This is a genomic window from Micromonospora sp. BL4, from assembly GCF_003667505.1.
Taxonomy (GTDB): domain Bacteria; phylum Actinomycetota; class Actinomycetes; order Mycobacteriales; family Micromonosporaceae; genus Micromonospora.
On sequence record NZ_RCVJ01000163.1, the window covers coordinates 1 to 54,250 of the forward strand.

Genomic DNA, 54,250 nt, shown 5'->3' on the forward strand with positions numbered 1-54,250 from the left:
GGTCTCGACGGGCGCGGGGACCACGTCGTCCAGGTGGCGGGCCGGGGCGGTCGGCGCGGCGACGGCCGGGGCGCCGGGCAGGACGATCGGCAGTCCGAGGGCGGCTATGACCAGCAGCCGCGTCATGGTGTGTCGGCGACGCACGGGTACCTCCAGGCCTTCGTTACGATCGGTGGTCATCGATCAGACCCGCACGCTACCCGCGCCGCCCCTGGACTGTAAACCTTCCTTATCGTCCAGGCCGGTCGCGCCGTATCCGGCGCGGCCCTGTCGCTGTCCTCACCCGGCAGGTCGGCGGGGAATGCCGGGATGGCCCGGAGGGTTCACCGATGGGAAGATCAGGTTCACTCGATCGGATGGAAGTGCCATGCACGTGCGCTCAGACGCGGTAGTGCTGTTCGGCGTCACGGGAGACCTCGTCTCGAAGAAGCTCTTCCCGGCGCTGTACGAGCTGACCCGGCGCGACCGCCTCGACGTCCCGGTGATCGGCGTGGCCCGATCCCCCTGGGATGACCAGCAACTCGTCACCACCGCCCGCAAGTCGGTCGCCGAGGCGAACGACCAGATCGACGACGAGATTTTCGACGCGCTGGCGCGCAACCTCTCGATGATCTCCGGCGACTACGCGGACCCCGTGACGTACCAGCGGCTGGCGGAGCGCCTGCGGGGCACCGAGCGACCGATCTTCTACCTGGCGATCCCCCCGGCGGTGTTCGGCTCCGTGGTCGAGGGCCTGGCGGCGGCCGGTCTGGCCGAGCGGGGCCGGGTGATCGTGGAGAAGCCGTTCGGGCGTGACGTGGAGTCCTCCCACGAGTTGGACCGCACGCTGCGCGCGGCGTTCGACCCGGAGCGCGTGTTCCGCATCGACCACTACCTCGGCAAGGAGGCCGTCGAGGGCCTCTACGCCTTCCGGTTCGCCAACCGGCTGTTCGAGCCGCTGTGGAACAGCGAGCACATCGACAACATCCAGGTGACGCTCGCCGAGGGCTTCGGCACCCAGGGCCGCGCCGGCTTCTATGACACCGTGGGCGCGACCCGCGACGTGCTCCAGAACCACATCCTTCAGGTCGTCGCGCTGATCGGCATGGAGCCGCCGGCCGCCGACACCACCGACGCGTTCCGCGCGGCGGAGGTCGCCGTGCTGCGGCAGATCGAGCCGCTGTCGCCGGAATCCACCGTGCGGGGGCAGTACGTCGGCTACCGCGACGAGCCGGGCGTGCGGCCGGACTCGAACACGGAGACGTTCGTGGCGACCCGGTTGACAATCAACTCCCCCCGCTGGGCAGGTGTGCCCTTTTACCTGCGGACCGGCAAGTCCCTGCCGGGGACGGCGACTGAGGTCGTGGTCGAGTTCAAGCAGCCGCAGCGCTCCCTCGTACGGGCCGAGGGCGGGGCCGCCGTCACCGCGAACCTGTTGCGGTTCCGGCTCGGTCGCGGCGACGGCATCACGATGTCGATCCAGGCGAAGAGCCCCGGCGCCGAGGTGGCGAGCCGTCCGGTGGACCTGTCCGTCGACTTCGGCGCGGCCCTCGGTCACCGTCAGGAGGCGTACGAGCGTCTGCTCGACGACGCGATGGACGGGCAGCACCTGCGGTTCGCCCGCGAGGAGACGATCGAGCAGGAGTGGCGCATCGTCGAACCGATCCTGGACCTGGCGGCGCCGGTGCGGCCGTACGACAAGGGCACCTGGGGTCCGGCGGACGCCGACGCCCTCGCCGGCGGCTGGCACACCCCGCACCTGCGCTAGCGGGCGCGGCCGGCTCGCCGGTCCGACGCGGACCAGGATCGTCGTCGCGGCGCACGCGGGCCCCCGGTCACCATCGGGAGGGCCCGCGTGGCCGCTACCTCTGCCGCTTGTTCACGCCCGACGCAGTGCCGCCCGGCCGGCGAAGCGCGCCGAGTCGCCCAGCTCCTCCTCGATCCGGATCAGCTGGTTGTACTTCGCCGTGCGGTCGGAGCGGGACAGCGAGCCGGTCTTGATCTGACCGCAGCCGGTCGCCACCGCCAGATCCGCGATGGTGGTGTCCTCCGTCTCGCCCGATCGGTGCGACATGACCGCCGTCCAGCCCGCCTGGTGGGCCGTGGCCACCGCGGACAGCGCCTCGGTCAGGGTCCCGATCTGATTGACCTTGACCAGGACCGAGTTGCCGACACCGGTGCGGATGCCCTCGCGCAGCAGCGTCTCGTTGGTGCAGAACACGTCGTCGCCGGTGAGCTGACAGCGGTCCCCGACGCGGGCGGTCAGCTCGCGCCAGCCGTCCAGGTCGTTCTCCGCCATCGGGTCCTCGATGGAGACGACCGGGTAGGCGTCGATGAGCTTGGCGAGGTAGTCGGCCTGTTCCAAGGGGGTGCGGCGGACCCCTCGCCCGCGTAGTCGTACACGCCGTCGCGGAAGAACTCCGACGACGCCGGGTCCATGACCAGGGCGATGTCCGTGCCGGGGCGGTAGCCGGTGCGCTCGACGGCGGCCAGCACGAAGTCCAGCGCCTCCTCGGCGGTCCGCAGCGCCGGCGCGAAGCCACCCTCGTCGCCGACGCCCGTGGAGTGCCCGGCGGCCAGCAGGTCGCGGCGCAGGGTGTGGAAGACCTCGCTGCCCATGCGGACGGCTTCGGCGAAGGTGTCCGCGCCCACGGGCGCGATCATGAACTCCTGGAAGTCCAGCGGATTGTCGGCGTGGGCGCCGCCGTTGACGATGTTCATCATCGGCAGCGGCAGGAGGTGGGCGTCGGCGCCGCCGAGGTAGCGGTAGAGGGGCTGACGGTGGGCCGCCGCGGCGGCCTTCGCGGCGGCGAGGGAGACGCCGAGGATCGCGTTGGCGCCGAGCCGGGACTTCGTGGCGGTGCCGTCGAGGGCGACCAGCGCGGCGTCGAGACCGGCCTGGTCCGCCGCGTCCCGGCCGCGTACGCACGCCGCGATCTCCCCGTTGACGTTGGCTACCGCGCGGTCGACGCCCTTGCCGTGCCAGCGCGCGGCGTCTCCGTCGCGCAGTTCCACGGCCTCGCGGGCACCGGTGGAGGCGCCGGAGGGGACAGCCGCGCGACCCAGGGACCCGTCGGCCAGGACGACGTCGACCTCGACCGTGGGGTTGCCCCGGCTGTCGATGATCCGGCGGGCGGTGACGGTCTCGATGGCGGCGGTGACGGTTCCACCGTGCTGTGCGGACATGGGAGTTCCTCCCCGTTGTCGTGTGCCGGGCCCGGCTGCGACAACGCTGGCGCTGAGCCCGACACCGAAAACCTACAGCAATGCTGTTCAGTGTTGCTGTACAGGCCAGGTGTACAGCTCTGCTGACCATCGGGTACGGTGTCCCATGCCCACCTCGGAAGCCGCCGCCATCGCCGCTGAACTGCGCACCGCGATGGGCAAACTCACCCGACGCGTCAGACACGAGGACCGCATCCCGCTGGGCCAGGTCGCCGTGCTCGGCGCACTCGACCGCGACGGCGCCATGACCACCAGCGACCTCGCCGCCGACCAGCGCGTACGCCCCCAGTCGATGGCCCGGGCGGTGGGGCTGCTCATCGAACAGGACCTGGTCACGCGCCGGGCGCACCCCACCGACCGCCGCAAGTCACTGGTCGAGCTGTCGGACGCGGGCCGGGCCGCGCTCGACGCCGAGCGTGGCCGCCGGGCCGGTTGGCTCGCGCAGGCCATCGAGGCCGAGCTCACCGATGAGGAGCGGGCGTTGCTGGCACGCAGCGCCGCCCTGCTGGAGCGGCTCGCCACCCGCTAGGGCGACGCTCGCCCGTCGGGAGCACGCCCCCCGGCGGCGCTCCATCCGGACGTCCACGGTGCTGACTGACCGCTCAGCTCACCGGAGCGACCGTCCGGCGACGGTGAGGTTTGCTCCAGCCCTGCGGTGTGGGGAAGTGATGGGCAGGTTTCTCGTCCGCTTCGGAGAGGAAGCAGCTCATGCTTTCCGCGCTCGATCGTCGGCACACCGTCGCGCCACCCGGGTACAGCCGCTGGCTCATACCCCCCGCGGCGCTGGCCATCCACCTCTGCATCGGCCAGGTCTACGCGACCAGCGTGTACAAGAACTCGCTGATCGCCCACTTCGACACCAGCCAGACCGCCATCGGGGTGATCTTCAGCATCGCGATCGTGATGCTGGGTCTGTCCGCCGCGGTCGCCGGGACCTGGGTGGAGGCGAACGGGCCGCGTAAGGCGATGTTCGTCTCGGCCTGTTTCTGGGCGGCGGGATTCCTGGTGGGTTCACTGGGCATCGCCACCAAGCAGCTGTGGCTGCTCTACCTGGGGTACGGGTTGCTCGGCGGCATCGGTCTGGGGATCGGGTACATCTCCCCGGTCTCCACGTTGATCAAATGGTTCCCGGACCGCCCCGGCCTGGCCACCGGCCTGGCGATCATGGGGTTCGGTGGTGGGGCGATGGTGGCCTCTCCCCTGTCGCGGCAGTTGCTGTCGTTCTACGACCCGGGCTACGACCCGGCCAACGCCGGATCGACGGCGTCGGGCAACGCGCTGGTCTGGCTGTTCGTGACGCTCGGCCTGGGCTACTTCGTGATCATGATGTTCGGGGTCGCGAACGTGCGGGTGCCGGCGGCGGACTGGCGCCCGGCCGGCTTCGACCCGGCGACGGTGGCCGCCAAGCCGCTGGTCACCACGGAGAACGTGTCGGCGGCCAACGCGGTCAAGACCCGGTCGTTCTGGCTGCTGTGGGTGGCGCTGTTCTGCAACGTGACGGCCGGCATCGGGATCCTGGAACAGGCCAGCCCGATGATCCAGGACTTCTTCCGGGACAACGGCACGTCGGCGGTGTCGGTGGCGGCAGCCGGCGGGTTCGTGGGCCTGCTGTCACTGTTCAACATGGCCGGCCGGTTCGCCTGGTCGTCCACCTCGGACGTGATCGGCCGCAAGCCGATCTACATGGTCTACCTGGGCGTCGGAATGGTGCTGTACGCGCTGCTGGCCCTGATCGGGCAGACGGCCACGGGGCTGTTCGTGCTGCTGGCCTGCGTGATCCTGTCGTTCTACGGCGGCGGGTTCGCCACGGTGCCGGCGTACCTGCGGGACCTGTTCGGCACGTTCCAGGTGGGCGCGATCCACGGTCGGCTGCTGACCGCCTGGTCGGCGGCGGGGATCGCGGGCCCGTTGATCGTCAACGGGTTCCTCGACGCGCAGGGCGAACCGGGCACGCTGACCGCGGCGGCGTACCGGCCGGCGCTGTTCACGATGGTGGGCGTGCTGGCGGTGGGCTTCGTGGCGAATCTGCTGATCCGGCCGGTGCCGGCGCGGTTCCACGAGCCGCCGACCGCCGACGAGGACACGACGCCGGTGACGGCGGAGAGGAGTGGCACCCGATGAGCGAGAACGGACGGCAGGGGCAGCAGGCCCGGCTGTGGATCTCCTGGTTGGTGGTGGCGGCGCTGCTGGGCTACGGGGTGGCGCAGACGGCGATCACGGCGGCGAAGCTGTTCACCCACTGACATCCGGGGTGGGTGCCGCGCGCATCGCGGCACCCACCAGCCGGGTCGGTCACAGGCCACCGGAAACGCGCAGCACCGTGCCGGTGGTGTACGAGGCGTCCGGGCCGAGCAGCCAGGCGATGGCCGCCGCGATCTCGTCGGGTTCGCCGGCACGACCCAGCGGGATGCGGCCGACGGCGGTGTCGGGGCGGTCCGGCACACCGGAGTCGGCGTGGATGTCGGTGCGCACGATGCCGGGAGCGACCGCGTTGACCCGGATGCCGCGCCCGGCGAGCTCCTTGGCCAGGCCGATGGTCAGGGTGTCGGTGGCGGCCTTGACGGCGGCGTAGTGCACGTACTCCCCCGGGCTGCCCAGGGTGGCGGCTGCGGACGACACGTTGACGATCGCGCCGCCGTCGGTCAACCGGCGGGCGGCCTGCTGGGCGCAGAGCACGTAGCCGACGAGGTTGACGTCGACGACCCGGCGCAGGTCGTCGACGCGCAGCTCGGTGAAGGGCCCGATGGGGCTGGTGACCCCGGCGTTGTTGACCAGGCCGGTGAGCGGGCCGAGCTGCGCGGCGGCGTCGAACAGGGCGTCGACCTGGTCCGGGTCGGTGGTGTCGGCGCGTACCGCGACGGCCCGCACACCGGTGGCCCGCAGATCCGCCAGGACCGCGTCGGCGGCGGCGTCGTCGCGGCGGTAGCACAGGGCGATGTGGTGACCGGCTGCGGCGAGCCGGCGGGCGGTGGCCGCGCCGATGCCACGGCCACCACCGGTGATGACGGTGACAGGTGTCATGGTGCCTCCCGCTGGGTTCCTGGGGCCGCGTACCGGTCGCGCCGACGCTACCGTGACCGGCGCGGGTCGGTCGTCGAGAGGAGAGTCACATGCAGGAGCGGGCGTTGGTGCTCGGCGGTGGCGGGGTCACGGGCGTGGCCTGGGAGCTGGGACTGCTGGCGGGGCTCGCCGAACGGGGTGTGCCGGTGGCCGACGCGGATCTGGTGGTGGGCACGTCGGCGGGCTCGGTCGTCGGGGCGCAGGTGTGTTCGGGTGTGCCGCTGGAGCAGCTGTACGAGGCGCAGCTGGCCCCGCCGTCGGGCGAGTTGGCCGCGCGGCTGGGCGTGGCGGTGCTGGCGCGGATGGTGTGGGCCGGCGCCCGGACCCGCGACCCGGTGCGGGCACGGGCGCGGATCGGCGCGATGGCGCTGGCGGCGCGTACCCCGTCGGAGGCGTCCCGACGCGCCGTCATCGAGGCCCGACTGCCGACGGCCCGGTGGCCGGAACGGCGGCTGCTGGTGACCGCGGTCGACGCGTCCTCGGGCGAGTTCGTGGTGTTCGACGGCGGCGACAGCGCGGTGTCCCTGGTGGACGCCGTGGGTGCCAGTTGCGCCGTGCCCGGGGTGTGGCCGCCGGTGACGATCGGCGCGCGCCGCTTCGTCGACGGCGGGATGCGCTCGGCGGTGAACGCCGACCTGGCCGCCGGCGCGCGACGGGTGCTGGTGATCGCGCCGACGTCGGGGGCGTTCGGGCCGATGCCACGGCTGGCGGCGCAGGTGGCCGGGTTGCGGGCGGCCGGGTCGCGGGTGGCGGTGGTGACGCCGGACGCGGCGGCGCGCAAGGCGATCGGCCGCAACGTGCTGGACCCGGCGCGCCGGGCGGGATCCGCGCGGGCCGGGCGGGCGCAGGCCGCGGTGGTGGCGGACGAGGTGGCGGCCCTCTGGGTGTGATCGCTTACGCTCACCGCCTGTCTGGTCCGACAACGGAGGTGCGCGGTGGCGGGTGTGGGTGTCGGCGACGTGGTGGAGGACTTCGAGCTGCCCGATGAGACGGGCACGCCACGGCGGCTGTCGGAGTTCCTGGCCTCGGGGCCGGTGGTGCTGTTCTTCTACCCGGCGGCGATGACCCGGGGCTGCACGGCGGAGAGCTGCCACTTTCGGGACCTGGCTGCGGAGTTCGCGGCGGTCGGCGCGTCGCGGGTGGGCATCAGCCGCGACAGCGTGGCCAGGCAGGCGGAGTTCGCCACGCTGCACGGCTTCGACTATCCCCTGCTGTCGGATGAGGACGGGACGGTGGCGCAGCGGTTCGGGGTGCGCCGGCGGCTGCCGTTGGGTCCGTTGAGCACCAGGCGGATGACGTTCGTGATCGGCGCGGACCGGCGGGTCATCGAGGTGATCCACAGCGAGGTCAGCATGAACGACCATGCCGACCGGGCGCTGCGGGCGTTGGGCGGCTGAGCGGCGTGAGCCCCCTGCGGCGGGTGTCGCAGCCGGCTGGTATCAAGACAGCAATCAAACAGGTGTACGGAAGAGGGTTGTGATGGATGCCGGCCAGGGTTTGTCCACTGACGAGGTGCAGAGCCTGCGGGATGCGTTGGCGGCGGGCCGCCGGCCCAGGGTGGTGTTCACCGCATCGGCGGGGCAGATCGCCGGTCAGGTCGGCCAGGTGGTCGAGCTGACCGATCCCGAGGTGTCCGACGAGTTCGTGGTGGTGCGCTTCGGTCGCGACGAGTTGCCGTTCTCTCCCGCTGATCTGGCGGTGGCGCCGAAGGGCGCCGGTCGTCGGGTCGCCGAGCCGAAGCCGGAGCCGCCGACGCAGGAGCAGCCGCCCGCGGTGGCGGAGCCGGAGTTCGTGTTGGACACGCCGCGGGTGCCGACGCCGCGGCGGGAGGAGCCGAAGGTGGAGCAGGTGGAGAAGGCGCCGGCACGGCGGGCGGCCAAGGCCGTGAAGCCGAAGGGGCCCGCGGGCCTGACGGTGACGCTGGCGTACGCCGAGGGTGAGTGGACGGTCGCCGCGCAGCAGGGCAGCAAGGCCCTGGCCAAGCCGTACGTGGTGAAGCCGGCCGAGGCGTTGAAGATGGTGGCGCTGGTCGACGTGCCGGGGGTGCAGGAGGCGGTGGAGCAGATCCTCGGCACCGAGCGGGCGGAGGCGGAGCAGCAGGCGGAGAAGCTGCGCGCGGAGCTGGCCGAGATCGAGGCGCGGCTGGCGGAGCTGCGCGAGGCCCGCTGACCGGTCGGGTCAGGTCCGGCTGTGGTGTTCCAGCAGCCGGGTCAGCAGCCGGGTGAGCTGGTCACGTTCGGCGGCGGTCAGCGGGGCGAGCAGGTCCTGCTGGACCCGCTCGACGGTTTCGGCCATCCGGCGTCCCTCGTCGGCGCCGGCCTCGGTGAGGCTGATGACGTTGCGGCGGCGATCGGCCCGGTCGGGGGCTCGCACGACGAGCCCTCGACCGGCCAGGTCGTTGATGGCCGCCACGACGTCGCTGCGATCGATGCCGCAGCGTCGGCCCAGGTCGGCCTGGCTGGCGGGGCCGCTCTCGGCGAGCGCGGCCAGCAGCCGGTAGTGGTAGCCGCGCAGCTCGTGGGCGGCGAAGCCCTCGCTGATCAGGCGGGCGGCGTGGCTGGCGGTCTGGTTGAGCAGCCAGCTCGGGGTGGTGCGCAGGCCGGCGGGTGACTGCGGGCCGGTGGACTCCATGGGCCGCAGCCTAGCAGTAATCGTTGGCCCGACCCACGATCCGTGTTACGTTGGCCTCACCAACGTTGGCAAGGCCAACGTTAAGAAGGAGGCGTCATGTCCACCGTTCCCACCCTCAACGGCCAGGTCATCGGCCAGGCCCACTACGCCACCCGGGCCCTGCTGGAGCGGGCCGTCACCCCGCTCGGGATCAGCTTCGGCCACGCGCTCACCCTCAACGCCCTCGCCGCCGGCACCATCGAACGGACCGGGCTCGTGCACCGGATCACCAGCACCCTCAAGATCGACGAGCCGGCGGCGCACACGCTGATCACCCAGCTCGTCGACGCCGGTCTCGCCCGGCCCGACGACCAGACCGACGCGCCGCGGGTGCGGCTCACCGACGCCGGCCACGCCGTGCAGGGCCGCGTCGCCGACGCCGTCGCGGGCCTCACCACCCGGCTGTACGGCGACCTGCCGGCCGACGAGACGAACGCCGCCGCCCGGGTCCTCACCCTGGTCACCCAGCGCGCGAACGCGGAGCTGGCGGCGATCCCCGCCGACGCGGCGGCCGGTCAGAAGTAGTCGAGCAGCTGCGCCGGGCCCCCGGCGCCCAGCAGGTCGAGGGCGCCCGGGTCCGCGCCGGCGGCGTGCAGCAGACCCGCCTCGGCGACCGACCGGGCGCGGGCGGCGCCGGCGTAGAGCAGCGCGAACCCGCGTACGTCCAGCCGCAGGTCGGCCTCGCCACCGGTCCGGGTCAGCTCCCCGGCGCCGTCGGCGACGCTCAACCGCCAGCAGCCGGTGTTCCAGTCCGCCAGCTCGTCGCTGAGAGTGAAGTCGACGCTGCCCCGGGCGTACGCGGGCCAGCCGCGCGTGGCGACGGCCCGCACGACGTCCACCGGCCGGTGCATCCACAGGTCCCGCTTGTGTTCGCGGGCCGCCTCCAGCGGCAGGTGGGTGCTGACGGCGTCGCCGTCGAGCGGGTACAGCCGCAGGGTCGGGGCGACGCTGGCCCAGCTGCCGAGCACGCCGACGAGTTCCCGGGCCGCGTCGGCGGTGGTCGCCAGGGCCTCGTCGACGGTCAGCACGGAGTCGGCGCCGTAGCCGCGGCCGCGTTCCCAGCTGGCGTAGCCCACCAGGTCGCCGCCGTCCTCGACGAGCGTCAGCGCGTCACCGGGCAGCGCACCGTCGGCGGCGAAGAAGTCGAACAGCTCACCCCGCCGGGTGAGCGGGCCGTTGCGGTGTCGGGTGACCCGCTCGTACAGGGCGGCGACGGCCGGCAGGTCGGCGGGCGTGCCGGCGCGGACGGTCAACCGGGGGTCCGGCCGGTGTCGGGGCAGGACGGCGGTGGTCAGGTCGACGGCGCGCAGCACGCCGGCCGCCTCCCAGCCGCAGGCACGGTAGGGCGCGGCGACGGTCGGGTACAGGGCGCTGACCGCCGCGCCGCGCTCGCGGGCGCCGCGCAGCAGGGCGGTGAGCATGCCGCGGGCCACGCCCCGGCCACGGGCCTCGGGGGCGACCGCCACCCCGGCGACGTCGGCCGCGGGCACCGCCCGGCCGGACCACCACTGGTCGTGGTGCAGGTCGACGGCCTTGCCGACGAGCCGGCCGGTGGCGTCGAACGCGCCGTAGCGGGTCAGGCCGGGCACCGCGGCGGTGGCCTGCGATGGGCGCTGCGGATCGGACCCGAAGGCGAATCGACCCAGCTCCCAGGCGTCGGCCAGGTCGTCGGCGGCGAGTTCGCGGACGTGCACGGTGGCGGGCATCGGCACACCCTAGCGGGACGGATCTTCAAGGGCCGCCGAATTACGGCCGGGTGCGGAGCCGACGTCGGCCCCGCACCCGGGCGGTCAGTGTTGCGGGATGTTGGCCACGCCGATCCGCTTGCGGAACACCCAGTAGGTCCAGCCCTGGTAGGCCAGTACGACCGGAGTGAAGATCACCGCCACCCAGGTCATGATCTTCAGGGTGTACGGGGTGGAGGCGGCGTTGGTGGCCGTCAACGTGCCGGCGGCGTCGAGGGTGGACGGCAGCACGTTCGGGAACAGCGCCGCGAACAGGGTCGCCACCGCCAGCCCGATCGCCACGGCGGTGCCGGTGAACGCCCAGCCCTCCCGGCGTACCCGGGCGGCGGCGAGGCCACCGAGCAGGGCGAGGGCCGCGCCGACGGCGAGCACGACGGCCGCCGCGCTGGAGCGGATGCTCAGCGTCCAGGTCAGGAACCCGACCGCGAGCACGGCGGCGCCGACGCCCAGGCGCACCGCGAGGGCGCCCGCCCGCTCACGGATGTCGCCGGTGGTCTTCAGGGCGATGAACACCGCGCCGTGGGTGACGAACAGCGCGAGGGTGGTCGCGCCACCGAGCAGGGCGTACGGGTGCAGCAGGTCGAACAGGCCACCGACGTACTCGTGCTCGGCGTCCAGCGGCACACCGCGCAGGATGTTGGCGAAGGCGACGCCCCACAGGAATGCCGGCAGCAGCGAACCGACCACGATCGCCGCGTCCCAGCGGCGCTTCCAGGACGCCTCGGGGCGCTTGTGCCGGTACTCGAAGGCCACCCCACGGCCGATCAGGGCCAGCAGGATCAGCAGCAGCGGCAGGTAGAAGCCGGAGAAGAGGGTGGCGTACCACTCGGGGAAGGCGGCGAACATGGCGCCGCCGGCGGTGATCAGCCACACCTCGTTGCCGTCCCAGACCGGGCCGATCGTGTTGATCAGGACCCGTCGTTCGCGGTCGTCGCGGCCGAGCACGGGCAGCAGCATGCCCACACCGAAGTCGAAGCCCTCCAGGATGAAGTACCCGGTGAAGAGCACGGCGATGAGGAGAAACCAGATGGTGGTGAGGTCCACGGCAGGCTCCGGTGATCAGTAGGCGAAGGCGAGCGGACGCTCGGCGTCGTCGGTGTCGTCGGACGGGGGCGTCTCGCTGACGTCGGGTACGCCGGCGCGGGCGTAGCGCAGCAGCAGCTTGACCTCGATCACCGCGAGGGTGGCGTAGATCAGCGTGAAGGCGGTGAACGAGGTGAGCACCTCGGCCAGCGAGACGCTGCGGGACACGCCGTTGCGGGTGAGCATCTCGCCGAAGACGATCCACGGCTGGCGACCCATCTCGGTGAAGATCCAGCCGAAGGAGTTGGCCAGCAGCGGCAGCACCGGCATGACCAGCCCCGCGCGCAGCAGCCATTTGCTGCTCGGCGTACGGCCCTTGCGCTGGCTCCAGAGCACCAGCAGGGCGATCGCCGCGGCGGCCATCCCGAACGCGATCATGAAGCGGAAGCTCCAGTAGGTGACCGGGATGATCGGGGTGTAGCTGCCAGCGCCGTACTGGGTGGCGTACTGGGCCTGGAGGTCGTTGATGCCGTGCACCGTGCCGTTGGGGTCGCCGGTGCCGAGGTACGACAGCAGGTACGGGATCTTGAGGGCGAACACCTCACGGCTGCCGTCGAGGCTGCCGACGGTGAGCACGGAGAACGAGGCGGGGCTCTCGGTGGTGTAGAGACCCTCGGCGGCGGCCATCTTCATCGGCTGCACCTCGGTCATGATCTTGCCCTGGATGTCGCCGGTGAACAGCACGGCGGCGGAGGCGACCAGGACCACCCAGGAGCCGAACTTCGCGGCGAAGCGGTAGGCGCCGGTGTCGGTGGAGTCGCGGTTACGGATCACGTGCCACAGGCCCACGGCGGCGACCAGCGACCCGGCGACCAGGAACGAGCCGGCCAGGGTGTGCGGGAAGGTGATCAGGGCGACCTTGTTGGTCAGCACCGCCGGAAAGTCGGTCAGTTCGGCGCGCCCGCTGTCCGGGTTGATCCGGTAGCCGACCGGGTTCTGCATGAACGAGTTGGCGGCGAGGATGAAGTACGCGCTGAGGTTCGTGCCGATCGCCGCGGCCCAGATGCTGGCCAGGTGCGCCCGCTTGGGCAGCCGGTCCCAGCCGAAGATCCACAGGCCGATGAAGGTGGATTCGAGGAAGAACGCGACCAGCGCCTCGATGGCCAGGGGCGCGCCGAAGATGTCGCCCACGAAGCGCGAGTAGTCGCTCCAGTTCATGCCGAACTGGAACTCCTGCACGATGCCGGTGACCACGCCCATCGCGAAGTTGATCAGGAACAGCTTGCCGTAGAACTTGGTGAGCTTGAGGTAGCGCTCGTTGCCGGTGCGGTGCCACATCGTCTGCAGGATGGCCACCAGCACGGACAGGCCGATGGTCAGCGGCACGAAGAGAAAGTGGTAGACGGTGGTGACACCGAACTGCCAGCGGGCGACGTCCAACGCGTCCACCTGGAACCCCCAGCCATTGCGTACTACGAGACGTAGTAAATACTACTGCTCGTCGTAGACGGATGGGCAGGGCCGAGCGGCCCGAACCGGCCCGGGACCAATGACCTTGATCACCCAGGCCGGTGGGTAACCCGTCGACCCGCCCTCGCGGCCCCGCCGCCCCGTGCGACGATGGCGCGCTGATGGACACCGCGCACTCCCCCTGGCAACCGCCGCTGATCTGGCGCGCCGCCCAACTGCTGGCCCGAGCCCTGGTCGGCCTGCTGGCCCGCCTCGAGGTCACCGGCGAGGTCCCCGCGCACCTGCGCCGCGGACCGCTGGTGCTGGCCGCCAACCACATCAGCCCGTTCGACCCCGTGGTGATGGCCGCCGCCTGCCAGGCCCGCGGCATCGCCCCCCGGATCATGGCGACGGCCGGGCTGTTCCGCGCCCCGGTACTCGGCTCCCTCATGCGCCACGCCGGGCACATCCGCGTCGACCGGGGCACCGACGCGGTGCACCGGGCTCTGGAGGCCGCCACCGCCGCCGTCGCGGGCGGATCGGTGATCCTCATCTACCCGGAGGGGCGCATCAGTCTGGACCCCGGTATATGGCCCGAACGTGGCAAGACCGGCGCCGCCCGGCTCGCCCTGGCCTGCGCCGCTCCGGTCATCCCGGTCGCCCAGTGGGGCGCCCACGAGGTGCTGCCCTACCGGGCGCCCCGGGGAATGCTGCGCGGCGTCGCCCGCGCGCTGTGGCGCCGTCCGGTGATTCGGGTGCACTTCGGCGCACCCATCGACCTGCGGGAGGCGGCCGCCAGCGGCCCCGGCGCCGCCCGCCGGGCCACCGACCAGATCATCGACGCCCTCACCGACAGCCTCGCCCCGCTGCGCCCCGACGAACCCGGCCGGCCCCGACACATCGACCCCAGCCGCCCCAGCGACCTCAGCAGGTCCCACCGCCGCCGGCTCGGATGACCTGACGGGTTAGACAACTTTCGGAAATCTGTCTAAGCTGTCTAACGTGAGCAGCATGGAGATGGAGCCCGAAGACCCGAAGCGCGCCGCCGTCCTCGCGGCGGCCGTCGGGGTGTTCGGGCGCTACGGGTTCCAGAAGACGTCGATGGAGGCGGTCGCCAAGGCGGCCGGCATCTCCCGGCCCGGCCTGTACCTGATGTTCCCCAACAAGGAGCAGCTGTACCGCGCCACGATGCAGGGCGTCATGGAACGCGCCCAGCAGGCCATGCAGGCGCGCTTCGGCGACCAGGCGCTGAGCTTCGACGAGCGGATCGTGGCGGGGCTGGATGCGCTGATGGGCCCGTACATCGACACCCAGGTGGCCCGCGACCTCAACGAGCTGCTCGAGAACAGCGGGCCCCAGTTGGGCTCGATGTTCCACGACTACCAGGAGCGGGCCCGGGCGGCACTGCGCGCCCACGTCGACGCTCTCGCCCCGCCGGGCCTGCTCGACGGTGACCGGACGGCGGACGACGTGATGGACCTTCTCTTCTCCGCCGCGTTGACCTGGAAATCGACCTCGGCCACCAGGGACGAGTTCCGCGACCGGATCCGCCGGGCCCTGCGGCTGATCTGCCGCGCCGCGGTCTGACCCCCACCGCCTACCCCACCGCAGCCGCACGCTGCATCTCTGCGTCCAAGGAGTTCCGAAATGTCACGAATCATCACCCCTTACTCCGCCCGGTCGACCGCCGCTGAAGTGATCTCCGGCGTCGACCTCAGCGGCCGGCGGGCCGTGGTCACCGGCGGCGCGTCCGGCATCGGCCTGGAGACCGTCCGGGCGCTGGCCACCGCCGGCGCCGAGGTGACGCTGGCCGTCCGCGACACCGCCGCCGGCGAGCGCGTCGCCGCCGACATCACGGCGGGCGGGGCGCGCGGCGCGGTCAGGGTCGCCCGGCTCGACCTGGCCGACCGCGCCTCCATCGACGCCTTCGTCAACACCTGGACGGGCCCCCTGCACATCCTGGTCAACAACGCCGGCGTCATGGCCCTGCCGGAGCTGACCAGGACCACCGAGGGCTGGGAGGCCCAGTTCGCCATCAACCACCTCGGTCACGCCGCGCTGACCCTGGGCCTGCACGACGCGCTCGCCGCCGCGCAGGGCGCCCGGATCGTCGTCGTCAGCTCCTCGGCCCACCAGCAGTCCCCGGTCGTGTTCGAGGACATCCACTTCACCGGCCGGCCCTACGAGGCCTGGTCGGCGTACGGCCAGTCGAAGACCGCGACCATCCTGTTCGCCGTCGCCCTGGCCAGGAAATGGGCCACCGACGGCATCACGGCCAACGCCCTGCACCCCGGCGGCATCATGACCAACCTGCAACGACACCTCGACGACGCGCAGCTGCGCTACGTCGGCGCGGTGGACGGGCAGGGCAACCGCCTGGAAGTGCCGCCGGGCTGGAAGACCCCGCAGCAGGGCGCGGCCACCTCGGTCCTGCTGGCCGCCTCCCCCGAGGTCGACGGCGTGACCGGCCGCTACTTCGAGGACGGCAACGAGGCCCTGGTCATCGCCGAGCCGGCCGACGGCATGAGCGGCGTGCTCCCGTACGCCCTCGACGACAAGAACGCCGAACTCCTCTGGGACGAGACGATCCGGCTCCTGCGGCGCTGACCGGGTCGGCGGTGCCGCCCGGGCACACAGACCCGTGCGGGCGACTGGCACAGTGATCACATGTCGCGTCGTCGTCTCGTCCTCGTGGCGTTGGTACTGCTCGTCGTCGGCGGGATCGGCTACGCCGGGCTACGGACCGCGTACCACCACGCCAGGGACCAGCGGGACCTCGCCGATCTGACCCGATCGTCGCCGTGGCCCCAGGAGCAGCTGCTGATCCCCGACGGCGTGCCCCGGGCCGGCACCGTCGGCTGGCTCGAACGCGGCGGCCTCGACATCGCCTATCCGCTGCGCACCGCCGACGGCCGGGCCGTGCCCGTGCTCTGGCGGCTTCGCGTGCCGCAACCGGCGACCGGGCTGCCCGACGGCGTCGACTGCGCTACGCCCCGGCTGCGCACCTGCACCGACCTCGGCGGCCGGGGCACGCTGGTCGTGACCCACCAGACCGACAACAGCGACCCGTCCACTGCCCTCTACCGCACCGACGGGGGAAGGGTACGGGCAATCGAGGTGCAGGGGCCGGACGCGGTCGAGGTCGACGAGCTGATCGCCGCGCTCACCCGCGTGCACCCGCCCAGCGACGCCGAACTGCTGGACCTGCTGCGCCACGACGGCTACCAGACCGACTGGAGCTGATCCGCCCCGCACGGGACGGCCACCGGGCCGAGCGCCGAGCTGAGCATCACCGGCGCGGTCGGCAGGAGGAGAGGTTGGGGGGCGTCCGCTGGTCGACGAATGTCGCCGGCAGGCCACCCACGCTCCACCGGCGGCAGGCATACTGCGTCGCGTGCTGACCCGATTCGGCTACCTGGACGCGCCCGGGCCGCTGGCGTTCGCCCACCGCGGCGGCGCCGCCGAGGGCGACGAGAACACCACCGAGGCGTTCGCCCGCGCCATCGGGCTGGGCTACCGGTACGTGGAGACCGACGTGCACGCCACCGCCGACGGGGTGGCGGTGATCTTCCACGACCCGACGCTGGCGCGGGTCACCGGCGAACCGGGGCGCATCGCCGACCTGCGCTGGGCCGACCTCGCCTCGGTACGCGTCGGCGGGGCCGCCGTCGTACCCCGGCTCGACGAGGTGCTGGGCGCGTGGCCGCAGGTGCGGTTCAACATCGACGTGAAGGCCGACGGCGGCGTCGAGCCGACGGTCGCCACCGTGGCCCGCGTCGGCGCCGCAGACCGGGTGCTGCTCGCCTCGTTCAGCGACGCCCGGCTGACCCGGCTGCGCGCGCTCACGGACGGGCGGGTCGCCACCAGCCTCGGCATGCGCGGGGTGGCCCGGCTGCGGCTGGCCTCGCTGCACGGCCGCCCGCTGCGGCTGCCCCCGTCGGTGGTCGCCGCGCAGGTGCCGCCGCGCTACGGGCGGGTGCCGGTGGTGGACCGCCGGTTCCTCGACTACTGCCACCGGCTCGGCCTGCAGGTGCACGTCTGGACGATCGACGAACCGGCCCAGATGCACGAGTTACTGGATCGTGGCGTGGATGGCATCATGACCGATCACGTCGGCGTGCTGCGCGACGTCTACCGCAGCCGCGGCCACTGGGCCGCCTGACCGGCGAAGGACCCCGATGGCCGAGACCGTGACCCCCACGGTGGATGACACCCCGCCCCCGGCGAGCACCCGCCGCGAGCGCAGCGGCTGGTACATCTACGACTGGGCCAACTCCGCCTTCCAGACCACCGTCATCACGGTGTTCCTGGGCCCGTTCCTCACCACCGTCGCCGAGCTGGCCGCCGGCTGCGAACTGGGCGCGGACAGCTGCGACGGCTACGTGCACCCGCTGGGCATCCGGGTCGCCGCCGGCTCGTACTACCCGTACCTGATCTCGCTGTCGGTGTTCCTCACCGTGTTCGTGCTGCCGGTCATCGGGGCGATCGCCGACCGGTCGGCGCACAAGAAGCGGCTGCTCGGCGGCGCGGCGTTCACCGGCGCGGGCGCGACCATGGCGATGGCCTTCGTCACCGGCGACCGTTACCTGCTCGGCGGAGCGCTGTTCCTGGTCGCCAACATCTCCTTCGGCGCGGCCATCGTCGTGTACAACTCGTTCCTGCCGCAGCTCGGCGGCCCGGACGAACGCGACGGCATCTCCAGCCGCGGCTGGGCGCTGGGCTACCTCGGCGGCGGCCTGCTGCTGGCGTTCAACCTGGTCGCGGTCACGCTGTTCAGTCAGGACGACAACCCGCAGCGCACCCTGGACCTGGCCCGCTGGTCGATCGTGTCCGCCGGGGTGTGGTGGGCGGCGTTCACCCTGGTGCCGCTGCGCTGGCTGCGCGAACGACCCACCGCGGCGGCGCTGGCCCGGGGCGGCAACGTGCTCACCGACGGGTTCCGGCAGCTCGGCCGCACCCTGCGTGAGGTCAAGGCGTACCCGCTGACGCTGTTCTTCCTGCTCGCGTTCCTGGTCTACAACGACGGCATCCAGACCGTCATCACCCTCGCCAGCCAGTACGGCACCGAGGAGCTGCGGCTGGAGCAGAGCACCCTGATCGTCACCATCCTGCTGGTGCAGTTCCTCGCCTTCGGTGGCGCGCTGAGCCTCGGCGCGCTGGCCCGGCGCATCGGCGCCTGGAAGACGGTGCTGCTCAGCCTGGTGCTCTGGACCGGTGTGATCATCGGCGCGTTCCGGCTGCCCGCCGAGGCGCCCGTGCCGTTCATGGTCCTCGGCGCGGCCATCGGCCTGGTCCTCGGCGGCAGCCAGGCGTTGAGCCGGTCGCTGTTCAGCCAGCTCATCCCGGCCGGCAAGGAGGGCGAGTACTACGGCTTCTACGAGATCAGCGACAAGGGCACCAGCTGGCTCGGCCCCCTCGCCTTCGGCCTGGTGTTCCAACTCACCGCCTCCTACCGGGTGGGCCTGGTCTCCCTGCTGATCTTCTTCGTGGTCGGGTTCCTGCTCCTTCTGGCCGTGCCGATCCGCCGGGCCATCGTCGCCGCCGGAAACACCCCGCCCCGGGTGCTCTGACCTCGACCGCGCCCGGCGGATCGGCCCTGGTCGATCAGATAGGCTGCCCGACCGTGACCGACGACGCCGCTGCCGCCCCGACCTGCCTGGCCCACCCGTTCCCCGGCCAGCCGCACGCTCCGGCCGGGTGCGCGGCGGCGCGCGGGCTCGACGGGCGTCCGGTGCACGCCGCGGCGTTGAAGTTCTTCTGGGGACCGATGGACTGCGGCAAGTCCACCATGGCCCTGCAGATGAACTACAACCACGCCCGCCAGGGCCGCCGGGGACTGGTCACCACCCGCATCGACCGGTCGTTGGGCCCACAGGTCACCACCCGCATCGGGCTGGCGCACGAGGCGATCGAGGTCACCGACGACCTGGACCTGCGGGCCCTGGTCCGGGGCCGGTGGGCCGAGGGGGAACGCGTCGACTACCTGATCTGCGACGAGGCGTGCTTCTACACCGTCGAGCACGTCGAGCAGATGGCCGAGCTGGTCGACAGCTACGACGTGGACGTGTTCGCCTTCGGCCTCGCCACCGACTTCCGGTCCTGCCTGTTCCCCGCCACCCAGCGGCTGTTCGAGCTGGCCGACGAGGTGGCCCGCATCCAGGTCGAGGTGCTCTGCTGGTGCGGCCGGGAAGGACTGCTCAACGCCCGGGTGGTCGACGGCCGGGTGGTCCGCGAGGGCGCGCAGGTCGTCATCGGCGACACCGTCGACACCGCCGAGGTGCGCTACCAGGTGCTGTGCCGGCGGCACTATCGCAGCGGCGACCTCGGCCCCCGCGACTGACCGGCGGCGGTCAGGCCGGGAGCGGCGCGGCGGCCGGGACCCGGAACTGGTCGGCCACGATGACCGCGACGGTCACCGCCGTTGCCAGCGCCGCGCACGCCACGACGGGCAGTGGCAGCAGGACACCGACCGGCACCAACGCCAGCAGCACCACGACCGCCGCGATCCGGCTGGTCGGCCAGACCCGCCACAGCACCGCCTTGTAGGCGCCGTGCCCGGCGAGGAACAGCGCCGGGCCGCCCAGGACGAACAGCGCGGTGACCGTGGTCGTGTCGGCGCCGGGCTCGCGCAGCAGCCGCTCGTCGCCCGCGGCGGTGACGATGATCCCGGCGACCATCACCGGGTGCAGGTAGTTGAACGCCAGCCGGCTCAACCCACCGGTGCGCGTACCGGCGCGAGCGATGACCTCCGTGGCGGCCGGCGCCGAGCGGGTGAAGTACACCCACCACAAGGCCACCGACCCGGCGAACGCCAGCACGAACGCCCCGGAGGTCACCATGCTCAGCTGCTGCGCCAGGGTGCTCCCGGTCACCAGGATCGACTCGCCCAGGGCGATCAGGATGAACGCCTGGCACCGTTCGGCCAGGTGCCCGCCCTCCACCGCCCACCGCTCGGGGCGCGTGCGCCCCAGACCGGGCACCGGATATCCGGTCGACAGGCCGACCACGTCGAGCACGATCGCCGTCGCCCACAGCGCCTCCCGGACACCCCCGCCGCCCAGTCCTCCGAGCACCAGGAGCGTTGACGTCCCGACGAACCACGGCAGCGTCTTCTGGAACCCGTCGACCAGCACCGGATGGCCCCGCACCGCCCACAGCGCGAACAGGCTGCGGCCCACCTGCACCGTCACGTAGACCAGGGCGAAGAGCAGGCCGGTACCGGCGAACGCGCCGGGGATCGCCGCCGACAGCAGCAGGCTGCCCAGCATCAGCCCGATCAGCAGCGCCCGCACCGGCGCCCGGTCCGGGTGCAGCCAGTTGGTCACCCAGGCGGTGTAGACCCACACGAACCAGACCAGCGCCAGCAGCAACGCGGTCCGTGCGGCGCCCCGCCAGTCCGCGTGTGCGATCAGGTATTCCGCCAGCTGGGTGATGGTGAAGATGAAGACCAGGTCGAAGAACAGTTCCGTCGAGGTGGTCGGCTCCACCCCCCGACGCTCGCGTAGCAGCCAGGGGCGCACCGGCCTCGCGACCGGCGGCTCAGAAGGGGTCACCGCAGACCCGCCAGTCGCCGCCCTCGCGGACCACCGGCAGGCGACGTTCCTCGCTGAGCCCGCCGTCGCGGGTCAACTTCACCGTCACCGTGCCGTGTGGCCGCCCACCGCGGGTCGCCACCGACACGTCGGTGATCTCGTAGTCGGTCACCATCGGGGGCGTACGCACCCAGCTGGTGAAGCCGATCGGGCTCCACCGGGTACGCGCGTCCGCACAGAGCCGCTCGTACGCCCCGTCGCTGTCGCCGAGGGTCACCTCGCTGAGGAAATCGTCGGCGGTCTCCCGGATCGGGCCGGCGGCCTGCCGTACGGTCTGCAGGTTCCAGGCGCCCAGCCCGGCCACCCCGACGCAGCACAGCGCCACGCCGATCCCGGCGAAGGCCAACCCGGTGCGCATCGGGCGGTGCCGCCGGGCCGGTCGGCTGTACGGCTGGCCGGCACCCACGACTACCGACCGTAGAGAACGCCGTCGCTGTGGGCCACGACAAGTCGGAAACTGGGTGCGACCGCTGGATGGTTGTGCCCTGTTCCGAGCGGCCACGGATCGTCTACCGTCGTCGCACACCCCTACCGCAGTGCCCGGGAGCCGATCGATGAGCCGCTTCGTACAGCCGGTACCACCACCCGCCGACCCGTACGCCGGTGACACCCTGCTGCGGTCCTGGCTGGAGCGTCACCTCGGCCCGGCCGGGCACGCCGCCGCGAAAGGGCGCCTCGCCGACCTGGCCGCCGACGTCACCGGGCCGCTGCGCGCGGCGCACGCCGACGCCGAGGCGCACCCGCCGACGCTGGTCCGCTACGACGCGTGGGGCGCCCGCGTCGACCGGATCGGCACCTCCGCCGGTTGGCAGGCGCAGCGCGCCGCCGCCGCGCGGCACGCCGTGGTCGCGCTGCCCTACCTGCCGGACGCCCGCGGCACCTGGGGCGCCGCCGCGCGGGTCGTGCAGCACGCCCTGCTGCACCTGTACGGTCCGGAGTCGGCGACGTTCTCCTGCCCGGTGGCGATGGCCGACGGGGCGGCGGCGCTGCTCAGCCTGCCCGATGTCGACGCCGGGGTCCGCGACGCGTGGCTGCCCCGACTGATCTCCACCGATCCGGGGACGGCGATCACCAGCGGGCAGTGGATGACCGAGTCGCAGGGCGGCTCGGACCTGGGGCGCTCCAGCACCGTGGGCCGGCCCGCCGCGGACGGTTCGTGGCGGTTGACCGGGGAGAAGTGGTTCTGTTCGGCGGCCGACGCGGCGATGGCGGTGGCGCTGGCCCGGCCGGAGGGCGCCGGCCGTGGCAGCCGTGTGCTCGCCCCGTTCCTGGTTCCCCGGTACGCGGCCGACTCGCCCCTGGCCGACGGCGCCGCGGCGGACGCGCCGGCGCCGGGCGTCACCGTGCACCGGCTCAAGGACAAGCTCGGCACCCGGGCGCTGCCCACCGCCGAGATCGGCCTGCACGACGCGTACGCCGTGCCGTTGGGCGACCCGACGGTGCCCGGCCTGGTCCGGGCGATGACCCTGGTGGTGGTGACCCGGGTGCACAACGCCGCCGCGGCGGCGGGCGGGATGCGGCGCGGGTTGGCGTACGCCCGGGCGTACGCCGACGCGCGGCACGTCGCCGGCGGCGCGTTGGCGTCCTCGCCGCTGCACCGGGCCACCCTGGGCACCCTCGCGGTCGACGCGGCGGGCGCGTTCGCCCTGGCCGGGCACGCGTTCGCGCTGCTTGGCCGGGTCGAGGTCGGCGGCGACCCGGAGGCTGCGGCGGAGCTGCGCATCGTGGCGCCGCTGGCGAAGCTGGCCACCGGCCGGCTCGCCGTCGGATCCGCCAGTGAGTACGTGGAGAGCTTCGGCGGGGCCGGCTACGTGGAGGACACCGGCGTGCCCCGGCTGCTGCGTGACGCGCAGGTCCTGCCGATCTGGGAGGGCACCACCAACGTGCTCGCCCTGGACGTGCTGCGCGCCTTGACCCGGGAGGACGCCGGTACGCCACTGCTCAGTCGCCTCGCCGTCGCGGTCGACCTGGCCCGGCCACTGTCGCCGGCGCTGGCGGACACCCTGGCCACGGCCGCCGCGCAGCTCCGCGACACCATCACCGCGGTGACCGCCGACCCGGGCGCCGAGGCGGTGCTCGCCGGTGCCCGCGGCCTGGCGCTGCGCCTGGCGTACGCGCTGACCACCGCGCTGCTCGTCGAGCACGCCGCGTGGGGCGACGAGCAGGCGGAGTTGGCGGCCCGGTTGTGGGCGCGGCGCTGGCTGCGACACGAGGAGATCGCCGAGGACGCCCACCACCACCTGGACCTGCTCTGCTGACCGGCCGGCGCGAGCGGGTGGGTGGGGACCGGTGCCGGCCCTGATCGAGCTGGACGACGCTCGGGGAGCGCCGCTGGACGACCGCGGACCGCCGGTGGCGCTGTCGCGGCGGTGGCGCTCGGTCCTGCTGGTGGTGGCGTGCGCGCTGCTCGGCGGGGCCGCGGCACCTGTACACCTGTCGGCTCGGGCGGGGCCGGTGCTGCCCGGCCGGGCGACCCTGCTCAGCGCGGGCCCCCTGATGCTGGTCGTCGACCCGGGTGGCGGCGCGCCGACGCTGAGCGCCTACGACGCCGCGACGCCGCACCGCCCGGCACGGTGGCGGGTCACCGTGCCGCCGGCCACCGGGTGGTCCGCCGAGGCCGCCGGTGACCTGCTGCTGGTCGTCGAACGCGACCAGCTTCGCCGGCCGACGGCCACCACCGCCCGGTCGGTGCGCACCGGCGAACCGCTGTGGCGGCGACCCGAGCGGGTGTACGCGGCCGGCGAAGCGACGGTGGCGGTGAGCGAGGTCCGTAGCGCCTCCGGACCGGGGCGGCGGGTCGAGGGCACGGTGCTCGGCATCGACCCGGCCACCGGCGTTTCCCGCTGGTCGGTGCCCGTGCCCTCCACCGCCGTGCTGGAGGTGCTGCCCGGCACGCCCGGGCGGGTGCTGCTGGTGCAGGACGACGGGCTGACCCGGCTGCTCGACGCCCGCGACGGCACGGTTCACGGGCAGGGGCGACTGCCGCCGGCCGACTACGGCCCCGACAACCCGCAGGTCATCGGCACGCACCTGGTGCTGCGCCACCCGACCGGCACCGGCGCGGCGCTGACCGGGTACGACCTGCCCGGGTTGGCGTGGCGTTGGCAGGTGCCGGTCCAGCCCGGCGAGGTGACCCTGCAGGCCTGCCAGGACCTGGTCTGCGGGCGGGACGGGCGTGGCCGGTGGGCGCGCGACGCCGCATCCGGTGCGGTCGGCTGGACGTGGCCGGACGGCAGGCGGTGGCGCACCGTCGCGGGCGCGCGGGCCGGCTCCGAGCCGCTGGTGCTGCTCGGTGTGGCGGCGGACGGCCGACGCGTCCTGGTCGCGACGGTGGGCCGGGACGGGCCTCGGGTGCGCGGAGTGCTCCCGGCCGGGGTGCGGGGCTGCCGGCGCGCCGGTGCCGGGCTGGTCTGCCGTGGCGATGCCGACCGGGTCACGGTCTGGGCGATCGACTCGCTCTGACCGGGCGGAAAACGCCGCCGTACCTGACAGCGGTTGGCAGGTACCCGGGGCAGACTGCCCGCATGACGACAACCGCCGACCTCGCCATGGTCAACCTGGACAGCTCCGACCCGGCCGGGCACGCCGCGTTCTACCACCGGGCCCTGGGCTGGGAGATCACCCACAGCCAAGCCGAGTACGCCATGATCAATGGCGGCGGCGTCTCGATCGGCTTCGGGCTGGTCGAGGGTTACCGGCCGCCGACCTGGCCCGACCCGGCCGGGGGCAAGCGCTACCACCTCGACCTCTACGTGGACGACCTGGCCGCGGCGGAGAAGGAGTTCGTCGAGGCTGGCGCGTCGAAGCCGAAGTTCCAGCCCGGCGGTGACCGGTGGGTGGTGCTCATCGATCCGATCGGGCAGCCCTTCTGCATCTGCCCCCGCCCGCAGGGCTGAGGCTCCACGGGCCGCGCGGCGGTCAGCGCAGCGGGCCACGGGCGACGGCGGCCCGCATCGTCGGCGGGTCGCCGACCGGCACGTACTCCAGCCACCAGGTGGCGCCGGCCTCGGCGAGCGCGCCCAGGTAGGCCCGCTCGGCGCGCTCGTCCGGTCGGCGCCGCCGGCCGCCGATCGCCACGTCGAACGGCTGGCCGTCGGCGCGGGTGGGTGGCAGGGCGCTCACCAGCTCGCGTACCTCCTCAGGGGTGAGGTCGGACCACCCGTCGGTGTCGGTGAGCTTGTAGGGCACGATGCCGTCGGCGCGGGCCGCCCGCCGCCGCACCGCCCCGGCCTGCATGCTGCCGCCGACCCAGACCGGCACCCGGGGCGACTGCACCGGCGGCGGTCGCAGCGCCACCCCGTCGGCGCGGTAGTGGGCGCCCCGGTGGCGGACCGGCTCGCCGGTGAGCAGCCCGGTCAGCAGGTCGAGACCCTCGTCGAGCATGCTGGCCCGGACGGCCACCTCGGTCGGCTCGCCGAACGCGGCCAGGCCCCGATCGCCCGGGTCGCCCACGCCGACCGCGACGGTGGCCCGCCCCGCGCTGAGGTGGTCGAGGGTGAGCACCTCACGGGCCAGCTTCGCCGGGCGGCGTCGGGGCAGCGCCGTGACCGTGGTGCCCAGCCGCACCCGACCGGTGCGGCCGGCGATCGCCGTGAGCACCAGCCACGGGTCGTAGGTGGACGGGTCGTTCCCGGAGTAGTGGATCAGATAATCCTCCAGGAACACCCCGTCCCACCCGGCGTGCTCGGCGAGCTCACCCAGCTCGACCAGCGTGGACACCGGGACGGACGCGCCGCCGCAGGGCAGCTCCAGACCGTGTCTCATCCACCGACCGTAGGGCGGAGGTACGACGCTCAGCCGCGGCGGCGGGACCGGGCCGCCCACACCACGTACGCCGGGTCGCGGTCGAGGTTGTGCCGGTCGCGGTCGTAGCGTCGGGTGGTACGCGGGTCGGCGTGCCCCATCGCGTCCTGCACGTCCTCCAGCGGGACGCCCTCCGAGCGGGCGGTGGTGGCGAAGGCGTGCCGCAGCGAGTGCGGCGAGAGCTTCGCCCAGGCCGGGATACCGGCGGCCCGGGCCAGCCGGCGGACCATCCGGAACACCGAGTGCCGGTCCAGTCGGGCGCCGCTGGCGGTGACCAGCAGCGGGCCGGTCAGCTGCGGCACCGGCACCCCGGTGGCGGCGGCCCGCTGGGCCAGGTAGGCGTCCACCGCGTACCCCGTGCCGGGGGTGAGGGCGCGGCGGCGTTGCTTGCCGCCCTTGCCGACGAACCGCACGCTGCGGTGCCCGCGTTCGCTGCCCAGGTCGGTGAGATCCAGTGAGATCAGCTCGCCGACGCGCAGGCCCAGGTCGGCCAGGAGCGCGATCGCGGCCCGGTTCCGGGCGGCCGTCGGGCCGCTGTCCGCGTCGGCGGCGCTGAGCAGCGCGTCCACCTCCTCCGGGGTGAGACCGACGGTGGCGGAGTGGTCCCGGTCGACGCGTGGCCGGTCGGCTCCGGCGACCGGGTTGGCCGGCACCGCGCCGAGTTTGACGAGGAAGTCGTACCAGCTGGACAGCGCGGAGAGCCGGCGCGCCACGGTCGCCGGGGTCAGCGGCCGGCCGCTGCGCGCGCCGAGGGTGGACTCCAGGGCGCGGGCGTACTCGTTGACGTGCAGGAAGTTGGCCCGCAGCGGGTCCAGGTCGCGGTCGGCGCACCAGGTGAGCCAGCCGGCGACGTCGCGCCGGTAGGCGTCGCGGGTGTGCTCGGACAACCGGCGGTTGCGCAGCCACGCCTCGGTGACGTCGACCGGCCCGCCGGGCAGGGCCGGTCGGGCCGTCGGGCGGGCGAGCACCGGAGCGTCGGAGGACACCATGTGAAAAACACTCTCAGCTCCGGGTGGGTTCGCCGCGCAGGCGCGCCGGGACCGCCGGACCCGGCCGGTGTCGGGCCACGGCGTGCCGGCTACCGTCGGGCGGTGCGTGCCAGTCGGCTGGTCTCCCTGCTGCTGCTCCTGCAGACGCGGGGGCGGATGACCGCCGTGGAGCTGTCCGAGGCCCTGGAGGTGTCGGTCCGGACGGTGTACCGGGACGTGGAGTCGTTGGGCGCCGCCGGGGTGCCGGTGTACGCCGAGCGCGGCCCGGCCGGCGGGTACCGGCTGCTCGACGGCTACCGCACACGGCTGACGGGGCTGACCGCCGGCGAGGCCGAGGCGCTGTTCCTGGCCGGTGTGCCGGGCCCGGCCGCCGAGCTGGGCCTGGGGTCGGTGCTGGCCACCGCGGAGCTGAAGTTGCGCGCCGCGCTGCCGGGCGACCTAGCCGACCGGGGCGGGCGGATCCGGCAGCGGTTCCACCTGGACGCGCCGAGCTGGTTCCGCGAGCCCGAGCCCACACCGCACCTGGCCGCCCTGGCCGGCGCGGTGTGGGAGGACCGCCGGATCCGGGTGCGCTACCGGCGGTGGCAGCAACCCCGGGACGTGACCCGCACCCTCGACCCGCTCGGCGTGGTGCTCAAGGCCGGCCGGTGGTACCTGGTCGCCGCGGCGGCCGGGCAGGTGCGCACCTACCGGGTGGGCGCCATTCTGGACCTGACCGTGCTGGACGAGCCCGCCGACCGACCGGCCGGGTTCGACCTGGCGGCCAGCTGGCAGGAGCACACCGAGCGCTACGAGAGTGGCGTCTACCGCGCGGAGGCGCGGGTGCGGATGACCGTGGCGGCGCTGGCGCGCACGGTGCACCTCTTTCCGCCGGCGATGAGTCGGGCGGCGCAAGACGCCGCTGGTGCGCCGGACGCGGACGGCTGGCTGGTCACCACCGTGCCGATCGAGTCGATCCGGCACGGTCACGTCGAGATGCTCAAGCTCGGCGCGCAGGTGGAGGTGCTCGCACCGGCCGAGTTGCGGGAGCTTCTCGCGGGCACCGCCCACGCGCTCGCCGCGCTCTACCCACCGGCCACCACCGGGGAAGACCCCGCGGTGGACGGGACGGCCGGTGATGCTCGGGGCGGGCCGGGTACGACGGTTGGCCCGCCCCCCGCATCGGTCAGGCGTTGATCTGCCGGCGTCCGTCGCCGTTGGCGCTGATGGTCACCCGGCGGGGCTTGGCGCGCTCGGCGACCGGGATGCGCAGCGTCAGCACCCCGTTGTCGTAGCCCGCCTCGAGCTTGTCGGTGTCCAGGGTGTCGCCCAGGAACAGCCGCCGGGTGAAGGTGCCCATGGGGCGTTCGGCGGCGACCAGTTCGACACCGTCGCCGGTCGGCCGGCGACGGTCGGCCCGCACGGTGAGCACGTTGCGCTCGACGGTGCAGTCGATGGAGTCCGGGTCGACGCCGGGCAGGTCGAACGCGGCGTAGAAGTGGTCCCCGTCGCGGTAGGCGTCCAGGTGCATCATCGCGGGACGGGCCGCCGTACCGAAGAACTGCTCGGCGAGCCGGTCGATCTCGCGGAACGGGTCGGTACGCATCAACATCGTCGTGCCTCCTCGGTTCTCCTGGCCGAAGGTGATGACTTGAGTCGGGGTGACTCAAGTTCCTCTTTGTATTTAGCGCACCTGACGGCGGCCGTCAAGTCCTCAGCACAGCCGGTTCTCGAACCAGTGTTCGGCGTACGGGCCCTGCGAATACGCGGGGATCTCGACGTAGCCGTGCCGGGCGTACAGGGCGCGGGCCTCGACCAGGTCGTTGCGGGTGTCCAGGCGGATCCGGTCCACTCCGGCCGCCCGTGCCCGCTGCTCCAGGGCGGCCAGCAGCGCCGCGCCCCCGCCGGCGCCGCGATGTGCGGGGCGGATGAACACCCGGGTCATCTCGGCCCAGTCCGGCCACCAGCGCAGCCCGGCGCAGCCGGCCAGGTCCGCGCCGTGGTGGGCGAGCAGCAGCACACCGGTCGGGTGCGCCAAGTCGTCGCTGGGCATCTCGGCCAGCGCCGCGTCGACCTCTCCCGGACGGGCCGGGCGGCGGTGGTAGCGGACCACCATCTCCGTCATGTACTCGCGCAGCAGCAGCGCCGCGTCGGGCTGGTCGGGATGGACGGCGGTGGTCACCCAGGTGGATCGGAGTGTGCTGGTCACCCGTTGATTGTCCGGAGCGCGGTCAACGGATTTTCCGCCGTCCGGGCCGCCGGCGGCCCGGGGACACGCCACCGGCGGCCCGGCAGCAGGGCGATCAGAGACGCTCGTAGATGCCGTGTTCGCGGGTGAGCAACTGCTCGTCGATCAGGTAGCGGCGCAACGTGACGTGGTCCGACCCGCCGGCGGCGCACCACGGTTTGAGCGCCTCGTCCACGGCCCGCTCGGGGTAGCGGATCCCCGGCTCGAACGACCGTTCCGCGATGTGCGCCAGCAGCACCCGTCGCCGACCGCGTTGCGCCGGCAGGCCGACCAGCACACCGGAGCGCAGGAATGTCCGTAGCACCGGGTCACCGGCCGGCTCGCCGTCGTCGGCCGGGCGGCGCTCGCGAGCGGCCGCCCGCAGCGACACCTCGTCGGCCACGAGCGTGCCGTCGGAACCGGTCACCAGGCCCGCGTCGATGAGCCGGCGGATGCCGGTGAGCACCGTCCGCGCCGGCAGGGCGGCCCGCTCGGCGATCTGGGCCGCGCTGGCCGCGCCCAGCACGATGGCCGCGAAGACCCGCCGGCGTCCGTCGTCGGCCAGGGCCCCGGCCAGAGCGTCCGCTGTCATGCCGGTCACCCTCCCATCGACGGTACGCCGACCGCCAGGTGATTTCCCGGTACGGCCCGCTCCCCGCCGCGCCGCGCGGGCTCAGTCGGCCGGCTGCTCGGCCACGAGCAGCACCCGGCGCAGCAGATCGGAGAGCAGCCGGCGCTCCGCCGGGGTGAGCGCGCCGAGCAGCCGGTGCTCCTCGGCGCCCCGGACGTCCATCGCCCCGTGCCATGCGGCACGGCCGGCATCGGTGAGCTCCACGTCGACCCGTCGCCGGTCCACGGTGGACGGAGTGCGGCGCACGAAGCCCCGCTCGACCAGACTGTCGACCCGCGCGGTGATCGACGCGGGCGCCATCGCCAGATCCGCGGCCAGTTCCGAGGGCGCGGCACGCCCCTGCCGGCCGGCGAGCGCGTGCAGCGTGTCGTACTCGTGTGCCGGCAGGTCGAAATCCACCAGCACCCGCTCCTTCACGGTGCGCAGGTGCCGGATGAGGACACCCATCCTGGTCACCGCCCCTTCGACGTCGACGTCGAGGTCGGGCAGGACGGGCAGCCAGCGCTCGACGTGCCGGTCGACCGAGTCGTGGGGGTTCATCGCCAGAGCTTATCGCCCCGAACTATTCGTTGACGAAATATTCGGCGTCGAAGTACCGTGTGCTGGTGACCACTCCTCTGCGCACCCGCTCCTTCCGGCTGTTGTTCCTGGGCCGGACCGTCTCCGGGGTCGGCGACGCCGTGGTCCCCGCCGCGCTGGCCCTGGCCGTCCTGCGGGCCACCGGTTCGACCGGCGCGCTCGCTGTCGTCCTCGCGGCGGCGATGGTTCCCCGGCTGCTCCTGCTGCCACTCGGCGGCGTGGTCGCCGACCGGTTCGACGCCCGCCGGGTCGCCCTGGCGGCCGACCTGGTCCGCTGCGCGACCCAGCTCGCGGTCGGCGTGGAGCTGCTCGGCGGCGAACCGTCGCTGGCCACCATCGTGGTGGCCTCGGCGCTCGGCGGCACCGCCTCGGCGTTCGCCATGCCGACCGCCTCCCCGCTGGTCGCCGGCACCGTCGCACCGGCCGACCGGCAGCGGGCCAACGCCCTGATGGGGATCACCGCCAACACCAGCCGGCTCGCCGGGCCGGCGCTGGCCGGGGCACTGATCTGGGCCGCCGGCCCGGGCTGGGCGTTCATCATCGACAGCGCGTCGTTCGCGCTCAGCGCCACGCTGCTCGCGCTCGTCCGGGTCCGGCACGTGCCGGTGCCCCGCCGCTCCGTCATGGCCGACCTGCGACACGGCTTCGGCGAGGTGCGCGCCCGCGACTGGTTCTGGACCAGCCTGATCGGGCACGGCGTCTGGAACGGCGCCGCCGCCGTGCTGATGACCCTCGGCCCGGCCATCGCCATCGACCGCCTCGGCGGTGAGGCCACCTGGGTCGTGCTGTTGCAGGCCGGCGCGATCGGCATGCTCACCGGCTCGTTGCTGGCCGGGCGGGTCCGGCTCCACCGGCCGGTCCTGCTGGCCAACCTCGGGCTGGCCAGCTACGCCGCACCACTGCTGCTGCTCGCCGTCGCCGCGCCCGCCCCGGCGGTGATCGTCGCCTACGGCGTCGCGCTGACCGCCCTCGGCTACCTCAACCCGGTCTGGGAGACCGTCGTGCAGCACCAGTTCCCGCCCGAGGTCCTGGCCCGGGTCACCTCGTACGACTGGCTGGTCTCGCTGGGCGCCGTGCCGCTGGGTTACGCCCTGGCGCCACTGGCCGCGGACGCCTTCGGGGCACCCGTACCGCTGGCCGTCGCCGGCCTGCTGGTCCTGGCCGCCTGCGCCGGCACCGCGCTGGTCCCCGGCGTACGCCGGCTCACCTGGCCGGCGACCACGCCACCGAGCCCGGTCGAACCCGCCACCGCCGACGCGCGGTGAGCGGGTCCGACCGGTCGCCTGGTCACTCCCCGGTCGGCCCGTCGGCGAGTTCGGTCACGATGTCGAGGTGGCCAAGGTGGCGGGCGTACTCCTGGAGCAGGTGGAACAGCACCCGCTCCAGCGAGGCGGGGTCGGCGCCGCTCCAGCGCGGGCCTGGCGCGCCGACCTCCGACAGGTCGTGCGCCGTCACCACCGCGCTGGTGTGCGCACCCTGCGCCCGCAGCGCCGCCACCAGATCCGAGCGGGTCTCCTCGGGCGCGACATACCAACGATCCCCGCGGCGGTCACCCCACGGCTCGGGAACATCCCGGCCCTGAAAACCCCACTCGATCCAGCGCAGCTCGACGTACCGCAGGTGTTCGAGCAGTTCCAGCGGCGTCCAGCCCGACGGCAGGCCGCTGCGCCGCAGCTCCGACTCGGGCAGCGCCGACACCTTGGTCGTCACCGACTCCCGGAAGTAGTCCAGGTAGCGCAGGAAGACCTCGGTGCGGCTGCCGGCGGGGCTCGTGGGCTCGGGGAAGGGCATGGTCATCCGCCCATTGTGCGGGGCCGGTCAGCCCGCGGGCAGGTCGCGGCCGCGCTGCTGCACACCGGCCTGGCCGTACGGGTAGTCACCCACCGGCGGGGCGCTCGCCTCGTCCAGCAGCCGGGTCTGCTCCGCGTCGAGGACCAGGTCGGCGGCGGTCAGGTTGTCGTCGAGCTGCGCCGTCGTCCGTGCCCCGAGGATCACCGAGGTGACCGCCGGGCGGGCCGCCAACCAGGCGAGGGCCACCGCCGACATGGACACGCCCTGCTCCCCGGCCACCTGGCTGACCGCGTCGATCACCCGCCACGTGCGCTCCTCGGCGTTGCGACCCGCGTACGCCTCGACGCCGCGCTGCGGGTTCTCGCCGAGCCGGGTGGCGCCGGTGGGCGTGCTGTCCCGCTGGTACTTGCCGGTCAGCCAGCCGCCGCCCAACGGTGACCACGGCAGGATGCCGATGCCCTCGTTCTCGCAGACCGGCACCAGCTCGAACTCGATCTCCCGGGCCAGCAGGTTGTACTGCGGCTGGAGGGTCACGATCGGGGTGAGGTTGAGGTGCTGGGTGAGCAGGGCGGCCTTCTGCAACTGCCAACCGGTGAAGTTGCTGACCCCCGCATAGCGGACCTTGCCTGCGCGGACCGCGTCGTCGAAGAACCGCAGCGTCTCCGGCAGCGGGGTCAGCGGGTCCCAGGCGTGCGCCTGGTAGAGGTCGACGGCCTCGACACCGAGGCGCCGGAGGCTGGCGTCCAGGGCGCGGGTCAGGTGCACCCGGGACAGGCCGGCGTCGTTCGCCCCCGGGCCCATCGGGAACCGCCCCTTGGTGGCGATGACCAGCCGGTCGCGCAGGCCGGGCCGCGCAGCCAGCCAGCGGCCGACGATCTCCTCGGAGACGCCGGCGGAGTAGACGTCGGCGGTGTCGATGAACGTCCCGCCGGCCTCCACGAACCGGTCCAGCTGGGCGAAGCTGCCCTCCTCGTCGGTCTCCGCGCCGAAGGTCATCGTGCCCAGACACAGGGTCGACACCACCGTGCCGGTGGCGCCCAGAGTGCGATAGCGCATGTCGTCCTTCCGGTAGAGGAACAAAGCTGATCTTCGCATCGGGTCCCGGGACGGGCGGCACGGGCACCCGGACGGCGGTGTCAGGGGTGATGATGTGCGGGTGAGCGAGTCCGCCATCGAGACCGGCCGACCCCACCGGCCGGATCAGTCGTCGCCGTCGAAGCGGCCACCGACACCGGGTCCGCGCGCGCTCGGCCCGTGGCTGGTGGCCGCGGCGGTCAGCGTGACGCTGCTGCTGCTCGCGGGCCGCTACGGCTATCACCGGGACGAGCTGTACTTCCTGCTCTGCGGCCGGCACCTCGACTGGGGCTACGTCGACCAGGGCCCGCTGGTCCCGGCGCTGGCCCGACTGCTCGACACGATCGCGCCGGGCAACCTGGTCGTGCTGCGCACCCCGTCGGCGCTGCTGGCCGGTGTCGCGGTCCTGCTGGTCGCGGCCATCGCCCGGGAGTTGGGCGCCGGCCGGGGCGGGCAGAGCTTCGCGGCGTTGCTCGCCGCGCTGTCCGGCATCGTGCTCGCCGGCGGGCACCTGCTCAGCACCACCACCGTCGACCTGCTGGTCTGGCTGGCCGCCGTGTGGTGCGCGGTGCGGCTGCTGCGCACCGGCGACAGCCGGTGGGCGGTCGGCATCGGGCTGGCGCTCGGCGTCGGCATGCTCAACAAGCTGCTGCCCGCGCTGCTGGCCGTGGGCCTGATCGCCGGGGTGGCCATCGCCGGGCCGCGCCGGCTGCTGCGCGACCGGTGGGTGCTCGCCGCCGTCGGGATCGCCGCGCTGCTGGCCGCGCCGACCCTGATCTGGCAGGCCACGCACGGCTTTCCGCAGCTGTCGGTGGCCGCCTCGATCTCCGGCGGTGACAGCTCCTACAGTGGCCGCCTCGACGCGCTCACCCTCCAGTTCGTCATCATCAGCCCGTACGCGGTGCCGATCTGGATCGCCGGGCTCGTCGCGTTGCTGCGCCGGCCGGCGTGGCTGGCGTACCGCCCTCTGGGCTGGGCCTGGCTGGTCGTCGTCGGCATCGTGCTGATCGCCGGCGGCAAGGGTTACTACGACGCGCCGCTGCTGCTGGTCCTGACCGCCGCCGGGGCGGCGGTCACCGCCGCCTGGGCGTCACGCGGTGCGGTCGGGCTGCGCCGGGCTCTGCTCACGGTGGCCGCGGTGCCGCTGTTGCTGCCCACCATCGTGCTGCTGCTGCCGGTGTTGCCGGCCGACCGGTTGCCCGGCTTCGTGGTGGACGTCAACTACGACGCCGGTGAGACCATCGGTTGGCCGGCGTTCGCCGACTCGGTCGCCACGGTCCACCGTGGCCTTCCGCCAGAGGAGCGCTCGCGGACGGTCATCCTGACCGGCAACTACGGCGAGGCGGGCGCGCTGGCCCGCTACGGCCCGACCCGTGATCTGCCCCGCGCGTACTCCGGGCACAACAGCATGGTCGACTTCGGCCGACCACCCGCCGACGCCGACGTGGCGATCGTCGTCGGCTGGGAACGCTCCGCCCCGCTGAACGCCTGGTTCACCGAGTGCGCACCCGCCGGACGGGTGGACCAGCGGGTCGACGTGGACAACGACGAGAACGGCGGCCCGATCTTCGTGTGCCGGGGGCTGCGGCGTCCGTGGGCGCAGATCTGGGACACCGAGGTACGCCACGCCGGCTGACCGCGACGTCAGTTGTCGTTGGCGCCGGTCAGCCAGGCGCGTACCGCGGGCAGTGCCTCGGGGCCCGAGTCGGTGCCGACGTCGCGGGCGAGATCGGCGATCGTGACCGCGGCGAGTGCCTGACGCCACGCCTCCTCGGCGGTCCACATGGCCCGGGCGACCGGGCACGCCCTGGTGCAGGCGTTGGCCGGGGTCGCCAGCGGGCCGCGTTGCCGGATCTCGGTGCAGACGAAGGCGGGCCCGGGACCGTCGACGGCCCGCACCACGTCGAGCAACGTGATGCTCTCCGGTGCGCGGGTCAGCGCGTAGCCACCGGCCTTGCCCTGCACGGAGTGGATGAGGCCGGCGCGGGCGAGCGACTGGAGCTGCTTGGCGAGGTAGCTGCCGGAGACGTCGTGCAGCTCCGCGAGCCGCGCCGCCGGGACGGGCCTGCTGCTGACCGTGAGGACGACGCAGCAGTGCAGCGCCCATTCGACCCCGCCGGACATTTTCATCGCATCACCCTAGCCACCCCGATACTCGGACCCCTCGTGTCCGAGTATAGTTCTCGGACATAAGAAGTCCGAGTATCGGCCGGGCTGCCAACGAGGGCCGGACAAACGGGCTGCAATCCCTCCAGGGAAGGTGGAACGAACATGAAGATCGCCGTGATGGGCGGGACCGGCCTCATCGGGTCCCAGGTCGTCGAGATCCTGCGGGCAGCCGGGCACGACGCGGTGCCGCACTCGCAGTCGACCGGGGTCGACCTCCTCACCGGGCAGGGTCTGCCCGAGGCGCTCAAGGGCGCCGAGGTCGTCGTCAACCTGACGAACTCGCCGACCTTCGACGAGGCCTCCCCCGCCTTCTTCCAGACGACCATGGACAACCTCCTGGCCGCCGCCGAGCAGGCCGGCGTCGGGCACGCGGTGGTGCTCTCGATCGTGGGCGTCGACCTGGTCCCCGACCTGGCCTACTACCGCGCCAAGGTCCTCCAGGAGGACATCCTCAAGGCCGGTCCCGTCCCCTACTCAATCGTCCGCGCCACTCAGTTCTTCGAGTTCATGGGGGCGGTGATGTCCTGGACCGCCGACGAGAACACCGTCCGCCTGCCCAGCAACCCGCTGCAGCCGATCGCGGCGGCCGACGTCGCCCAGGCCGTCGCCGACGTCAGCATGGGCGCTCCCCTGCGGGGCATCCGCAACATCGCCGGCCCCGACGTCTTCCCGCTCGACGAGCTGGGCCGGATCACCCTCGCCGCCCAGGGCGACAAGCGCACCGTCACCACCGACGACAGCGCCGGCATGTTCGCGGCAGCGCCCGCCGACGCGCTGGTCGCCCCGGACGACGCCGTGCTCGCGCCCACCTCGTACCGGGACTGGCTCGCCCGCTGACCCTGGCGACCAGGGCGGTCCGGCGTCGCGGCGATCGATCGTCCCGACGCCGGACACCGCGCACGGGCCACGGCTGGTACCCACGCGGTTCTTCGGACGGACCGCGCCGTCAGCGGGGCCCTGCCGCGATGGGTCGGCCTACACTCGGCCCATGGCCACGGCGGGACTGCTCCTCGCGGCCGGTGCCGGCCGCCGGATCGGCATGCCGAAGGCCCTCCTGTCGTACCGGGATCGGCCCCTGGTGGAGCACGCCGCGGCGATCCTCGCGGCGGCCGGCTGCCGGCCGGTCGTGGTGGTGCTCGGCGCGCAGGCCGACCGGGTCCGCGCCCTGGCTCGGCTGCCCGCCGCGGTGCTCAACGACGACTGGGCGACCGGCATGGGCTCGTCTCTGCGGGCCGGACTGTCCGCCCTGACGTCCGGCACCGCCGTGGCGGCCGTGGTCACGCTGGTCGACATGCCCGGCCTGACCCCTCAGGCGGTCCGCCGGGTGGCCCGGAACGCCACCGCCGACTCCCTCGCGGTGGCCACCTATCAGGACGGACGTCCCGGACATCCGGTGCTGCTCGGCCGGCACCACTGGGCCGGCGCCGCCGCGGCGGCGATCGGGGACCGGGGCGCGCGCGACTACCTGCGCGCGCAGGGCGCGGCCGTGCGGTTGGTGCCCTGCGCCGACGTCGCCGACGACACCGACGTGGACCTGCCCGAACAGGCCGTCGGCTACGGGCTGACCGGGGGTACGGCGGACGCCTGGCGCGCGAGCCCTCGGCTAGAGTGACGGCGTGCTCAGCAGGGTCAGCGGTCTGTCTCGGCATTTCACCGAGGACAGTCTCCGCCGATATCTCCTGGAGCGTGCGGTCCGAGAGGCCGGCGGCTGCCTGATCATCCGTGGCTACGGCACGCGGCGCGGTGTCTACCAGAAGGTCGCGGGCCGGGCCTGGGCACACATCGCCGCTTATGCGGCCTTCGTCGGCGGCTACGACCCCGACCTGGACGTCGACCACATCTGCGACGTCCGGGACTGCGTGGAGCCCACCCATCTGCGGCAGGTCAGTCGCGCGGAGAGCTGCCGGACACGGGCGCAGCGGTCGACCTGTCGCAACGGGCACGACCGCGAGGTCGACGAATCGACGGGGCGATACCGGCGGACGTGTCGCGCCTGCAACCGGGACAGTCAGCGCCGGTGGCGCGAGCGCCAGGCCGCCGAGGTGGCAATGGCCCGCGCGGCGTACGTCCCGAGCCAGGAGCGGGCGGCGGCGTCGCCCGTGTCGGACGGGGCCTGAAGAACGGACCCGTTCAGCGGCTGCGCCCACCCTGGTCTTGAAAACTCGCGAAAAATATCGCGGTGGGATGTCGAGAACCGCAGAGCGGCTCCGTCCCCGGAGCGAACACGGCCAGAATGGCCGTACCTGATCAAGGAGACATGATGGCCAAGTACCTGCTGCTCAAGCACTACCGCGGCGCCCCGGCTGCCGTCAACGACGTGCCGATGGACCAGTGGAGCCAGGAGGAGATCTCGGCCCACATGCAGTACATGAACGACTTCGCCGCTCGGCTCGAGGGCACCGGCGAGTTCGTCGACGGTCAGGCGCTCTCCCCGGAGGGGACGTTCGTTCGCTACGACGGCGAGGGGCGGCCGCCGGTCACCGATGGTCCGTTCGCGGAGACCAAGGACCTGATCGCCGGCTGGATGGTGATCGACGTGGAGACCTACGACCGCGCGATCGAGCTGGCCGGTGAGCTGTCCGCCGCTCCGGGCGCGGGTGGTAAGCCGATCCACGAGTGGCTCGAGGTGCGCCCGTTCTACGGCGTGCAGCCGACGGCCACCGAGTGAACGAGTCGCTGCTGCGGGAGCTGGTGCCCGCGGTCATCGGCGTCCTCGTCCGCCGCGGAGCCGACTTCGCGGCGGCCGAGGACGCCGTGCAGGACGCCCTGGTCGAGGCCGTACGCGGGTGGCCGGACGACTCGCCGCGGGACCCCAAGGGCTGGTTGGTCACGGTGGCGTGGCGCAAGTTCCTCGACGCCGTGCGCGCCGACGCCTCCCGGCGGCGGCGAGAGGAACTGGTCGAGGCCGAGCCCACGCCCGACCTGGGTACGGCGGTGGACGACACCCTTCAGCTGTACTTTCTGTGCGCGCACCCGTCCCTGACACCGGCCTCGGCCGTCGCGCTCACGTTGCGTGCGGTCGGCGGTCTGACCACACGGCAGATCGCACGGGCCTACCTCGTGCCCGAGGCGACCATGGCCCAACGCATCAGCAGGGCCAAGCGGACCGTCTCCACCGTCCGATTCGACCAGCCCGGTGACGTCACCACCGTGCTGCGCGTGCTCTACCTGGTCTTCAACGAGGGCTACTCCGGCGACGTCGACCTCGCCGCCGAGGCGATCCGGCTCACTCGCCAGCTGGCGGCCAGGACCAACCAGGAGGAGGTCGCGGGCCTGCTGGCGCTCATGCTGCTCCACCACGCACGACGACCGGCACGGATCGGCGCCGACGGCAGGCTTGTGCCGCTCGCCGAGCAGGACCGCGGCCTGTGGAACACCCGACTGATCAGCGAGGGCGTCGACGTGCTCCAGGCCGCCCTCGCCCGCGACCGCCTGGGCGAGTTCCAGGCCCAGGCGGCCATCGTCGCGCTCCACGCCGACGCCCAGACGGTCGAGGAGACCGACTGGGTGCAGATCGTCGAGTGGTACGACGAACTGGTGCGGCTCACCGACAGCCCGGTGGCCCGCCTCAACCGGGCCGTCGCGGTCGGCGAGGCCGACGGCCCACGGGCCGGCCTGGCCGCCCTGGCGGGGCTCGACCCCTCGCTGCCGCGGCACGGCGCCGTCGTCGCATACCTGCACGAGCGCGATGGTGATGTAGTCACCGCGGCGCGGCTCTACGCCCAGGCCGCCCGATCGGCGCCCAACATCCCCGAACGTGACCACCTCATGCGACAGGCCGCCCGGCTCAACGCGCAGCTGCGCGGGTGAGCGACGAACCCGGACCCACGGCGGGTGCTCGGGTCATGGGTCTGGCGCGGCGTTGGTGACCGTGTCCGGCAGCGTCCCAGGGCGTCGAGGATGCCGCAGCACACCATTCTGACGCGTTACGCACAAGAACTGTCATTATGATGCATGCACGCTATGCCCCTTATGTGGCGATGCATTATCGGATTATCGTTAATGGTAAACCGGTAATCGAGCTTCAGCCTCGAACAGCTGCGGCACGGACTGTCGGTTCGCGGCCGAGTCGGCCAGTCGGCTCCGGCGTGGTCGGCGGAAGGTCGGCGGTTTCCCAGAACGACATGACGAGCCGGGCCGAGCATCGTCGGGCGGGCGCGTGTCTCGGCATGAGATCCGCCTGGGTCTTGACGTCAGCTCAGATCAGCAACAACCGGTTGGAGGCAACGACGTCTGGTCCACGCGCCCCGGTCAGGGCAGGAGCCAGCGATCAAACCAGGCGCGGGTCCGGCGCAGGACGTCGAGTTGGTGGTTGCGTTCCCGGATCGAGTGGCCCTCTCGCGGGTAGATCACGAACTCGTGCTCGACGTCGAAGTGGCGCAGCGCCCGGTGGAGGTACACGGCCTGTCCGAGGGGAACGTTCGTGTCCTCGGCGCCGTGCATGATGAGCACCGGAGTGCGGATGTGGCTGGCGAAGGAGATCGGGCTGACCGCGTCATGCGGGTGTGGGCCGACGCCGGACCAGCCGGTGCTGCCACCCAGCGCGGCTTCGAACTGGCCGTTCTCCCCGGTCGCGGCGAGCATGCCCCAGTCGACGATGCCGGCGCCGACCAGCGCGGCGCGGAAACGGTCGGTCTGGCCGACGGCCCAGGCGGACATGAAGCCACCGTGGCTCCAGCCGGCGATGCCCAGCCGGTCGGGATCGGCGACGCCCTCGGCGATGAGCAGGTCGATGCCGGTCAGGATGTCGGTCCACTCCTGCTGCCCGACCCGGCCGGCGACGCTGGCGGCGAACCGGTGGCCATGGCCCTGGCCGCCGCGCGGGTTCGGTAGCAGGACCGCGTAGCCGGCGGCGGCCAGCCACTGCGCGCTGGGAAACCAGAACAACTGGCAACGATCGGCGTAGCGATCGTACGGGCCTCCGTGCACGATCGTGACCAGCGGGAACGGGCCATCCGACGCGGTTTTTCCCACCGGCAGTACGAGCAGGCCGTCCAGGTCGAGGCCGTCGGCGGCGCGGTAGGCCAGCGGTTGTTGCGTGCCGAGTGCGATGCCGTCCAGTTCCGGGCGGGTGTTGGTGATTCTTCGCAGCGGGCCGGTGGGCGGTCCGATGTGAACGTTCGGGCGCTGATAGCGGGTACCGGTAAGCACCGCGATCTCGTCGCCGGCAGGGGTGGTGGCGAGGTTGTCGAGGCGTCCGGGGTGATGCGACAGGGTCGTGAGGTCTTTGGCGTCGAGCCGGGCCAGGGTGGTGTTCAGGCCGTCGGCGAACACCACCAGCGGGGCGGCATCGGTCTGGCAGAGGGTGGTGGGGCACATCGAGAGACCAGCGGTGCGGTTGCGGAGGACGCGGCTGTTCACGGCCAGGTCGAACACGGCGGTGCCGGCGTGCAGAACCGGTGGGGTGAGCGCGAGGTAACCGACGTGCCAACCGTCCTCGCCCGGCCACCAGGCAAGAGATCGTGCGTCCACCCCGACCGGTCCGAGGTTCTCCGCGGTCCCGGTCGTGGGGTCGAACAGGTGCAGTTGGCCGGTGCGCGGGCCGTAGTCGTTGTCGGCGCTGCCCCCGGTCAGCACGGCAAGTGGACCGCCGTCGGGACGTTGCCGCACCTCCACGACGTGCCGGTCACCGAACACATCCGGGGTGGTGACCCGCCCGGTGCGCAGGTCGAGCAGGCGCAACCGGGCACGCGGTTCGCGCTCACCGACGACAATGGCGTCGTCGCGGTCCCGGGCGCGGCGCGCGTCCTGCTCGGTGGGTTCGTCCTCGGCGAGCAGAGCGACCAGGTCGGGGTCGGCGAGCGGCAGGTGGTCGATGACGCCGGCGCGCCAACTGGTCAGCGTGGTCGTCGTGCCGGCGGCGAGGGTGAGCCCGTGCAGTTGCGAGGTACCGCGGTCGGCGCGGTCGGACAGGAAGAACAGCGTCTCCGAGTCGGCCGACCAGCGTGGCCGGGACTCGGTCGCGGTGTCGGCGGTCGCCCGACGCGACGCGGCCGCGCCATCGGTGTCGACGAGCCAGAGTTCGGTGTCGAGGTGGTCACCGGTCCGGCTGACGGGAGCGAGGACGTAGCAGAGCAGGCGCCCGTTCGGGGCGAGCGCCGGGGTCTGTGGGTCACGACCATCGACCACGAGTTCGGCGGTCAGACCTGTCATGCGATCAGTCTGTCAGCACACGTTGACCCTCGACGAGGTTGAGCCTCGACCATCTGCGGCATGGACGACCACGACGACCAGCCCGCGCCCGACCCGACCATGACCCGCATCGTCGACGCCGTACAGCTCGGTCGATCAGGACAGCAGACACTGGCCCGCGACACCCTCACCGCGCTCTGGGACGAGATCGGCGGCGACGGCGACGCCTTCCACCGCTGCACTCTCGCGCACTATCTGGCCGACCTTCAGGAGAGCACCGAAGCTGAACTCAGCTGGGACGAGCGAGCACTGGCCGCCGTCGCCGACCTCACCGACGAACGCGCCCAGCAGTACCACCCCTCGATGCAGGTCCAGGGATTCCTGCCGTCGCTGCACCTCAACCTCGCCGACGACCACCGGCGCCTGGGCCACACCGCCCTGGCCCGGGAACACCTGGCACTGGCCGAGCGCTTCGTCGGGCGGTTGCCGGACGACCCGTACGGCGAGATGATCCGCGCCGGCATCCGCGGGGTCACCGAAGCCCTGGAGCAGGACTAGGTCGTGGTGCGCAGCGTGCAGGCGCCCGTGGCGTACCTGCACGCTGCGCACCGAACCGCTGGACGAGGTGTTCGACCGGCTCGATCGGCAACGCACCGCGCGGAGAACTTCTCAGCTCGGGTGGAAACGTTGTCGGTCAGAGCTACCGGAAGCGATGCCGCCCGTGCGCAAGCGGCAGGGGTCGCGCCCGTGAATGTGCGGTCCCAGCCGCGGCTGGGATCAACGCTCCAACAGGCGCATGGCGGCTTCGTCGTGGGTCTCGCCGACAGCAGGAGGAAGGTTGTTGAGCTTCTCGATCTGCTCGGCGGTCAGTTCGACGGCGTCGGCGGCAGTGTTCTCCTCGACGCGTGCCACGCGCTTGGTGCCGGGGATAGGGGCGATGTCGTCGCCCCGGGTCAACAGCCAGGCCAGGGCGATCTGCGCCGGGGTGGTACCCGCTTCGGCGGCGATGGCTTGGACCTCGTCTGCGAGACGCAGGTTGTGCTGGAGGTTCTCGCCGGTGAAGCGCGGGTTGTTCTTTCGCAGGTCGGTCTCGTCGAAGCCGCTGGTCGAGCGGATCTGCCCGGTGAGGAAGCCGCGTCCCAGAGGCGAGTAGGGCACGAAGCCGATGTTCAGCTCGCGCAGCAGAGGCAGCACCTGCGCCTCCGGAACCCGGGTCCACAGGGAGTACTCCGACTGGACGGCAGCGATGGGATGCACGGCGTGGGCACGGCGGATCGTCTCCGGCCCGGCCTCGGACAGGCCGATGTGGCGGACCTTGCCCTCGGTGATCAGTTCGGCCAGCGCCCCGATGGTGTCCTCAATCGGTGTGTTCGGGTCGACTCGATGCTGGTAGTACAGGTCGATGTAGTCGGTGCCCAGCCGCTTGAGTGAGCCTTCGACGGCCGTGCGGATGTTGGCCGGGCTGCTGTCGAGTTGCCCTGCCCCGCCGTGCGCATGCGAGATCATGCCGAACTTCGTCGCCACCACGGCCTGGTCCCGGCGGCCCTTGAGCGCTTTGCCGAGGAGTTCCTCGTTGATGTACGGGCCGTACACCTCGGCGGTGTCCAGGAACGTGACGCCCAGCTCCAGGGCCCGGTGAATGGTGCGGATCGACTCGGCGTCGTCCGTGCCGGCTCCCGTGTAGGCGTAGGACATCGACACCAGGCCGAGACCGATACGGGAGACGTCCAGGTCCCCCAGCTTGATGTGCTTCATTGCAGTTCTCCTTATCTCTGGCAGATTGGTACGACAGGGGCCGTACCACCGGGTGGAACGGTCAGGCGACGGGGATCCAGGTGAACCGGCCGTCGTTGCGGCGCTCGGCGCGTCCGAAGACCACGTCGGCGAAGTGGTTGCCGAAGCCGATGGTGTCGGGGCGGCTCAGCTCTTCGACCAGGCGGCGGCGGTACTCGGCGGCGTCGGCGGGGTCGTGGTCGATCCCGCAGCCCCATTCGGGGTGGGTGACCTGGATCGGCGCGTGCATCGCGTCGCCGAACGCGATCAGCCGCCGGTCACCGCCGGTGATGGTGTACGTGGCGTGGCCGACGGTGTGTCCGAGCGAGAACGAGACCCGTACGCCGGGGAAGATCTCCTCGCCGTCCTCGACCGTGCGAACGCGTGGTGCGAAGGCGGCCAGACGTTCCTCGGTCGCCCCGCCCGCGGCGGCCAGGTCGCGCCGCTCCCACTCGGGCGCCGCGATGAAGTGGGTGGCGTGCGCGAATGGCGGCGTGTCGGTGCCGGGCTCGTTGCTCCAGGCCCAGCCCAGGTGATCGAGGTGCAGGTGGGTGATGGCGACGGCCTCGATCTGGCTCGGCTCGCGGCCCAGCCGCCGCAGGCCGTCCAGCAGCTCGCCGCCGTAGATGCTTCCCAGCATCGGGTTGGCCGGGTCGTCGGGGTGGGACTCGGGTCCGAACCCGGTGTCGATGAGCAACGCCCGGTCACCCCGCTCGACCAGCAGCCCGCCGACGGCTGCGGGCAGGAAGCCCCCGTCGTCGAGATGATCGTGATTGGCCGACCAGTCCGCGTCGGTGGCGGCGGGCAGCCAGCCGCGTGGCTTGCACAGGGCCAGCCCGTCCGGGACGTAGGTGATCTTCAGTTCACCCAGGCGGAGCGAACGGACGCGCGGTGCGCTCGTCAGCCGTACGCGGTCGAAATCGGTCGTTGTGGCCATATTGCCCTACCTCGCGCTCGAAGAGGTGCCGCCAGGCGACGGCACCGAGCGAAAGTTACAGCTAGAACAGTTTCAGCTGCAACTATTCGAGCTGCAGTAGACTCATGCCGTGACCACCGAGCGCGAAACCCAACCCCAAGCCGACCGCCGGCTGTGCGGGCTGGTCAAAGAACTGGCCAGTCAGATCGAAGCCCACCTTCGAGCCCGCACGGCCACCCTCGGTCTCACACCCTCACAGGGCACCGCGCTACGCGAGCTGACCCACCCCATGACGCTGCGCGAACTCGCCGAACGGATGGGCTGTGAGGCCTCCAACATCACCTTCGTCGCCGATCGCCTCGAAGGGCAGGGCTACCTCGAACGCCATCCACACCCCGACGACCGCCGCGCCAAGCAGCTCATCCTGACCTCCAAGGGCACCGAGCTCCGCGACCGCCTCCTCGAGCTGCTCTCCAAAGACTCCCCACTGGCCCCACTGGCCCCCGAAGAGCAGGACGTCCTGCAGCACCTCCTCAGCCGCGCCCTCATCCGCTGACCGCTCTGACGGGCCTGCACGGAGGCGTCCACAGCGGGTGAGTCAGGTCAGCGCCCGGATCGGGCTGCCGTCGAGGAAGGCGCCGATGTCGTCCACGGCGTCACGGAAGAACGTCGCGTAGTTCAGCTCGCTGACATAGCCGAGGTGCGGCGTGGCCAGCACGTTCGGCAGCGTACGGAACTCGTGGCCGGCGGGCAGCGGCTCCTCGTCGAACACGTCCAGCCCGGCCCCCGCGATCCGCCCCTCGCGCAGCGCGCTCGCCAGGGCGGACTGGTCGACGATCGCCGCCCGCGAGGTGTTGACCAGGTAGGCGGTGGGCTTCATCAGCGCGAGTTCCCGCCCGCCGACGAGCCCGCGCGTCCGGTCGCCGAGCACGAGGTGGACGGAGACGATGTCGGAGCCGACGAGCAGGGCGTCCAGGTCGGGGGCCAGCCGCGCGCCGCACTCCTCGGCCCGCTCGCGCGTCAGGTTGTGGCTCCAGGCCAGCACGTCCATGCCGAACGCCCGGCCGACCGCCGCCACCTGCGACCCGATCCTGCCCAGGCCGAGCAGCCCGAGGGTGCGTCCGTGCAGGTCGACGCCCAGGGTGTGCTGCCATGGACCGCTGGTGCGCAGCGCGGTCGCCTCAGGCACCAGGTGGCGGGCCAGGCCAAGGATCAGCGCCCACGTCAGCTCGACCGTCGAGGTCCAGCCGCCGCCCGTGCCGCACACCGTGACGCCGTGCGCCCGCGCCGCCTCCAGGTCGATGGCGGCGTTGCTCATGCCGGTGGTGACGAGCAGCCGCAGGTGGGGCAGCTGGTCGAACACCTCGGCGGAAAACGGCGTGCGCTCCCTCATGGCGACCACGATCTCGCAGTCTCGGATGGCCGCTACGAGCTCCTCAGTGCTCGTGAAGTGCTCGCGAAAGCTGGTGGCACGGACCTTGGACCAGTCCGCCAGCCCGAGTGCCACCCCCTGGTAGTCGTCCAGCAGGGCGCAGCGGAAATCAGTTGACATGCCGAACGACCGTACGCCTCCCGCTCCGGCTCATCGCTACTTCGGCGCTGGGTTCACGCTTGGGAGCAGGACGCCACATCCCCTGCACCGCGGGCCTCAACGTCGTCGAGTCGTGGAACCGGGCCAACAGCGTGCAACCGGCCCGATCTGGCCGATCTGCGCTCTCGTTGACGGCATGCCATTGGGGGAAGCGCGGATCTGCCGACGCGCCGGCGAGCTACTCGGCTCGCCAGCGCGTCGTGCGGGCTGACGCCCGCCGGCATGGTGCCGACAGGTGTTACTTCTTGTCCGTGTCGGTGTTCGTGCGGATGGACTCCTGATAGACGTCCGCGTAGGTGCGCGAGTCCTTGATGAGGTCGTCGCAGAAGGTGGCGACGTCGGTGCCGGTGACTTCCAGAACCCTCTTGCCAGCCGCGGCGCCCTCCTCGAAGAAGTCGACGATCCCGGAGAGCAGGCGCCCGTCGGCCAGGTCGACCGGTCCGACCTTGAACAGGTACTTCTGCATCTCCTTGTAGACGATCTGGTAATCCGGCGGGAGGGTCTTGACCCGAGCCACGTGCGCCCGCCACTGCTTCTTGCCCTCGATGATGTCCTGGACTCCCACGTCAGCCTCCCAGCCGGGCCAGTTTTCGTGCAACGGTCCTGTTCAACTGCTCGCGCCACCGGTCGCGATAGGTCCGGGCTCCCTCTCCGCCGGCCAACGCCGCGCAGAAGCCGTGGATGTCGTCGCCGAGCACCTCGTGGACGCTCTGCCCGTCCGCCGATGCTTCTTCGAGCAGCCCCAGGGCGGCGTCGAGGATCGGCATCAGGTTGCGACCGGTGAAGTCCCCGTACGGGAATAGATGGCCCTTGATCTGTTGCCACGCCGCCTGGTAGTCGGCCGGCAATGCCTCCGCCCGGGCTTCGAACACCTTCCATTCCCTGGTGAGATCGCTGCCCGTGATGGTCTCCCAGAAGCTCATCTCGCCCCCTCCCTGAGCTTGTCGATGCGTGCTGAGACGTACTGCCATTTCGCCCAGAACCGTGCGAGTTCCTCGCGCCCGGCGTCGTTGAGCGAGTAGAACTTGCGCGGGGGTCCCACCTCGGATGGTCGTTTCGTCACCTGGACGAGTCCGTTGCGCTCCAGTCGCAGCAGGATGGTGTACACCGTCCCCTCGATGACGTCGACGAAGCCGAGCTCGTTCAACCGACGCGTGACGGCGTACCCGTAGGTCTCCTCGCCGCCGATGATTTCGAGCACGCAGCCCTCCAGCGTGCCCTTCAACATCTCCGTCAGATCCTCCATGGCGACTCCTCTTCGGTCCCCCTGGTACCTCGTAGCACTGGGTACCGCTACAACGTATCACCGACTACCGGTATCCGGTAGTACCAAGTAGCGCCTCGAATCTCAGGACGTCACCGGAAACCACTGTTTGTAGGTAACCTTCTTGACTGACGGTCGTGGCGTAGCTAAGTTTCAGTCACCCGGACTGAGAGGCGTCTATGCAGACCCGACTCGTTACCGCGACCGCCTGGGTGGCAACCCTGGCCGTCACCCTCGCCCCGCTCCCCGCCCAGGCCTCCCCCGCACCGGCACACTCCCCGTCGGCCGAGCACGGCTGGGTCACCTCGACGCTGCGGCACATGAGCCTGGAGCAGAAGGTCGGCCAGCTCTTCTCCACCTACGTCTACGGCGGTGACGCCACCGAGCCCACGGCCGCCGACCGGGCCGCGAACCTCGCCGCGTTCGGTGTGGAGACACCGGCCGAGGTGATCCAGCGGTACCACCTCGGCGGCGTCTGCTACTTCTCCTGGTCGCACAACCTGGACAGTCCCCGCCAGATCGCCACCCTCTCCAACGGACTCCAGCGCGCCGCCCTCGGCGACCGCGCGAAGGGCCGGGTGCCGCTGCTCATCTCCACCGACCAGGAGCAGGGCACCGTGCTGCGGATGCCCTCCCCCGCCGCCCAGTTCCCCGGGGCGATGGCGCTGGGGGCGGCACGCTCACCCGGTCTCGCCCGGACGGCGGCGGACGTCACCGGGCGCGAACTGCGGGCCGTCGGCATCCGCCAGCCGTACGCGCCGATCGCCGACGTCAACGTCAACGCGGGCAACCCGGTGATCGGCGTCCGGTCCTTCGGCGCCGACCCCCGTCTGGTGGCCGACCTCACCGCCGCCCAGGTCAGCGGCTTCCAGGACGACGCCCGGGTGACCGCCGTGGCGAAGCACTTCCCCGGGCACGGCGACACGGCCACCGACAGCCACACCGGCCTCCCGGTGATCAACCACAGCCGCGCCGAGTGGGACCGGATCGACGCGCCGCCGTTCCGGCGGGCGATCAGGGCCGGCGTCGACTCGATCATGACCGCGCACATCGTGATCCCCGCGCTCGACCCGTCCGGCGACCCGGCGACGCTGTCGCCCAGGATCCTCACCGGTGTGCTGCGCGGTGAACTCGGCTTCCGGGGCGTCATCGTCACCGACGCGTTGAACATGGCGGGCGTACGCGCGAAGTACGGCGACGAGCGGGTGCCCGTCCTGGCGCTCAAGGCCGGCGCCGACCAGCTCCTGATGCCGCCGGACCTCGCGCTGGCCCGGAACGCGGTGCTGCGGGCCGTCGCCACCGGCGAGCTCACCGAGCGCCGGATCGACGAGTCGGTCCGGCGCATCCTCGGCATGAAGTACCGCCAGGGACTGGCCCACTCACCGCTGGTCGACGTCGAACGTGCGGTCCGGACGGTCGGCGCGCCGGAGCATCTCGCCGCCGTCGCCCGGGTCACCGACCCGACGCTCACCGCCGTCCGCAACGACGCCGGCGTGCTACCTCTGCCCCGCGCCGACCGGTCGGTGCTGGTCACCGGCTGGGACAGCGCCGCCTTCGCTCCGGTCGCCACGGTCGCCGCCGGGTTCACGGCCCGTGGCGCCCGAGCCACCGCCCGACCGGCGACGCTGCCGTCGGACGCGGTGATCGCCGCGACGGCCGCCCAGGCCGCCGGGCACGACCTCACCGTCGTGCTGGTGAACAAGGCGTGGGACACGACCGTCTCCGATCCGCGCGCCACCCAGCAGCGCCTCGTCGCGGCGCTGGTCGGCACCGGCAAGCCGGTGGTCGTCGTCGCGGTCCGCGACCCGTACGACATCGCGTACCTGCCGGGCGTGACCACCTACCTGGCGACCTACTCGTACACCCGGGCGGCGATGGACACGCTCGTCCGCGCGCTGCACGGCGAGCTGTCCCCGAGCGGGCGGCTGCCCGTCACGATCCCCACGGCCGAGGGCGGGGGCTCCGTGCTCTATCCCTACGGCCACGGCCTGAGCTGGTAGGAGGCAACCAATGCAGCGGAGGAATTTCCTGGTCGGCACGGGCGCACTGGGCGTGGGAGCGCTCGGGGTCGGCGCGGCCGTGACGCCCGCAGTCGCCAGCCCCCGTGGCCGTACGGTCCGCACCGGCCTCGACGAGTTGGTGTCCTCCGGGTTCGCCGAGCTCACCGGCCAGCGGGTCGGTGTTGTCTCCAACCCGACCGGTGTCGACTCGACCTACCGGCATCTCGTCGACCTGATGCACGGCTCCGGCCGGGTCCAACTGGTCGCGGCGTTCGGCCCCGAGCACGGTTTCCGCGGCTCCGCGCAGGCCGGCGGCAGCGAGGGCACCGGCGTCGACGCCCGCACCGGCATCACGGTGTACGACGCGTACGGCGCCTCGCAGGCCCGGTGGGAAGCCATGTTCACCGAGGCCGGGGTGGACACGGTGGTCTTCGACATCCAGGACGTCGGGGTCCGCTTCTACACCTACATCTGGACGATGTACACCTCGATGGTCGCGGCGGCCCGGGTCGGCAAACGCTACGTCGTGCTGGACCGGCCCAACCCGATCGGCGGGCGGGCCTACGGGCCGATGATGACCACCCCGTACACCTCGGGGGTGGGTCTGAAGGAGATCATCCAGCAGCACGGGATGACCGTCGGGGAGCTGGCCCGGTTCTTCAACGCCACCTTCCTGCCCACCGAGGCGGGGCGACCGGTCGACCTGGACGTGGTGCGGTGCAGGCACTGGAAGCGCGACGACCTCGCCGCCGACACCGGCGTGCCCTGGGTGATGCCCAGTCCGAACATGCCCACCCCGGACACCGCGCTGGTCTACCCGGGAACCGGCCTGTTCGAGGGCGTCGCGTCAATCACCGAAGGGCGTGGCACGTGCCGCCCGTTCGAGCTGATCGGCGGGTTGGCGACCGACTACGACTACCACTGGGGTGACCGGCTCAACGCCCGGAACCTGCCCGGGGTCGAGTTCCGCGAGGCGTACTTCTCGCCCACCTCGGCCGGGCAGAAGCCGGACCTGCTCAACAAGCCCTGCGCCGGCGTGGAGGTCAAGGTCGTCGACCCGGCCGTGTACGACCCGATCCGCACCGGCGTGGCCATGCTGGTGGAGGCGCACAAGTATCCGGCGTTCGCCTGGCGACGCGACTCCTGGGACACCGTTCGCCCGTACTGGATCGACAAGCTCACCGGCTCGCCGCGACTGCGTACCCAGATCGACGCCGGAGCCGACGTCGACGACGTCGTCGGCGCGTGGGCCGACGAGCTGGCCACCTTCAACCGGCGCCGCCGGCCCTACCTGCTCTACTAAGGAGTGCGGTCATGACCAGGTCGGTCCGACGTTCGTTCCACTCACTCGCGCTCGGCCTGGCCCTGGTGGTCGCGGGCACGACGCTACCCGCCACCGGCGTGGCAGCGTCGCCCGCGTCCGGCCCGCCGACCGTCTCCCCCGCCGACATCCAGTTCCGGCACGACACACTGCGCCGCGGCGGCGCCCGCCAGGTCGGGCTGCTCCCCGAGCAGGTGGACCGCCTTCCCGCCGACCTGGCGGCGTATCTCCAGCCGACGCCGGACCACCCCGGATACCCGGCGTACGCGGGCGCGGTGGTCCTGGCCGCCAAGGACGGCGTGATCGTTCAGCACGCCGCCGTGGGCAGCGCGGTGAAGTACGCGTCCGTCGGGCCACCGCCCGCTCTTCTCGGCGTGGAACTACCAGCCGACCAGCAGATCGCGACCCGACCCGACACCATCTTCGACCTGGCGTCGGTGTCGAAGCTGTTCACCACGGTCGTCACCATGCAGCAGGTGGAGCGGGGGCGGGTGGAGCTGGACGCGCCGGTCGCCCGGTACGTCCCGGAGTTCGCCGCCGGCGGCAAGGCGACGGTCACCGTCCGGATGCTGCTCACCCACACGTCGGGGCTGCCCGCGTTCGTGCCACTGTGGAGCAGGTACCCGACGCCGGCCGAGCGGTTCACGGCCGCGCTCGCCACGCCGCTCGCGACCGGGGCGACACCCGGTGGCCAGTACGTCTACTCCGACCTCGGCCTGATCGCGCTGGGTGTGCTGGTGGAGCGGGTAACCGGTCGACCGCTGGCCGACCTGGTCCGTGACGGCGTGACCCGGCCGCTGGGCATGACCGACACCGGCTACAACCCGGGCCCGGAGCGGCGGTCGCGGATCGCCGCGACCGAGTACCAGCCGTACGCCGGGCGCGGCATGGTCTGGGGTGAGGTGCACGACGAGAACGCGTGGTCGCTCGGCGGGGTGGCCGGGCACGCCGGGGTGTTCTCCACGGCGGCGGACCTGGCCGTGCTCTGCCAGTCGCTGCTCAACGGCGGCGAGTACCGCGGGCGGCGGATCCTACGGTCGGACACGGTGCGCTCGATGCTGGTCAACTACAACGCGCCGTTGGAGTCGGCCTACCCGGAGAGCGACCGCGGCCTCGGCTTCGAGCTGAACAAGCACTGGTACATGATGGGGCTCTCCTCGCCGGTGGCCTTCGGGCACACGGGCTTCACCGGGACGTCGATCGTCATCGACCCGCTGTCGCACTCGTTCGTCGTCATGCTCAGCAACCGGGTGCACCCCGACCGTGGCTGGGGCAGCAACAACGTGGCCCGCCGTGCCGTCGCCCGCGACCTGGCAGAGGCGATGCCGGTGCGGCCGCGTTCGGCCAGCGCCTGGCGGGCCGATCCCCGCGACTCCGCGACGAGCACGCTCACGGCGCCGCTGCGCCGGCCCGCGCGGGGCGCCACGGCGAGCTTCCTGCTCTGGTACGACACCGAACCCCGCTACGACAGCGCACGATTCGAGGTCTCCACCGACGGCGGGCAGACCTGGACGTCGGCCACCATGCGGCTCCGCGACGCCGGCCGACGGTGGAGCGCCGACGGCACGGTCACCGGCTACGGCGGCCGGGTGTGGTGGCAGGTCTCGGTGGCGTTGCCCGAGCAGGCCACCCACCTGCGGTGGAGCAGCAGCACCGACGGCTCCGGGCAGGGGCGCGGCGTCTACGTCGACCGGATCCTGGCGGCGGACCGGTACGGCCCGCTGTTCTCCGGCGAGGGCGCCGACGCCTCCCGACTCGTCGCCGACGGGTGGTCACCCGCACGCACTTGAGCTGTCCGCCCGGGGCCGGTGGCGGTGGCCGGCCCTCGGGCGAACGGGCGGCCCACGGCGCGCGTCGCGTCGAATCGCGTTGCGGCGGCCGGCGGGCGCTGCGAGGGTCGACGGATGCCAGCGATGAACGGCGCCGACGTACGCGACGCGGCGGATGAGATGGCCCGGGTCCTGGACCCGCACCGGGACGGCGACTGGTCGGTGCCCGCCGGCACGCTGCGCTGGAGCTGCTGGACCACCGCCGCGCACGTGGCGCACGACCTGCTCGGGTACGCCGGCCAGGTCACCGGCCGACCGGACGACGCCTACCTGCCGTACGACCTGCGGGTCTCCCCCACCGCGACGCCGGCGCAGGTCCTGACGGTGGTCCGGGCCTGCGCAGGGCTGCTCACCGCCGCGGTCGACACGGCGCCGCCGGAGACCCGGGCCTGGCACTTCGGCCCGTGCGACCCGGCCGGCTTCGCCGCGATGGGGGTGGCGGAGACCCTGCTGCACACCCACGACATCACCCTCGGCCTCGGCGTGCCGTGGCAGCCGCCGCACCGGCTCAGCGCACTGGTGCTGCGGCGGCTGTTCCCGGACGCCCCGCCCGGCGCGGCGCCCGAGGTGCTGCTGTGGATGACCGGGCGCGGGGAACTGCCCGGCCGGGCGCGGCGCACCTCGTGGACCTGGCGCGCCGCACTGGACTGACCGGCCCTCAGCCGACCGAGGGGGCGGTGAGCGCGTGCCGGTGGCCGTCGCGCGGGAACGGCGGGTACGCGGGCAGCACCTCCTGGAAGACGTAGCCGCTCTTCTCCGCCACCCGACAGGAAGCCGGGTTGTCCACCTGGTGCAGCAGGTCGAGGCGCTCCAGTGCGGGGAACTGCGCGAACGCCCAGCGGCTGAGCGCGGTGACCGCGCGCGGGGCGACACCCCGACCGCGCGCCCACGCCGCCGTCCAGTAGCCGACCTCGGCCGCCGGCCGCCCGGGCGCGATCCGCTTGAGCACCACGCACGCCACCAGCAGCGGACCGTCCGCGGCGTCCTCCAGCACCGCGAAGGCGAACCGCCGGCCGTCGTCCCAGTCCTGCCGGACCTTCTCCAGCCACTGCCGTCCCTCGTCGACGGTGGTCAACGGGTGCCGCGTCCACCGATGCAGCACCGGATCCCGGTACGCCGCGAGCAGCGCGTCCAGGTCGTCGTCACGCCAGGGCCGCAGGACCAGGCCCGGCGCCGAAGGGGTGGCCAACGCTCGCAGCTCGATCGACATGGCCACATTCTGCCCGCACGCCGATGTCCCGCCGGGGTCGGTCAGCTCACCGCCGCCGGGCGGATCAGGTCGCCTGGCGGCGGCGCCACGGCAGCCACGCCCACCAGGACCGGCGTACCGGTGCGCCGGTGGGCGCCGGCCCGCCGGTGGGCGCCAGCGAGTCGGTGGACGTCCGGGATCCGGCGGAGGCGCGCTCCGCGCGCCAGCGGCGGACCACCTCGTCGGCGTTCACCGGCCGTACCGCCACCCGGGGGCCCTCGGGGTTACGCAGCCAGGCCACGATCTGGGCGTTCAGCTGACCCACGAAGTCCCGGACGGACTGTTCGGTGGGCAGGTCGCGGACCTCGGCGGGGACCTGCTCGATGCGCCGGCGCAGTTGCAGCGGAGTGGGCAGCAGCAGGTCGCTGGGGAGCGCCTCGCGCTCCAGGAAGCTCTTGATCCACCACGACTCGTCGTAGGGCGCGCCGCGGCCGGGGATGGGCTTGCCCATGCCGGGCAGGTTGTCGAACTCGCCGCGTTGCACGGCGCTCCGGATCTGCGACTCCACGGCCGCTTCCCACGCTTCGGTCACCCTGCGGCACCTCCCTGGCCACCGTAACGCGCCGCCTCCGGTCGGCGGTGCGCACCGCAACGGGTCAGCGCGCCCGGGCCGGCTGCCATTCCCGCCGCCGCCCGGCGGGGGTGGTTGCCGCCGGGATGTCCGGTTCCGCAGCAGCAGGCCACGGCCTGGCAGGTGGCTCTGGGCCGGTATGGCCGCCCGACCTACGGTCGGTGCGGGTGTCGGAGTCAACGGGGGGTTCGTCATGGTGGGTGCGGGTGCGCTGCTGGGTATCGCGCTGGTGGCGTTGGGGCTGGTGCTCACGCCCGGCCCGAACATGGTCTACCTGGTCTCACGCTCGGTGGCGCAGGGCCGCCGCGCCGGGATGGTCTCGCTGCTCGGGGTGGCCGCCGGGTTCGGCGTCTACCTGGCCGCGGCGGTCGCGGGGCTGGCCGCCGTCTTCGTCCTGGTGCCGGCGCTGTACGCGGTGGTGAAGCTGGCCGGGGCCGGCTACCTGCTCTGGCTGGCCTGGCGGACGTTGCGCCCGGGTGGGCACTCCCCGTTCACGCCCGCGCCGCTGCCGCCGGACCGGGCGCGCCGGCTGTTCACCATGGGGCTGGTCACCAACCTGCTCAACCCGAAGATCGCCATCCTCTACGTCTCGCTGCTGCCGCAGTTCGTCGATCCGGGG

At 72.6% G+C, this 54,250-nt stretch carries 59 protein-coding genes and 1 pseudogene (1 of these 60 cut by a window edge); 33 read left to right on the forward strand and 27 right to left on the reverse strand.

The window, feature by feature from the left end:
• The coding region (locus EAD89_RS30295) for a hypothetical protein (protein ID WP_147458851.1) at window positions 1-180 on the reverse strand (180 nt) is incomplete at its 3' end.
• Between the two features lie 187 nt (window positions 181-367).
• Between EAD89_RS30295 and zwf the strand changes: the two genes are divergently transcribed.
• A complete protein-coding gene (zwf, locus tag EAD89_RS21625; protein ID WP_121676997.1) occupies window positions 368-1,747 on the forward strand; it encodes a glucose-6-phosphate dehydrogenase in 1,380 nt (459 codons plus the stop codon).
• 111 nt (window positions 1,748-1,858) lie between these two features.
• On the opposite strand, the pseudogene eno reads toward zwf, so the two are convergent.
• A pseudogene (gene eno, locus EAD89_RS21630) lies at window positions 1,859-3,165 on the reverse strand (phosphopyruvate hydratase).
• A 145-nt stretch (window positions 3,166-3,310) separates the two neighbouring features.
• Between eno and EAD89_RS21635 the strand changes: the two are divergent.
• The 3 genes from EAD89_RS21635 to EAD89_RS31250 all read left to right on the forward strand — a co-directional run bounded on the left by EAD89_RS21635 (window position 3,311) and on the right by EAD89_RS31250 (window position 5,447).
• Window positions 3,311-3,733 carry a MarR family winged helix-turn-helix transcriptional regulator gene (locus tag EAD89_RS21635; protein ID WP_121676998.1) on the forward strand — a complete coding sequence of 141 codons (423 nt, stop codon included), beginning with the start codon at window positions 3,311-3,313 and terminating at the stop codon, window positions 3,731-3,733.
• A gap of 179 nt (window positions 3,734-3,912) precedes the next feature.
• Window positions 3,913-5,325, forward strand: a complete 1,413-nt coding sequence (locus tag EAD89_RS21640; protein WP_121676999.1) for an OFA family MFS transporter — start codon at window positions 3,913-3,915, stop codon at window positions 5,323-5,325.
• The gene (locus tag EAD89_RS31250) at window positions 5,322-5,447 is read left to right on the forward strand and encodes a hypothetical protein (RefSeq protein WP_255421213.1); all 126 of its coding nucleotides are present in this window, start codon (window positions 5,322-5,324) and stop codon (window positions 5,445-5,447) included. Before EAD89_RS21640 ends, EAD89_RS31250 begins: the two co-directional genes overlap by 4 nt.
• Window positions 5,448-5,496: 49 nt before the next feature.
• On the opposite strand, the gene EAD89_RS21645 is transcribed toward EAD89_RS31250, so the two are convergent.
• Complete coding sequence (locus EAD89_RS21645; protein ID WP_121677000.1) at window positions 5,497-6,225, reverse strand: SDR family oxidoreductase; 729 nt, start codon at window positions 6,223-6,225, stop codon at window positions 5,497-5,499.
• An 89-nt stretch (window positions 6,226-6,314) separates the two neighbouring features.
• Here EAD89_RS21645 and EAD89_RS21650 point away from each other — a divergent pair, with 89 nt between their 5' ends.
• The 3 genes from EAD89_RS21650 to EAD89_RS21660 all read left to right on the forward strand — a co-directional run bounded on the left by EAD89_RS21650 (window position 6,315) and on the right by EAD89_RS21660 (window position 8,433).
• A complete protein-coding gene (locus EAD89_RS21650) occupies window positions 6,315-7,154 on the forward strand; it encodes a patatin-like phospholipase family protein (RefSeq protein WP_121677001.1) in 840 nt (279 codons plus the stop codon).
• A 45-nt stretch (window positions 7,155-7,199) separates the two neighbouring features.
• Window positions 7,200-7,661: a peroxiredoxin gene (locus EAD89_RS21655; RefSeq protein ID WP_305034189.1), complete on the forward strand. Its 462-nt coding sequence runs from the start codon at window positions 7,200-7,202 to the stop codon at window positions 7,659-7,661.
• An 82-nt stretch (window positions 7,662-7,743) separates the two neighbouring features.
• A complete protein-coding gene (locus EAD89_RS21660; RefSeq protein WP_121652883.1) occupies window positions 7,744-8,433 on the forward strand; it encodes a hypothetical protein in 690 nt (229 codons plus the stop codon).
• Between the two features lie 9 nt (window positions 8,434-8,442).
• Here the strand turns inward: EAD89_RS21660 and EAD89_RS21665 are convergent, their stop codons facing one another.
• A complete protein-coding gene (locus EAD89_RS21665; protein ID WP_121677002.1) occupies window positions 8,443-8,895 on the reverse strand; it encodes a MarR family winged helix-turn-helix transcriptional regulator in 453 nt (150 codons plus the stop codon).
• 96 nt (window positions 8,896-8,991) lie between these two features.
• Here EAD89_RS21665 and EAD89_RS21670 point away from each other — a divergent pair, with 96 nt between their 5' ends.
• Complete coding sequence (locus EAD89_RS21670; RefSeq protein ID WP_121677003.1) at window positions 8,992-9,459, forward strand: MarR family winged helix-turn-helix transcriptional regulator; 468 nt, start codon at window positions 8,992-8,994, stop codon at window positions 9,457-9,459.
• On the opposite strand, the gene eis is transcribed toward EAD89_RS21670, so the two are convergent.
• The 3 genes from eis to EAD89_RS21685 form a co-directional block, all read right to left on the reverse strand.
• The gene (eis, locus tag EAD89_RS21675; protein WP_199733586.1) at window positions 9,450-10,640 is read right to left on the reverse strand and encodes an enhanced intracellular survival protein Eis; all 1,191 of its coding nucleotides are present in this window, start codon (window positions 10,638-10,640) and stop codon (window positions 9,450-9,452) included. The two genes, EAD89_RS21670 and eis, sit on opposite strands and share 10 nt — an antisense overlap.
• An 84-nt stretch (window positions 10,641-10,724) precedes the next feature.
• Window positions 10,725-11,723 carry a cytochrome d ubiquinol oxidase subunit II gene (gene cydB / locus EAD89_RS21680; RefSeq protein WP_121652886.1) on the reverse strand — a complete coding sequence of 333 codons (999 nt, stop codon included), beginning with the start codon at window positions 11,721-11,723 and terminating at the stop codon, window positions 10,725-10,727.
• Window positions 11,724-11,738: 15 nt separating this feature from the next.
• Window positions 11,739-13,151 (reverse strand): cytochrome ubiquinol oxidase subunit I, encoded by a 1,413-nt coding sequence (locus tag EAD89_RS21685; protein ID WP_121677004.1) that lies wholly within the window; start codon window positions 13,149-13,151, stop codon window positions 11,739-11,741.
• A gap of 182 nt (window positions 13,152-13,333) precedes the next feature.
• Here EAD89_RS21685 and EAD89_RS21690 point away from each other — a divergent pair, with 182 nt between their 5' ends.
• The 7 genes from EAD89_RS21690 to EAD89_RS21720 all read left to right on the forward strand — a co-directional run bounded on the left by EAD89_RS21690 (window position 13,334) and on the right by EAD89_RS21720 (window position 19,491).
• A complete protein-coding gene (locus EAD89_RS21690; RefSeq protein WP_121677005.1) occupies window positions 13,334-14,107 on the forward strand; it encodes a 1-acyl-sn-glycerol-3-phosphate acyltransferase in 774 nt (257 codons plus the stop codon).
• A 55-nt stretch (window positions 14,108-14,162) separates the two neighbouring features.
• The gene (locus EAD89_RS21695; RefSeq protein WP_121677006.1) at window positions 14,163-14,738 is read left to right on the forward strand and encodes a TetR/AcrR family transcriptional regulator; all 576 of its coding nucleotides are present in this window, start codon (window positions 14,163-14,165) and stop codon (window positions 14,736-14,738) included.
• A 60-nt stretch (window positions 14,739-14,798) separates the two neighbouring features.
• Window positions 14,799-15,758, forward strand: a complete 960-nt coding sequence (locus tag EAD89_RS21700; RefSeq protein ID WP_121677007.1) for an SDR family NAD(P)-dependent oxidoreductase — start codon at window positions 14,799-14,801, stop codon at window positions 15,756-15,758.
• A gap of 60 nt (window positions 15,759-15,818) precedes the next feature.
• Window positions 15,819-16,394: a hypothetical protein gene (locus tag EAD89_RS21705; RefSeq protein WP_147458853.1), complete on the forward strand. Its 576-nt coding sequence runs from the start codon at window positions 15,819-15,821 to the stop codon at window positions 16,392-16,394.
• A 151-nt stretch (window positions 16,395-16,545) separates the two neighbouring features.
• Window positions 16,546-17,313, forward strand: coding sequence for a glycerophosphodiester phosphodiesterase (locus tag EAD89_RS21710; RefSeq protein WP_121677009.1), 768 nt, complete (start codon window positions 16,546-16,548; stop codon window positions 17,311-17,313).
• A 16-nt stretch (window positions 17,314-17,329) separates the two neighbouring features.
• Window positions 17,330-18,721 (forward strand): MFS transporter, encoded by a 1,392-nt coding sequence (locus tag EAD89_RS21715; protein ID WP_121677010.1) that lies wholly within the window; start codon window positions 17,330-17,332, stop codon window positions 18,719-18,721.
• Window positions 18,722-18,882: 161 nt separating this feature from the next.
• Window positions 18,883-19,491 (forward strand): thymidine kinase, encoded by a 609-nt coding sequence (locus tag EAD89_RS21720; RefSeq protein ID WP_231931215.1) that lies wholly within the window; start codon window positions 18,883-18,885, stop codon window positions 19,489-19,491.
• A 10-nt stretch (window positions 19,492-19,501) separates the two neighbouring features.
• On the opposite strand, the gene EAD89_RS21725 is transcribed toward EAD89_RS21720, so the two are convergent.
• Together EAD89_RS21725 and EAD89_RS21730 are read right to left on the reverse strand one after the other, a co-directional pair.
• Window positions 19,502-20,638: a low temperature requirement protein A gene (locus EAD89_RS21725; protein ID WP_158609769.1), complete on the reverse strand. Its 1,137-nt coding sequence runs from the start codon at window positions 20,636-20,638 to the stop codon at window positions 19,502-19,504.
• A gap of 52 nt (window positions 20,639-20,690) precedes the next feature.
• On the reverse strand, window positions 20,691-21,149 hold the full coding sequence (locus tag EAD89_RS21730; protein ID WP_121652896.1) for a hypothetical protein: 459 nt from the start codon (window positions 21,147-21,149) through the stop codon (window positions 20,691-20,693).
• Between the two features lie 148 nt (window positions 21,150-21,297).
• On the opposite strand from EAD89_RS21730, the gene EAD89_RS21735 reads away from it, so the two are divergent.
• From EAD89_RS21735 to EAD89_RS21745, 3 genes are all read left to right on the forward strand, one after another.
• Complete coding sequence (locus EAD89_RS21735) at window positions 21,298-23,001, forward strand: acyl-CoA dehydrogenase family protein (protein ID WP_121677011.1); 1,704 nt, start codon at window positions 21,298-21,300, stop codon at window positions 22,999-23,001.
• 31 nt (window positions 23,002-23,032) lie between these two features.
• Window positions 23,033-24,205 carry a PQQ-binding-like beta-propeller repeat protein gene (locus EAD89_RS21740; protein WP_121677012.1) on the forward strand — a complete coding sequence of 391 codons (1,173 nt, stop codon included), beginning with the start codon at window positions 23,033-23,035 and terminating at the stop codon, window positions 24,203-24,205.
• A gap of 62 nt (window positions 24,206-24,267) precedes the next feature.
• Window positions 24,268-24,639, forward strand: coding sequence for a VOC family protein (locus tag EAD89_RS21745; protein ID WP_121677013.1), 372 nt, complete (start codon window positions 24,268-24,270; stop codon window positions 24,637-24,639).
• A gap of 22 nt (window positions 24,640-24,661) precedes the next feature.
• On the opposite strand, the gene EAD89_RS21750 is transcribed toward EAD89_RS21745, so the two are convergent.
• Window positions 24,662-25,507 carry an LLM class flavin-dependent oxidoreductase gene (locus EAD89_RS21750; protein ID WP_121677041.1) on the reverse strand — a complete coding sequence of 282 codons (846 nt, stop codon included), beginning with the start codon at window positions 25,505-25,507 and terminating at the stop codon, window positions 24,662-24,664.
• A 29-nt stretch (window positions 25,508-25,536) separates the two neighbouring features.
• A complete protein-coding gene (locus EAD89_RS21755; protein WP_121677014.1) occupies window positions 25,537-26,535 on the reverse strand; it encodes a tyrosine-type recombinase/integrase in 999 nt (332 codons plus the stop codon).
• Window positions 26,536-26,637: 102 nt separating this feature from the next.
• Here EAD89_RS21755 and EAD89_RS21760 point away from each other — a divergent pair, with 102 nt between their 5' ends.
• A complete protein-coding gene (locus tag EAD89_RS21760; RefSeq protein ID WP_121652901.1) occupies window positions 26,638-27,711 on the forward strand; it encodes a YafY family protein in 1,074 nt (357 codons plus the stop codon).
• On the opposite strand, the gene EAD89_RS21765 is transcribed toward EAD89_RS21760, so the two are convergent.
• The 4 genes from EAD89_RS21765 to EAD89_RS21780 all read right to left on the reverse strand — a co-directional run bounded on the left by EAD89_RS21765 (window position 27,701) and on the right by EAD89_RS21780 (window position 29,912).
• Window positions 27,701-28,126, reverse strand: a complete 426-nt coding sequence (locus EAD89_RS21765; protein ID WP_121677015.1) for an Hsp20/alpha crystallin family protein — start codon at window positions 28,124-28,126, stop codon at window positions 27,701-27,703. The two genes, EAD89_RS21760 and EAD89_RS21765, sit on opposite strands and share 11 nt — an antisense overlap.
• 102 nt (window positions 28,127-28,228) lie before the next feature.
• A complete protein-coding gene (locus EAD89_RS21770) occupies window positions 28,229-28,723 on the reverse strand; it encodes a GNAT family N-acetyltransferase (protein WP_233578912.1) in 495 nt (164 codons plus the stop codon).
• Between the two features lie 94 nt (window positions 28,724-28,817).
• Entirely contained in the window at window positions 28,818-29,333 is a 516-nt protein-coding gene (locus EAD89_RS21775) for a DUF2087 domain-containing protein (RefSeq protein WP_121677043.1), read from the reverse strand.
• Window positions 29,334-29,414: 81 nt separating this feature from the next.
• Window positions 29,415-29,912: a MarR family winged helix-turn-helix transcriptional regulator gene (locus EAD89_RS21780; RefSeq protein WP_121677016.1), complete on the reverse strand. Its 498-nt coding sequence runs from the start codon at window positions 29,910-29,912 to the stop codon at window positions 29,415-29,417.
• Window positions 29,913-29,977: 65 nt separating this feature from the next.
• On the opposite strand from EAD89_RS21780, the gene EAD89_RS21785 reads away from it, so the two are divergent.
• Window positions 29,978-31,216, forward strand: a complete 1,239-nt coding sequence (locus tag EAD89_RS21785) for an MFS transporter (protein WP_121677044.1) — start codon at window positions 29,978-29,980, stop codon at window positions 31,214-31,216.
• A 22-nt stretch (window positions 31,217-31,238) separates the two neighbouring features.
• Here the strand turns inward: EAD89_RS21785 and EAD89_RS21790 are convergent, their stop codons facing one another.
• Window positions 31,239-31,748 (reverse strand): DinB family protein, encoded by a 510-nt coding sequence (locus EAD89_RS21790; RefSeq protein ID WP_121677017.1) that lies wholly within the window; start codon window positions 31,746-31,748, stop codon window positions 31,239-31,241.
• A 21-nt stretch (window positions 31,749-31,769) separates the two neighbouring features.
• Window positions 31,770-32,798, reverse strand: coding sequence for an aldo/keto reductase (locus EAD89_RS21795; protein WP_121677018.1), 1,029 nt, complete (start codon window positions 32,796-32,798; stop codon window positions 31,770-31,772).
• Window positions 32,799-32,898: 100 nt separating this feature from the next.
• Here EAD89_RS21795 and EAD89_RS21800 point away from each other — a divergent pair, with 100 nt between their 5' ends.
• Window positions 32,899-34,452 carry a glycosyltransferase family 39 protein gene (locus EAD89_RS21800; protein ID WP_199733587.1) on the forward strand — a complete coding sequence of 518 codons (1,554 nt, stop codon included), beginning with the start codon at window positions 32,899-32,901 and terminating at the stop codon, window positions 34,450-34,452.
• Window positions 34,453-34,460: 8 nt separating this feature from the next.
• On the opposite strand, the gene EAD89_RS21805 is transcribed toward EAD89_RS21800, so the two are convergent.
• Window positions 34,461-34,946, reverse strand: a complete 486-nt coding sequence (locus EAD89_RS21805) for an Rrf2 family transcriptional regulator (RefSeq protein ID WP_121652906.1) — start codon at window positions 34,944-34,946, stop codon at window positions 34,461-34,463.
• A 141-nt stretch (window positions 34,947-35,087) separates the two neighbouring features.
• On the opposite strand from EAD89_RS21805, the gene EAD89_RS21810 reads away from it, so the two are divergent.
• The 5 genes from EAD89_RS21810 to EAD89_RS21830 all read left to right on the forward strand — a co-directional run bounded on the left by EAD89_RS21810 (window position 35,088) and on the right by EAD89_RS21830 (window position 38,795).
• The gene (locus tag EAD89_RS21810; protein ID WP_121677019.1) at window positions 35,088-35,822 is read left to right on the forward strand and encodes an SDR family oxidoreductase; all 735 of its coding nucleotides are present in this window, start codon (window positions 35,088-35,090) and stop codon (window positions 35,820-35,822) included.
• A gap of 151 nt (window positions 35,823-35,973) precedes the next feature.
• On the forward strand, window positions 35,974-36,597 hold the full coding sequence (locus EAD89_RS21815) for an NTP transferase domain-containing protein (RefSeq protein ID WP_121677020.1): 624 nt from the start codon (window positions 35,974-35,976) through the stop codon (window positions 36,595-36,597).
• Window positions 36,598-36,601: 4 nt separating this feature from the next.
• Complete coding sequence (locus EAD89_RS21820) at window positions 36,602-37,102, forward strand: HNH endonuclease (protein WP_121677021.1); 501 nt, start codon at window positions 36,602-36,604, stop codon at window positions 37,100-37,102.
• Window positions 37,103-37,245: 143 nt separating this feature from the next.
• Window positions 37,246-37,653 (forward strand): YciI family protein, encoded by a 408-nt coding sequence (locus EAD89_RS21825; RefSeq protein WP_121677046.1) that lies wholly within the window; start codon window positions 37,246-37,248, stop codon window positions 37,651-37,653.
• Window positions 37,650-38,795: an RNA polymerase sigma factor gene (locus EAD89_RS21830; protein WP_121677022.1), complete on the forward strand. Its 1,146-nt coding sequence runs from the start codon at window positions 37,650-37,652 to the stop codon at window positions 38,793-38,795. The genes EAD89_RS21825 and EAD89_RS21830 overlap by 4 nt, the downstream gene beginning before the upstream one ends.
• A 441-nt stretch (window positions 38,796-39,236) precedes the next feature.
• On the opposite strand, the gene EAD89_RS21835 is transcribed toward EAD89_RS21830, so the two are convergent.
• The gene (locus tag EAD89_RS21835) at window positions 39,237-41,138 is read right to left on the reverse strand and encodes a prolyl oligopeptidase family serine peptidase (RefSeq protein WP_121677023.1); all 1,902 of its coding nucleotides are present in this window, start codon (window positions 41,136-41,138) and stop codon (window positions 39,237-39,239) included.
• A gap of 60 nt (window positions 41,139-41,198) precedes the next feature.
• Between EAD89_RS21835 and EAD89_RS21840 the strand changes: the two genes are divergently transcribed.
• Window positions 41,199-41,675 (forward strand): hypothetical protein, encoded by a 477-nt coding sequence (locus EAD89_RS21840; protein ID WP_121677024.1) that lies wholly within the window; start codon window positions 41,199-41,201, stop codon window positions 41,673-41,675.
• 219 nt (window positions 41,676-41,894) lie between these two features.
• Here the strand turns inward: EAD89_RS21840 and EAD89_RS21845 are convergent, their stop codons facing one another.
• Both EAD89_RS21845 and EAD89_RS21850 read right to left on the reverse strand, forming a co-directional pair.
• Window positions 41,895-42,872: an aldo/keto reductase gene (locus EAD89_RS21845; protein WP_121677025.1), complete on the reverse strand. Its 978-nt coding sequence runs from the start codon at window positions 42,870-42,872 to the stop codon at window positions 41,895-41,897.
• A gap of 61 nt (window positions 42,873-42,933) precedes the next feature.
• Window positions 42,934-43,827, reverse strand: a complete 894-nt coding sequence (locus EAD89_RS21850) for an MBL fold metallo-hydrolase (RefSeq protein WP_121677026.1) — start codon at window positions 43,825-43,827, stop codon at window positions 42,934-42,936.
• 109 nt (window positions 43,828-43,936) lie between these two features.
• Between EAD89_RS21850 and EAD89_RS21855 the strand changes: the two genes are divergently transcribed.
• The gene (locus tag EAD89_RS21855; protein ID WP_121677027.1) at window positions 43,937-44,362 is read left to right on the forward strand and encodes a MarR family winged helix-turn-helix transcriptional regulator; all 426 of its coding nucleotides are present in this window, start codon (window positions 43,937-43,939) and stop codon (window positions 44,360-44,362) included.
• A gap of 42 nt (window positions 44,363-44,404) precedes the next feature.
• On the opposite strand, the gene EAD89_RS21860 is transcribed toward EAD89_RS21855, so the two are convergent.
• The 4 genes from EAD89_RS21860 to EAD89_RS21875 all read right to left on the reverse strand — a co-directional run bounded on the left by EAD89_RS21860 (window position 44,405) and on the right by EAD89_RS21875 (window position 46,643).
• Window positions 44,405-45,358 (reverse strand): D-2-hydroxyacid dehydrogenase family protein, encoded by a 954-nt coding sequence (locus EAD89_RS21860; protein WP_121677028.1) that lies wholly within the window; start codon window positions 45,356-45,358, stop codon window positions 44,405-44,407.
• A gap of 277 nt (window positions 45,359-45,635) precedes the next feature.
• Window positions 45,636-45,962 carry a DUF1048 domain-containing protein gene (locus EAD89_RS21865; protein ID WP_121677029.1) on the reverse strand — a complete coding sequence of 109 codons (327 nt, stop codon included), beginning with the start codon at window positions 45,960-45,962 and terminating at the stop codon, window positions 45,636-45,638.
• 1 nt (window position 45,963) lies between these two features.
• Complete coding sequence (locus tag EAD89_RS21870) at window positions 45,964-46,320, reverse strand: DUF1048 domain-containing protein (RefSeq protein ID WP_121677030.1); 357 nt, start codon at window positions 46,318-46,320, stop codon at window positions 45,964-45,966.
• Window positions 46,317-46,643: a PadR family transcriptional regulator gene (locus EAD89_RS21875; protein ID WP_121652919.1), complete on the reverse strand. Its 327-nt coding sequence runs from the start codon at window positions 46,641-46,643 to the stop codon at window positions 46,317-46,319. Before EAD89_RS21875 ends, EAD89_RS21870 begins: the two co-directional genes overlap by 4 nt.
• A gap of 197 nt (window positions 46,644-46,840) precedes the next feature.
• On the opposite strand from EAD89_RS21875, the gene EAD89_RS21880 reads away from it, so the two are divergent.
• The 4 genes from EAD89_RS21880 (at window position 46,841) to EAD89_RS21895 (ending at window position 52,462) form a co-directional block, all read left to right on the forward strand.
• Window positions 46,841-48,661 carry a glycoside hydrolase family 3 protein gene (locus EAD89_RS21880; protein WP_199733588.1) on the forward strand — a complete coding sequence of 607 codons (1,821 nt, stop codon included), beginning with the start codon at window positions 46,841-46,843 and terminating at the stop codon, window positions 48,659-48,661.
• A 10-nt stretch (window positions 48,662-48,671) separates the two neighbouring features.
• Entirely contained in the window at window positions 48,672-49,964 is a 1,293-nt protein-coding gene (locus EAD89_RS21885; protein WP_121677031.1) for an exo-beta-N-acetylmuramidase NamZ domain-containing protein, read from the forward strand.
• An 11-nt stretch (window positions 49,965-49,975) separates the two neighbouring features.
• A complete protein-coding gene (locus EAD89_RS21890; RefSeq protein ID WP_121677032.1) occupies window positions 49,976-51,772 on the forward strand; it encodes a serine hydrolase domain-containing protein in 1,797 nt (598 codons plus the stop codon).
• A gap of 123 nt (window positions 51,773-51,895) precedes the next feature.
• The gene (locus EAD89_RS21895; protein WP_121677033.1) at window positions 51,896-52,462 is read left to right on the forward strand and encodes a maleylpyruvate isomerase N-terminal domain-containing protein; all 567 of its coding nucleotides are present in this window, start codon (window positions 51,896-51,898) and stop codon (window positions 52,460-52,462) included.
• Window positions 52,463-52,469: 7 nt separating this feature from the next.
• Here EAD89_RS21895 and EAD89_RS21900 read toward each other — a convergent pair whose 3' ends face one another.
• Together EAD89_RS21900 and EAD89_RS21905 are read right to left on the reverse strand one after the other, a co-directional pair.
• Entirely contained in the window at window positions 52,470-53,021 is a 552-nt protein-coding gene (locus EAD89_RS21900; protein WP_121677034.1) for a GNAT family N-acetyltransferase, read from the reverse strand.
• A 64-nt stretch (window positions 53,022-53,085) separates the two neighbouring features.
• A complete protein-coding gene (locus EAD89_RS21905; protein WP_121677035.1) occupies window positions 53,086-53,592 on the reverse strand; it encodes a DUF1992 domain-containing protein in 507 nt (168 codons plus the stop codon).
• 232 nt (window positions 53,593-53,824) lie between these two features.
• On the opposite strand from EAD89_RS21905, the gene EAD89_RS21910 reads away from it, so the two are divergent.
• On the forward strand, window positions 53,825-54,250 hold the 5' portion of the coding sequence (locus tag EAD89_RS21910) for a LysE family translocator (RefSeq protein ID WP_121677036.1). 225 nt of this gene lie beyond the right edge of the window; 426 of the gene's 651 nt are visible here — the first part of the coding sequence; the start codon lies at window positions 53,825-53,827; its stop codon lies beyond the right edge, outside the window.

Coding starts and splice junctions, on each gene's coding strand:
- zwf (WP_121676997.1), top strand. CDS start 368: ATGCACGTGCGCTCAGACGCGGTAGTGCTGTTCGGCGTCACGGGAGAC.
- EAD89_RS21635 (WP_121676998.1), top strand. CDS start 3,311: ATGCCCACCTCGGAAGCCGCCGCCATCGCCGCTGAACTGCGCACCGCG.
- EAD89_RS21640 (WP_121676999.1), top strand. CDS start 3,913: ATGCTTTCCGCGCTCGATCGTCGGCACACCGTCGCGCCACCCGGGTAC.
- EAD89_RS31250 (WP_255421213.1), top strand. CDS start 5,322: ATGAGCGAGAACGGACGGCAGGGGCAGCAGGCCCGGCTGTGGATCTCC.
- EAD89_RS21645 (WP_121677000.1), bottom strand. CDS start 6,225: ATGACACCTGTCACCGTCATCACCGGTGGTGGCCGTGGCATCGGCGCG.
- EAD89_RS21650 (WP_121677001.1), top strand. CDS start 6,315: ATGCAGGAGCGGGCGTTGGTGCTCGGCGGTGGCGGGGTCACGGGCGTG.
- EAD89_RS21660 (WP_121652883.1), top strand. CDS start 7,744: ATGGATGCCGGCCAGGGTTTGTCCACTGACGAGGTGCAGAGCCTGCGG.
- EAD89_RS21665 (WP_121677002.1), bottom strand. CDS start 8,895: ATGGAGTCCACCGGCCCGCAGTCACCCGCCGGCCTGCGCACCACCCCG.
- EAD89_RS21670 (WP_121677003.1), top strand. CDS start 8,992: ATGTCCACCGTTCCCACCCTCAACGGCCAGGTCATCGGCCAGGCCCAC.
- eis (WP_199733586.1), bottom strand. CDS start 10,640: ATGCCCGCCACCGTGCACGTCCGCGAACTCGCCGCCGACGACCTGGCC.
- EAD89_RS21690 (WP_121677005.1), top strand. CDS start 13,334: ATGGACACCGCGCACTCCCCCTGGCAACCGCCGCTGATCTGGCGCGCC.
- EAD89_RS21695 (WP_121677006.1), top strand. CDS start 14,163: ATGGAGATGGAGCCCGAAGACCCGAAGCGCGCCGCCGTCCTCGCGGCG.
- EAD89_RS21700 (WP_121677007.1), top strand. CDS start 14,799: ATGTCACGAATCATCACCCCTTACTCCGCCCGGTCGACCGCCGCTGAA.
- EAD89_RS21705 (WP_147458853.1), top strand. CDS start 15,819: ATGTCGCGTCGTCGTCTCGTCCTCGTGGCGTTGGTACTGCTCGTCGTC.
- EAD89_RS21715 (WP_121677010.1), top strand. CDS start 17,330: ATGGCCGAGACCGTGACCCCCACGGTGGATGACACCCCGCCCCCGGCG.
- EAD89_RS21735 (WP_121677011.1), top strand. CDS start 21,298: ATGAGCCGCTTCGTACAGCCGGTACCACCACCCGCCGACCCGTACGCC.
- EAD89_RS21745 (WP_121677013.1), top strand. CDS start 24,268: ATGACGACAACCGCCGACCTCGCCATGGTCAACCTGGACAGCTCCGAC.
- EAD89_RS21750 (WP_121677041.1), bottom strand. CDS start 25,507: ATGAGACACGGTCTGGAGCTGCCCTGCGGCGGCGCGTCCGTCCCGGTG.
- EAD89_RS21755 (WP_121677014.1), bottom strand. CDS start 26,535: ATGGTGTCCTCCGACGCTCCGGTGCTCGCCCGCCCGACGGCCCGACCG.
- EAD89_RS21765 (WP_121677015.1), bottom strand. CDS start 28,126: ATGTTGATGCGTACCGACCCGTTCCGCGAGATCGACCGGCTCGCCGAG.
- EAD89_RS21775 (WP_121677043.1), bottom strand. CDS start 29,333: ATGACAGCGGACGCTCTGGCCGGGGCCCTGGCCGACGACGGACGCCGG.
- EAD89_RS21780 (WP_121677016.1), bottom strand. CDS start 29,912: ATGAACCCCCACGACTCGGTCGACCGGCACGTCGAGCGCTGGCTGCCC.
- EAD89_RS21790 (WP_121677017.1), bottom strand. CDS start 31,748: ATGACCATGCCCTTCCCCGAGCCCACGAGCCCCGCCGGCAGCCGCACC.
- EAD89_RS21795 (WP_121677018.1), bottom strand. CDS start 32,798: ATGCGCTATCGCACTCTGGGCGCCACCGGCACGGTGGTGTCGACCCTG.
- EAD89_RS21805 (WP_121652906.1), bottom strand. CDS start 34,946: ATGAAAATGTCCGGCGGGGTCGAATGGGCGCTGCACTGCTGCGTCGTC.
- EAD89_RS21810 (WP_121677019.1), top strand. CDS start 35,088: ATGAAGATCGCCGTGATGGGCGGGACCGGCCTCATCGGGTCCCAGGTC.
- EAD89_RS21815 (WP_121677020.1), top strand. CDS start 35,974: ATGGCCACGGCGGGACTGCTCCTCGCGGCCGGTGCCGGCCGCCGGATC.
- EAD89_RS21825 (WP_121677046.1), top strand. CDS start 37,246: ATGGCCAAGTACCTGCTGCTCAAGCACTACCGCGGCGCCCCGGCTGCC.
- EAD89_RS21835 (WP_121677023.1), bottom strand. CDS start 41,138: ATGACAGGTCTGACCGCCGAACTCGTGGTCGATGGTCGTGACCCACAG.
- EAD89_RS21840 (WP_121677024.1), top strand. CDS start 41,199: ATGGACGACCACGACGACCAGCCCGCGCCCGACCCGACCATGACCCGC.
- EAD89_RS21845 (WP_121677025.1), bottom strand. CDS start 42,872: ATGAAGCACATCAAGCTGGGGGACCTGGACGTCTCCCGTATCGGTCTC.
- EAD89_RS21850 (WP_121677026.1), bottom strand. CDS start 43,827: ATGGCCACAACGACCGATTTCGACCGCGTACGGCTGACGAGCGCACCG.
- EAD89_RS21860 (WP_121677028.1), bottom strand. CDS start 45,358: ATGTCAACTGATTTCCGCTGCGCCCTGCTGGACGACTACCAGGGGGTG.
- EAD89_RS21870 (WP_121677030.1), bottom strand. CDS start 46,320: ATGAGCTTCTGGGAGACCATCACGGGCAGCGATCTCACCAGGGAATGG.
- EAD89_RS21875 (WP_121652919.1), bottom strand. CDS start 46,643: ATGGAGGATCTGACGGAGATGTTGAAGGGCACGCTGGAGGGCTGCGTG.
- EAD89_RS21880 (WP_199733588.1), top strand. CDS start 46,841: ATGCAGACCCGACTCGTTACCGCGACCGCCTGGGTGGCAACCCTGGCC.
- EAD89_RS21885 (WP_121677031.1), top strand. CDS start 48,672: ATGCAGCGGAGGAATTTCCTGGTCGGCACGGGCGCACTGGGCGTGGGA.
- EAD89_RS21890 (WP_121677032.1), top strand. CDS start 49,976: ATGACCAGGTCGGTCCGACGTTCGTTCCACTCACTCGCGCTCGGCCTG.
- EAD89_RS21895 (WP_121677033.1), top strand. CDS start 51,896: ATGAACGGCGCCGACGTACGCGACGCGGCGGATGAGATGGCCCGGGTC.
- EAD89_RS21900 (WP_121677034.1), bottom strand. CDS start 53,021: ATGTCGATCGAGCTGCGAGCGTTGGCCACCCCTTCGGCGCCGGGCCTG.